Origin of the sequence: Pseudochrobactrum sp. sp1633 (genome assembly GCF_030376605.1) — a bacterium.
Lineage (GTDB): Bacteria > Pseudomonadota > Alphaproteobacteria > Rhizobiales > Rhizobiaceae > Pseudochrobactrum.
In genome coordinates, this window is record NZ_JARRAE010000017.1 from 1 (window position 1) to 55,941 (window position 55,941).

General features: G+C 50.2%; 49 protein-coding genes and 1 tRNA gene. 18 read left to right on the plus strand and 32 right to left on the minus strand.

All coding sequences use genetic code 11. From position 1 onward, the window contains the following. Window positions 1-310 precede the first annotated feature (310 nt). The 4 genes from proV (at window position 311) to P8H26_RS15185 (ending at window position 4,250) form a co-directional block, all read left to right on the plus strand. Window positions 311-1,516, plus strand: coding sequence for a glycine betaine/L-proline ABC transporter ATP-binding protein ProV (proV, locus tag P8H26_RS15170; RefSeq protein ID WP_289634010.1), 1,206 nt, complete (start codon window positions 311-313; stop codon window positions 1,514-1,516). Between the two features lie 20 nt (window positions 1,517-1,536). Next, complete coding sequence (locus tag P8H26_RS15175; RefSeq protein WP_308446683.1) at window positions 1,537-2,448, plus strand: proline/glycine betaine ABC transporter permease; 912 nt, start codon at window positions 1,537-1,539, stop codon at window positions 2,446-2,448. Between the two features lie 32 nt (window positions 2,449-2,480). Next, window positions 2,481-3,347: a glycine betaine ABC transporter substrate-binding protein gene (locus P8H26_RS15180; protein ID WP_289634012.1), complete on the plus strand. Its 867-nt coding sequence runs from the start codon at window positions 2,481-2,483 to the stop codon at window positions 3,345-3,347. 258 nt (window positions 3,348-3,605) lie between these two features. Continuing rightward, on the plus strand, window positions 3,606-4,250 hold the full coding sequence (locus tag P8H26_RS15185) for a pentapeptide repeat-containing protein (RefSeq protein ID WP_289634013.1): 645 nt from the start codon (window positions 3,606-3,608) through the stop codon (window positions 4,248-4,250). Window positions 4,251-4,256: 6 nt separating this feature from the next. Here P8H26_RS15185 and P8H26_RS15190 read toward each other — a convergent pair whose 3' ends face one another. The 4 genes from P8H26_RS15190 to P8H26_RS15205 form a co-directional block, all read right to left on the minus strand. Further along, entirely contained in the window at window positions 4,257-4,853 is a 597-nt protein-coding gene (locus tag P8H26_RS15190; RefSeq protein WP_289634015.1) for an ankyrin repeat domain-containing protein, read from the minus strand. A 156-nt stretch (window positions 4,854-5,009) separates the two neighbouring features. Continuing rightward, entirely contained in the window at window positions 5,010-5,495 is a 486-nt protein-coding gene (locus P8H26_RS15195; protein WP_289634017.1) for a heme-binding protein, read from the minus strand. Window positions 5,496-5,591: 96 nt separating this feature from the next. After that, a complete protein-coding gene (locus tag P8H26_RS15200) occupies window positions 5,592-6,206 on the minus strand; it encodes a response regulator transcription factor (RefSeq protein ID WP_289634018.1) in 615 nt (204 codons plus the stop codon). Beyond that, on the minus strand, window positions 6,206-7,780 hold the full coding sequence (locus tag P8H26_RS15205) for a sensor histidine kinase (RefSeq protein WP_289634019.1): 1,575 nt from the start codon (window positions 7,778-7,780) through the stop codon (window positions 6,206-6,208). Before P8H26_RS15205 ends, P8H26_RS15200 begins: the two co-directional genes overlap by 1 nt. A gap of 160 nt (window positions 7,781-7,940) precedes the next feature. Here P8H26_RS15205 and P8H26_RS15210 point away from each other — a divergent pair, with 160 nt between their 5' ends. Then, on the plus strand, window positions 7,941-8,438 hold the full coding sequence (locus P8H26_RS15210; RefSeq protein WP_289634023.1) for a GNAT family N-acetyltransferase: 498 nt from the start codon (window positions 7,941-7,943) through the stop codon (window positions 8,436-8,438). Window positions 8,439-8,441: 3 nt separating this feature from the next. Here P8H26_RS15210 and P8H26_RS15215 read toward each other — a convergent pair whose 3' ends face one another. Continuing rightward, window positions 8,442-8,876, minus strand: coding sequence for a GFA family protein (locus tag P8H26_RS15215; RefSeq protein WP_289634024.1), 435 nt, complete (start codon window positions 8,874-8,876; stop codon window positions 8,442-8,444). A 142-nt stretch (window positions 8,877-9,018) separates the two neighbouring features. Between P8H26_RS15215 and P8H26_RS15220 the strand changes: the two genes are divergently transcribed. Beyond that, window positions 9,019-10,074, plus strand: coding sequence for a type I restriction endonuclease (locus P8H26_RS15220; protein ID WP_289634025.1), 1,056 nt, complete (start codon window positions 9,019-9,021; stop codon window positions 10,072-10,074). A gap of 52 nt (window positions 10,075-10,126) precedes the next feature. On the opposite strand, the gene P8H26_RS15225 is transcribed toward P8H26_RS15220, so the two are convergent. Genes P8H26_RS15225 through P8H26_RS15235 form a run of 3 tightly spaced genes read right to left on the minus strand, consistent with a single transcriptional unit; the run spans window position 10,127 to window position 14,314 of the window. Then, window positions 10,127-11,059, minus strand: coding sequence for an electron transfer flavoprotein subunit alpha/FixB family protein (locus P8H26_RS15225; protein ID WP_289634026.1), 933 nt, complete (start codon window positions 11,057-11,059; stop codon window positions 10,127-10,129). 15 nt (window positions 11,060-11,074) lie between these two features. Further along, window positions 11,075-11,824 (minus strand): electron transfer flavoprotein subunit beta/FixA family protein, encoded by a 750-nt coding sequence (locus P8H26_RS15230; protein WP_289634027.1) that lies wholly within the window; start codon window positions 11,822-11,824, stop codon window positions 11,075-11,077. Window positions 11,825-11,866: 42 nt separating this feature from the next. Then, entirely contained in the window at window positions 11,867-14,314 is a 2,448-nt protein-coding gene (locus tag P8H26_RS15235) for an FAD-dependent oxidoreductase (protein ID WP_289634028.1), read from the minus strand. Window positions 14,315-14,503: 189 nt separating this feature from the next. Here P8H26_RS15235 and P8H26_RS15240 point away from each other — a divergent pair, with 189 nt between their 5' ends. Continuing rightward, window positions 14,504-15,433, plus strand: a complete 930-nt coding sequence (locus P8H26_RS15240) for a LysR substrate-binding domain-containing protein (protein ID WP_289634029.1) — start codon at window positions 14,504-14,506, stop codon at window positions 15,431-15,433. Between the two features lie 68 nt (window positions 15,434-15,501). Continuing rightward, window positions 15,502-16,371 carry an NAD(P)-dependent oxidoreductase gene (locus P8H26_RS15245; RefSeq protein ID WP_289634030.1) on the plus strand — a complete coding sequence of 290 codons (870 nt, stop codon included), beginning with the start codon at window positions 15,502-15,504 and terminating at the stop codon, window positions 16,369-16,371. Between the two features lie 75 nt (window positions 16,372-16,446). Here the strand turns inward: P8H26_RS15245 and P8H26_RS15250 are convergent, their stop codons facing one another. The 6 genes from P8H26_RS15250 to P8H26_RS15275 form a co-directional block, all read right to left on the minus strand. Beyond that, entirely contained in the window at window positions 16,447-17,712 is a 1,266-nt protein-coding gene (locus P8H26_RS15250) for an OmpP1/FadL family transporter (protein WP_289634031.1), read from the minus strand. After that, a complete protein-coding gene (locus P8H26_RS15255; protein ID WP_289634032.1) occupies window positions 17,705-18,025 on the minus strand; it encodes a hypothetical protein in 321 nt (106 codons plus the stop codon). Before P8H26_RS15255 ends, P8H26_RS15250 begins: the two co-directional genes overlap by 8 nt. 263 nt (window positions 18,026-18,288) lie before the next feature. Next, a complete protein-coding gene (locus P8H26_RS15260; protein WP_289634033.1) occupies window positions 18,289-21,021 on the minus strand; it encodes a valine--tRNA ligase in 2,733 nt (910 codons plus the stop codon). A 263-nt stretch (window positions 21,022-21,284) separates the two neighbouring features. After that, complete coding sequence (locus P8H26_RS15265; protein WP_289634034.1) at window positions 21,285-22,070, minus strand: PopZ family protein; 786 nt, start codon at window positions 22,068-22,070, stop codon at window positions 21,285-21,287. Window positions 22,071-22,374: 304 nt separating this feature from the next. Continuing rightward, complete coding sequence (locus P8H26_RS15270; RefSeq protein ID WP_289634059.1) at window positions 22,375-23,667, minus strand: TolC family outer membrane protein; 1,293 nt, start codon at window positions 23,665-23,667, stop codon at window positions 22,375-22,377. A gap of 380 nt (window positions 23,668-24,047) precedes the next feature. After that, window positions 24,048-24,716, minus strand: a complete 669-nt coding sequence (locus P8H26_RS15275) for a protein-L-isoaspartate O-methyltransferase (protein WP_289634035.1) — start codon at window positions 24,714-24,716, stop codon at window positions 24,048-24,050. Window positions 24,717-25,230: 514 nt separating this feature from the next. On the opposite strand from P8H26_RS15275, the gene cml reads away from it, so the two are divergent. The 3 genes from cml to P8H26_RS15290 all read left to right on the plus strand — a co-directional run bounded on the left by cml (window position 25,231) and on the right by P8H26_RS15290 (window position 27,782). Further along, window positions 25,231-26,448, plus strand: a complete 1,218-nt coding sequence (gene cml, locus P8H26_RS15280; protein WP_289634036.1) for a CmlA/FloR family chloramphenicol efflux MFS transporter — start codon at window positions 25,231-25,233, stop codon at window positions 26,446-26,448. A gap of 112 nt (window positions 26,449-26,560) precedes the next feature. Next, on the plus strand, window positions 26,561-26,965 hold the full coding sequence (locus P8H26_RS15285) for a cytochrome c family protein (RefSeq protein WP_289634037.1): 405 nt from the start codon (window positions 26,561-26,563) through the stop codon (window positions 26,963-26,965). A 124-nt stretch (window positions 26,966-27,089) separates the two neighbouring features. After that, entirely contained in the window at window positions 27,090-27,782 is a 693-nt protein-coding gene (locus P8H26_RS15290) for a glutathione S-transferase (protein WP_289634038.1), read from the plus strand. 84 nt (window positions 27,783-27,866) lie between these two features. Here the strand turns inward: P8H26_RS15290 and P8H26_RS15295 are convergent, their stop codons facing one another. From P8H26_RS15295 to P8H26_RS15340, 10 genes are all read right to left on the minus strand, one after another. After that, a complete protein-coding gene (locus P8H26_RS15295; protein WP_289634039.1) occupies window positions 27,867-28,184 on the minus strand; it encodes a WYL domain-containing protein in 318 nt (105 codons plus the stop codon). Window positions 28,185-28,796: 612 nt separating this feature from the next. After that, complete coding sequence (locus P8H26_RS15300; RefSeq protein ID WP_289634040.1) at window positions 28,797-30,548, minus strand: amidohydrolase; 1,752 nt, start codon at window positions 30,546-30,548, stop codon at window positions 28,797-28,799. Window positions 30,549-30,840: 292 nt separating this feature from the next. Further along, on the minus strand, window positions 30,841-31,860 hold the full coding sequence (locus tag P8H26_RS15305; RefSeq protein WP_289634041.1) for a histone deacetylase family protein: 1,020 nt from the start codon (window positions 31,858-31,860) through the stop codon (window positions 30,841-30,843). Between the two features lie 153 nt (window positions 31,861-32,013). After that, a complete protein-coding gene (locus tag P8H26_RS15310) occupies window positions 32,014-32,838 on the minus strand; it encodes an MBL fold metallo-hydrolase (protein WP_289634042.1) in 825 nt (274 codons plus the stop codon). Window positions 32,839-32,931: 93 nt separating this feature from the next. Beyond that, entirely contained in the window at window positions 32,932-33,708 is a 777-nt protein-coding gene (locus P8H26_RS15315; RefSeq protein WP_289634043.1) for a TatD family hydrolase, read from the minus strand. 174 nt (window positions 33,709-33,882) lie between these two features. Continuing rightward, window positions 33,883-35,421 (minus strand): methionine--tRNA ligase, encoded by a 1,539-nt coding sequence (metG, locus tag P8H26_RS15320; RefSeq protein WP_289634044.1) that lies wholly within the window; start codon window positions 35,419-35,421, stop codon window positions 33,883-33,885. Between the two features lie 215 nt (window positions 35,422-35,636). Beyond that, window positions 35,637-36,710 (minus strand): DNA polymerase III subunit delta', encoded by a 1,074-nt coding sequence (locus tag P8H26_RS15325; protein ID WP_289634045.1) that lies wholly within the window; start codon window positions 36,708-36,710, stop codon window positions 35,637-35,639. Next, window positions 36,703-37,356, minus strand: coding sequence for a dTMP kinase (tmk, locus tag P8H26_RS15330; RefSeq protein ID WP_289634046.1), 654 nt, complete (start codon window positions 37,354-37,356; stop codon window positions 36,703-36,705). The genes P8H26_RS15325 and tmk overlap by 8 nt, the downstream gene beginning before the upstream one ends. Window positions 37,357-37,456: 100 nt before the next feature. Then, window positions 37,457-38,695 carry a D-alanyl-D-alanine carboxypeptidase family protein gene (locus P8H26_RS15335; protein WP_289634047.1) on the minus strand — a complete coding sequence of 413 codons (1,239 nt, stop codon included), beginning with the start codon at window positions 38,693-38,695 and terminating at the stop codon, window positions 37,457-37,459. A gap of 142 nt (window positions 38,696-38,837) precedes the next feature. Further along, entirely contained in the window at window positions 38,838-40,043 is a 1,206-nt protein-coding gene (locus tag P8H26_RS15340) for a septal ring lytic transglycosylase RlpA family protein (RefSeq protein ID WP_374708312.1), read from the minus strand. 632 nt (window positions 40,044-40,675) lie between these two features. On the opposite strand from P8H26_RS15340, the gene P8H26_RS15345 reads away from it, so the two are divergent. Next, complete coding sequence (locus tag P8H26_RS15345) at window positions 40,676-41,068, plus strand: MAPEG family protein (protein WP_289634048.1); 393 nt, start codon at window positions 40,676-40,678, stop codon at window positions 41,066-41,068. A gap of 213 nt (window positions 41,069-41,281) precedes the next feature. Beyond that, a complete protein-coding gene (locus tag P8H26_RS15350) occupies window positions 41,282-42,091 on the plus strand; it encodes a GGDEF domain-containing protein (RefSeq protein WP_289634049.1) in 810 nt (269 codons plus the stop codon). Between the two features lie 117 nt (window positions 42,092-42,208). On the opposite strand, the gene P8H26_RS15355 is transcribed toward P8H26_RS15350, so the two are convergent. From P8H26_RS15355 to ade, 6 genes are all read right to left on the minus strand, one after another. Then, a complete protein-coding gene (locus P8H26_RS15355; RefSeq protein WP_289634050.1) occupies window positions 42,209-42,763 on the minus strand; it encodes an N-acetyltransferase in 555 nt (184 codons plus the stop codon). 64 nt (window positions 42,764-42,827) lie between these two features. Continuing rightward, entirely contained in the window at window positions 42,828-43,574 is a 747-nt protein-coding gene (locus P8H26_RS15360) for an alanyl-tRNA editing protein (RefSeq protein WP_289634061.1), read from the minus strand. A 227-nt stretch (window positions 43,575-43,801) separates the two neighbouring features. Further along, a complete protein-coding gene (locus P8H26_RS15365; RefSeq protein ID WP_289634051.1) occupies window positions 43,802-44,845 on the minus strand; it encodes a cysteine synthase A in 1,044 nt (347 codons plus the stop codon). A 288-nt stretch (window positions 44,846-45,133) separates the two neighbouring features. Beyond that, the gene (locus tag P8H26_RS15370) at window positions 45,134-46,657 is read right to left on the minus strand and encodes a DEAD/DEAH box helicase (RefSeq protein WP_289634063.1); all 1,524 of its coding nucleotides are present in this window, start codon (window positions 46,655-46,657) and stop codon (window positions 45,134-45,136) included. A gap of 406 nt (window positions 46,658-47,063) precedes the next feature. Continuing rightward, complete coding sequence (gene ilvA / locus P8H26_RS15375) at window positions 47,064-48,320, minus strand: threonine ammonia-lyase IlvA (protein WP_289634052.1); 1,257 nt, start codon at window positions 48,318-48,320, stop codon at window positions 47,064-47,066. Then, window positions 48,317-50,056: an adenine deaminase gene (gene ade, locus P8H26_RS15380; RefSeq protein WP_289634064.1), complete on the minus strand. Its 1,740-nt coding sequence runs from the start codon at window positions 50,054-50,056 to the stop codon at window positions 48,317-48,319. Before ade ends, ilvA begins: the two co-directional genes overlap by 4 nt. A 318-nt stretch (window positions 50,057-50,374) precedes the next feature. Here ade and P8H26_RS15385 point away from each other — a divergent pair, with 318 nt between their 5' ends. The 5 genes from P8H26_RS15385 (at window position 50,375) to P8H26_RS15405 (ending at window position 54,101) form a co-directional block, all read left to right on the plus strand. Further along, the gene (locus P8H26_RS15385) at window positions 50,375-51,076 is read left to right on the plus strand and encodes an SDR family oxidoreductase (protein WP_289634053.1); all 702 of its coding nucleotides are present in this window, start codon (window positions 50,375-50,377) and stop codon (window positions 51,074-51,076) included. A 277-nt stretch (window positions 51,077-51,353) separates the two neighbouring features. Then, window positions 51,354-51,439: transfer RNA gene (locus P8H26_RS15390), tRNA-Leu, on the plus strand. Window positions 51,440-51,636: 197 nt separating this feature from the next. Continuing rightward, window positions 51,637-52,923 carry an HdeD family acid-resistance protein gene (locus P8H26_RS15395; RefSeq protein WP_289634054.1) on the plus strand — a complete coding sequence of 429 codons (1,287 nt, stop codon included), beginning with the start codon at window positions 51,637-51,639 and terminating at the stop codon, window positions 52,921-52,923. A 232-nt stretch (window positions 52,924-53,155) separates the two neighbouring features. Then, complete coding sequence (locus P8H26_RS15400; RefSeq protein WP_289634055.1) at window positions 53,156-53,548, plus strand: GFA family protein; 393 nt, start codon at window positions 53,156-53,158, stop codon at window positions 53,546-53,548. 106 nt (window positions 53,549-53,654) lie between these two features. Continuing rightward, a complete protein-coding gene (locus P8H26_RS15405) occupies window positions 53,655-54,101 on the plus strand; it encodes a pyridoxamine 5'-phosphate oxidase family protein (protein WP_289634056.1) in 447 nt (148 codons plus the stop codon). Window positions 54,102-54,123: 22 nt separating this feature from the next. On the opposite strand, the gene P8H26_RS15410 is transcribed toward P8H26_RS15405, so the two are convergent. Together P8H26_RS15410 and P8H26_RS15415 are read right to left on the minus strand one after the other, a co-directional pair. Beyond that, window positions 54,124-54,561, minus strand: coding sequence for a PACE efflux transporter (locus tag P8H26_RS15410; protein WP_289634057.1), 438 nt, complete (start codon window positions 54,559-54,561; stop codon window positions 54,124-54,126). A 177-nt stretch (window positions 54,562-54,738) separates the two neighbouring features. Further along, a complete protein-coding gene (locus P8H26_RS15415; protein WP_289634058.1) occupies window positions 54,739-55,587 on the minus strand; it encodes a mechanosensitive ion channel family protein in 849 nt (282 codons plus the stop codon). Window positions 55,588-55,941: the final 354 nt, after the last annotated feature.

Below are 55,941 nucleotides of genomic sequence, written 5' to 3' on the forward strand. Positions count from 1 at the left end.
CCTGATTGGCTTTTGTGGCAGATGTCGATTCTGTTTTTCTGCTGAATATGGCAGCTGAGCAAACGCCCCTGCACGCCCTGAAAACCGGAGGTTTTTAATGTTATTTCCGCTTCGGGTGGACTTTTTTTGATATTTAAGATATACATTTGAAATCAAATTCAATTTATCTGCATTTTCTTCGTGAAATTAAAATATAACAAATCACAATATCATGTAGATTTTATGTATTTATAAATACAAAAGGAGAATAGGTCTGTCGTAGTCGACAGGGTTAATTTTATATATGGTGATTTATACAACTGATGAGAGTATGAACGCGTCAAAGGCTGTAAAATTATCTTTAAAAGATGTTTTTAAAGTCTTTGGCGACAAGCCGGAAAAAGCAATGGATCAATTGCGTTCCGGCAAGAGCAAGACCGATATCCACAAAGGCACAGGTTGCACCATCGGCGTTGATGCGGCGAGCTTTGAGATCATGGATGGCGAGATCTTCGTCATCATGGGATTGTCAGGCTCCGGCAAGTCTACTTTGCTCCGGTTGCTCAACCGGCTGATTGAGCCCACCTCCGGCACCATTGCCGTTGATGGCCGCGACATTACCCAAATGTCCAAACGCGAGCTGATCGACCTGCGTCGTCGCGATATGAGCATGGTCTTCCAGTCTTTCGCATTGCTTCCCAATCGTACAGTACTGAATAATGCCGCCTTTGGTCTGGAAGTTGCAGGCATGGCTGAGGCCGAGCGCCATGAACGTGCCATGAAAGCACTCACTGCAGTTGGTCTGGAACCCTATGCACAGAGCATGCCCGATCAGCTTTCCGGCGGCATGAAGCAACGTGTCGGCCTTGCCCGCGCTCTGGCCAATGAGCCGACCATCCTGCTTATGGACGAGGCATTTTCCGCGCTTGATCCCCTCATCCGCACCGAAATGCAGGATGAACTGATCCGCCTGCAATCGGAAAACAGCCGCACGATTATTTTCGTCAGCCACGATCTGGACGAGGCTATGCGCATCGGCGACCGCATTTGCATCATGCAGCACGGCAAGGTTGTTCAGGTCGGCACGCCGGATGAGATTGTCTCCAATCCTGCCAACGATTATGTGCGCTCCTTCTTCAAGAATGTGGATGTATCGCATGTGTTCACAGCCGGAGATGTCGCCCGCAAAACACAGCTGACAATTTTCGACCGTCAGGGTGTTTCTGCCGCTTCCGCACTGGAGCAGATGGAAAAAACCGGGCGCGACACGGCAATCATTGTCGGCCGTGACCGCAGCTATCACGGCATGATCAGTCAGGACAGCCTGATTGAAAAGGTCAAAGCCAAATCGCTGCATCCCTACAGGGAAGCCTTTTTGAGCGACATCACGCCTATTGAAGCAAGCGAACCGCTTTCCAACGTGCTTGGCCGCGTTGCAGAGAGCCGCTGGCCGGTTCCGGTTATTGATGAAAAAAACCGATATGTCGGCGCGATTTCCAAATCAGCATTGCTGGAAACGCTCGACCGCGCTGGTTGAGCTGAAATGGACGAATAAATATGGATATGAATTTTAGTATCGGCAAAGGCGCCGATATCACCGTGAATTACATTCTCGACCATTTCACGCCGGCGCTGGATATGATTGCAGCCGTAATCGGCTTTGTGACGGATGGTATTCAAAACAGTCTTCTGGCAATACCGGCACCGGCAGGCATTGTCATTCTCACACTGTTATCGCTGTGGCGTGTCGGCTGGAAATTTGCAATTTTTACAGTGCTGGCCTTAGCGCTTGTCGATCATATGGGGCTGTGGTCCGGTATGATGGAAAGCCTTTCTCTGGTTTTGGCGGCAACCATCATTGCGATTGTTATCGGCATTCCGCTTGGTATTGCTATGGCGCGCAGTGAAACGCTTGCAGCACTCATCCGCCCTGCCCTTGATCTGATGCAGACTATGCCTGCCTTTGTTTATCTCATTCCGGCGGCCATGTTCTTCGGTCTCGGCGCAGTGCCCGGCACGATTGCGACAGTGATTTTTGCAATGCCGCCGGTTGTGCGCCTGACCAATCTGGGTATCCGGCAAGTGCATGGAGAGTTCGTTGAGGCCGGTCTTGCCTTTGGTTGCACGGCCAGACAACTGCTGTTCAAAGTACAGCTTCCCAATGCTCTTCCGTCCATCATGACCGGCATCAACCAGACTATTATGCTGTCGCTGTCGATGGTGGTCATCGCCTCGATGATTGGCGCGGGCGGTCTTGGCAACACAGTGCTCACCGGTATTCAGCGTCTTGATGTCGGCACCGGCTTTGAGGGCGGTCTGGCTGTGGTCATTCTGGCCGTGGTGCTCGACCGCATTACCCAGAGCTTTGGTAACCCGCAACCTAGCCTGCTGAAACGCCTTGCTGCTTTCAAAAAACAGCCAAAAACCAATTCTGCAAATACGTCATCTCTGCAAAAGCAGGAAGCATAACGTATAAAAACCTAAACCTTAAAGGAGAAGATATGTTCGGGAAACTGACACGTCTAAGCCTGGCGGCATTGCTGGCGGGAACTATGGCAACTTCAGCATTTGCTGCGGGAGATGCCAAAGTGGTGAAACTGGGCTGGGCACCTTGGTCCGATGCCGAGTTCGTTACCAAACTTGCCGCTAAACTTATTCAGGATAATCTGGATCAGAAAGTTGAACTGGTACAGACAGATGTTGCACCACTTTATCAGGGTGTGAGCCGTGGTGATCTTGATGCCATGATGATGGCTTGGTTGCCTGCAACACATGCTGACTATTACAAGCGCGTTGAAGGTAAAGTGGAAGATCTGGGCCCGCTCTATGAAGGTGCCAAACTGGGTTGGGTTGTTCCCGCTTCTGTGCCTGAGAGCGATATCAAGTCGATCGAAGATTTGAAAAAGGCCGATATTCACGAAAAGCTGAAAGGCCAAATTCAGGGTATTGATCCGGGTGCCGGTCTGACACGTTTGTCTGAAGAGGCTGTGAAAGCCTATGGCCTGAATTACAAACTGCAGATTTCCAGTGAAGCGGCCATGCTCACAACGGTTGACCGTGCAACCCGCTCGGACGGCTGGTTTGTAGCCACGGCTTGGAGTCCGCACTGGATGTTCGGTAAATATAAGCTGCGTTATCTGGAAGACCCGAAAGGTGCTCTTGGCGCAGCCGAGCATGTGAATGCCCTCGCCCGTAAAGGCTTTAAGGCAGACAATCCGAAAGTCGCCTCGCTGCTGGAAAAGATGAATATCCCGCTGGCAGACCTCGAAAAAGCGATGTTTGAGGCTCAGGAAACCTCTTATGATAAGGCTGTCGACAAATATATCGCCGATAATCCTGATCGTATCAAAGAGTGGCTGGCAGAATAATATCAGTCTGAAGAGCATAATACGGCGGTGCTTATGCGCCGCCGTTTTTAATTCTGGTATGCTCTGTTCATATTTAAAATGCTGACATCGCTTCAGGGGAATGGTAAAGCACTGCGCAGATCATATTTGTCCTGCAATGAAAAGGTGATGTTATGAGTATGATACAGTGGGTATTTCTTATTCAGGGTATTATCGCTTTCGGTTTGGCCGGTTGCGTTGCCTATGTTGTTCTGACCCGCAAACGCTGACAGCAGCCCTGTGGTTGCCGCGCTATTAAACCAAATTACCGATGGTACCCGCAATTTCAGCGGGCAACGATTTGACGGACTGGATCTTTCCGGCAGTGATCTGTCCGAATGCATTTTTACAGATTGCACATTCACCGGTTGTAATCTGAAAGCTGCGGTAATCACCGATACGCAGTTTAATAAATGCAGGCTCAGCGGTGTAAACCTGTCCAATATTGACGGGACTACCGCACAGTTTCACAATTGCGATCTGTCCAATACCCTGTGGAACCGCTCAAACCTGAACGGTGCCAAATTCGCTCAATCCAAGCTCACCGGTGCAGATTTCACCGATTGCAGCCTAATCGGCACGGATTTTGAAGAATGTCTGCTGGTGGCCGCGTTTCTGCCCCGCGCTTCTTTTCGTAATAAAACGCTGACCAATATGGATTTCAGCGAAGCCGATCTCAGAGAATGTGATTTCCGAGATACTGTTTTTCACGACTGCCGTATGCGTGGTGCAACGCTGCGCCTGAGCAAATTCAAAGGCGCTGATCTGCGTGGTTGCGATCTGGGCAGCCTGACATTCCACGATGCCGCCGTTTTAAAAGGTGCCATCATCTCAAAGAGTCAGGCAACGGATATTCTCAGCGGCATCGGTCTGCTGGTTCTGTAGAAGAGTTTAATTTTCCAGCACAGCAACGATTTCAGTGAAGCCGCGCTTTTTAGCATGCTCAAGAGCATTCACGCCTTCATTATCAGTAATTGAGAGGTTGGCACCGGCAGCTTTCAGCAGCTTTACAATCTCCACATGCTCCGGCCCGCCGTCGCTCAGGATCACCGCCTCAATCAATGCTGTCCAGCCGAGGCGATTGATGTAGTCGACATTGATACCCGCTTCTATCAGCGTGCGCACAGTTTCCACATGCCCGCGCTCTGATGCAGGAATAAGTGCAGTGCCACCAAAACGGTTGGTGCTTTTAAGATCGGCGCCGTGGGAGAGCGTCATCTTCAGAATTTCCAGATGTCCGCGCGCACCGGCATAAAGATATGGGCTATCCTGTATCATGTCTTTGGCATTCACATCGGCACCGGCATCAATCAGTGCTTTGGCGGTTTCAACCTGATTATTATGGGTTGCAACCAGCAATGCCGTTTGTCTGTGGTCATTGCGGGTATCAACATTCACACCCGTTTTGAGCAGGGTTTGGATTGTCGCCACATCACCGGAAGCCGCAGCCTCCAATAATTTGCGCTCATTGCTTCCCGATGCAGACATTGCAACTCCCGTTAATGTCAAAATTAATCCGGCAATAAGCAGAGCATTTCTGAAAATAGTCCGGCCAGAGAAAATATAAGCCATCACCCTCTCCTCATTGAAGAGTCATTATTAAAAATACCGCCGCCTCTGAAACAGAAGCGGCGGTGGTTATCTTTATTTCAACTGGTCTTTTACCTTATCCAGAGCTGCTACTGCGCAGGCTTCATCCAGATGACCGCCCGGTGCACCGCCAACGCCAACTGCACCAATCGTTACATCACCAATTTTCACCGGCACACCGCCACCAAGAACGAGGAAGCCCGGAATATTGGCCAGTTCTGCCGCTGTCGGGTTTTTCTGAATGTTTTCAGCCATTACACCGGTTGGCATGCGGGAAGACGCCGAGGTGAATGCCTTGGCAGTGGCTGCTGCAGGCGTATGCGCACCGGCATTATCGGCACGCATCAAGCTGCGCAATACACCGGCGCGGTCAACCACAGCCACGGCAACATTGTAACCCTTAGCAGAGCAGGCAGCGATTGTTTCATTGGCAATGTCTACTGCAAGGTTGAGCGGCATGTTTTTTTCCTGCAAAACCTGTGCGGATGCAGCTGAAGTCAGAACAAGCGCCGCAGCACCGGCAAACAAAATGCGTTTCATAATCGTCTCCTGATTGTTGGCGAAAGCAACCGGCTTTCTGAAAAACAATCTAACGCAATGATGAAATGTGCTGAATCCGCGATACTCCCGAACACTCTAGGTAGTATTACGGATCCCTGCGCCACTGGCGGATAATTGCAACCGTACAAAATCAGCCACAGAGCTGGTTTCAAGTTTTTCGCCAATATTGGCGCGATGCGCATCAATCGTGCGCACAGAAATATTGAGTGCCGCAGCAATCTCTTTGCTGCCAAAACCTTTGCAGATCAGATCAAAAATTTCATGCTCACGCTCGGTCAGGCCGGAGAGCAGCTTTTGTGCTTCACCGCGTTCCAGAATTTTGTCCAGCTCTTGAGAGGCAGCCTCCAATGCTTCCAGCAACACCTGTTCATCAACAGGTTTGGACAGAAAATCCAGAATACCGGCCTTGAAGGCACGGCGGCAGGCATTGATATCCCCGTGACCGGTAATCATGATGGCTGGCCAGTCAATGCCACGTTCATGCAGTTTTTGTTGCAATTGCAGGCCACTGATCATCGGCATACGCAAATCCAGTATCAGACAGCCGGGCTTTTGCGGATCAACATGCGCCAGAAATGTCGCCGGATCGCGAAATGTCTCAACGCGCATGCCATAGGTGTGCAACAGCAGCGACAGTGCTTCCCGCACGGCTTCGTCATCATCAATCAGATAGATATTGAGATTTTTCATCAATCTGCTTTCTGCAATGGTGCTGCTTCAGGAATGACCATCGTAAAGACCGCGCCACCACCCGCAAGATTGGCAGCAGAAATCTCCCCGCCGATCCGCTCAATCAATGTTGCGCAAAGCGATAGCCCCAGCCCCATGCCACCGTTACGCGTGGTAAAGAACGGCTCAAACAAACGCGGCAGAATATCGTCCGCAATACCATCACCATTATCCGTAACAGTAACAATCACCAGCCCGTTCCGGCTTATAGCATTCAATATGACCTGTTTTTCAGCCCTGCTTGATTGCGCAAGACTATCCGCTGCGTTGCGGATCAGATTATACAAGACCTGCTCCATCTCAACGGCATCAGCAATGATGACCGGAGAGGTTTTTTCTGTTTGCTGATGCAAAGTAATATGGCGCTGCGCCAGATCTGTGTGCAGTAATTCACTCACATCACGAATAATCTGGTTAATCTCTGTGCGTTTGCGCTGCGGTTCATGATTGCTCATATAGCTGCGCATGCGCTGCAAAATCTCACCGGCACGCGAGGCCTCGCGCACATTGGCGGTGAGTGCCTGCCTGAGCAGCGCCGGATGTTCGCCTGACGTTTCAAGGCGCAAGGCCGCCTGACTTTGGCTCAACAATGCGGTGAGCGGCTGTGTCAGCTCATGGGCAATACCCGATGCCAGTTCACCCATAGCATTCACCCTCGCCGCGTGGGCAAGCCGTGTTTCATGCTCCAGCAGGGAGGCTTTTTGCTCAGCTTGTCGTGCCATTTGCACGGAGCGCCATAGCCAATAACCGGAAACCAAAGCAATCAAAGACAGAACGGCAAACAGTACCGTGCGCAACGGATCAACAACTTCCGTCAGTGCCATAGGCCTGCTTAAAGTTAAAAGAACCGGCTGGTTCTGACTGTCGATAAATTGAGAGAAAACCGGCTGCTCCAGAAGGGCAGAAGCCTGTTCATGCGTGTCCGACTGCTGTTTGAGCACTGTCTGCCCGTCGATTTTCAATGTCAGATCAGCCCAGACCGGCCGTTCATCCGGCTCGATCATCAAGGCCGGATTGATTGCCATAATAATCGCATAGCCGGGATTGGAATTATCTGATTTCTTGCCCAGATAATACCGGTCAGGGGTCGTTGCGGATATATAGCTGCGCACCTCACCCGGCTTCTGATCTATGATTTGCGGAGCAAAATCCGCCGCAACACTCGCATGTTCTGTCTCTTCCACCATCAGAACAGGCTTCATAGTAATGTCTGCTCCCTCGCGGTTCAGCAGCAGAACATCAATCACGGTAATACGCGGATAAAACCGGATAATATTGCGCGACACCTGCCGCAAAGCATCTACCGGCGGCGGATTGGCCGCAAGGATCAGGGCATTCAGGCTGGTGAGATGCGCATCATGCTGCGCTGCGCGTTGCGAGAGGACACGATGCAATGCAGTGCCGGTCAGCTTCACCTCGTCACGCGCCTGATTTATGCTCTGGCGTGCAGAAATCGCCACAAACAGCAGCACCATGACAAGCCAGATCACAAACAGAGTTAAATATGATCGCAATGCCCGTTTTTTCTGCTGCAAAATTGAATCCCGCTTTTGTGCCTGTGATTTTATCCTGTTATCGCTGGCATAATATAATGAAACGCGCAATGCACCTGCGGAAAACTTCTTCATCACACAAGTGTGGGCTTGTCAGCACTTTGAACTAAGTCGATAAAACGCATCCGGTTTGGAGGATGAAATGATTAATTTGCAACCCGTCAGTAGAACAGATGCAACAGAACTAATCGCGGGCAATCTTGCCAGCCGCGACCATCATCATCCGTGGATGCGCAATTTTACCGATCAGGCCGGTTTTGAAGACTGGTTTGCCAATCTGCAAAGCAGCGCTTCGCAAGCGCTTGTTGTACGCGATGCGCAGAGTGGCAAGATTGCCGGCGTCTTTACCTTCAGCCAGATTTTTATGAAGGCCTTTTGCAGTGCCTATTTGAGCTATTACGGCATGGTGCAACTGGCCGGTCGCGGTCTGATGACCGAAGGTCTGAAGCAGACTGTAGTTTATGGTTTCAACGAGATCGGCCTGCACCGGATTGAGGCCAATATCCAGCCGGACAATCTGCGCTCCCTCGCCCTTGCTGAACGCGCGGGCTTTCACAAAGAAGGCTTCTCACCGCGCTATCTGCATATTAACGGCGACTGGCGCGACCATGAACGCTGGGCGATTATAAACGATAAATAAGCATCATTCGCAGCGGATAAACTTCAATACACCCACATAAGGCGGCCTGTTTGCTGATTTATCATCAGACGGATGATTAATGCCGTCAGTGACAAGAACCTCATCAAAATCAAACGGGCTGACACCCTCAAGACAAGCAGCGTTTATACCATATTGCTGCGGATTGGAACGGCGCTGATGGTGCGTATAAATCCCGCAAACCGAGCAGAAATAATGCTTCGCAGCCTTGGTATTGAATTGATAGAGCGTCAGCGCATCTTCGCCGCTTATGATCTCCAGCCCGCCAAGCTGGGCTGATACAGCGACTGCCCCGCGCATCCGGCAATAAGAGCAAGTGCAGCGGCGTGCAGTGTTCAGCCCGTCGGATAACTTCACCCGAAACCGCACTGTCCCGCAATGGCAGGCACCGTTCACTGTTTCAATATTGTTTAAACTCATTGGCGCACCTCTAATCTGCAATTCTCAAAACTATGTATTTGTAATTTACAATATATGAATGTATTTCATATCTGTAATAACAGTTGAACAAAATAATTATCTATATAACTCTTTCAAAAATATTCTTACGGGAGTTTCTTGAATGAGTACAATCGAAGAAAATATCCGAGTTTTATCGGACCGTGTTAAAACACAATCCAATTCACTTCTTACAGAAGAGGCTGCCAAAACAGCTGTTATTTTGCCATTCTTGCGGGCGCTGGGATATGATGTTTTTAACCCGGAAGAAGTTATACCTGAGTTTACAGCTGATGCTGTTGGCAAGAAAGGTGAAAAAGTCGATTACGTCATCAAATTTGATGGTGACATCCGAATTTTGATCGAATGCAAGCCGATTACTACAAAGTTAGAAAAAACACATCTCGCACAACTTTACCGATATTTTTCTGTCACGACAGCAAAGTTTGCCATCCTAACCAATGGCCGGTTTTTCCATTTTCATACGGATCTGGATGAGCCCAATAAACTTGATGCAAAACCATTTTTGACTTTCGATATTACTGATTTGCAAAGCAGTGCAATTTCAGAACTCAAAAAATTTGAAAAGAATAATTTTAATATCGAGAATATTCTGGCAACGGCAGAACGCCTTAAATACACATCGGGTATAAAAGTCGCGATCAATCAACTTCTTGAATCTCCCTCAGAAGACTTCGTGCGCATCGTCTGTGCCGGCGTGTATGAAGGGCGTCTGACAGCGACTGCGAAGGAAATGCTAACCGGCGTAACAAAGTCAGCTTTTCAGGAAGTCATCAAAGACAATGTACAAAACCGGCTATCAACGGCATTAGCTGCGACTGAACAATCCGCGCCGACTGAAAACCTGATCCCAGCTGTACAAGAAGACGATATAGTTACGACCGATGAAGAGGTTGAAGGCTATATGCTTATCAAAAGCATAGTGCGAGATATTATCCGGCCAAACCGCATTTTTATCCGCGATGCCAAATCTTATTGCGCCATATTAGTTGACGACAATAATAGGAAACCTTTGGCGCGCATGCACTTCAACAGAACAACAAAATATATAGGCCTGTTCAACGGTGAAGCCGAGGAGCGCATCGCAATTGACAGCCTTGACCATATTTTTGATTTTAGTGACAGGTTGAGAGAGACCGCACAAAAATATTCAGCATAAAAATTCTCGTTGCTCCATACTGCAAAACAGAATGGAGCAACGTGAATGATCATTAACCGAGCGCTTTTTCCAGTTCCGGTATGATTTCAAACAGATCACCAACGAGTCCATAATCGGCAACCTGAAAGATCGGGGCTTCTTCGTCTTTGTTGATAGCCACAATCACTTTGGAATCCTTCATCCCTGCCAGATGCTGGATAGCACCGGAAATACCGGCCGCGATATAAAGGTCAGGTGCAACCACCTTACCGGTCTGGCCAACCTGCCAGTCATTCGGCGCATAACCGGCATCCACTGCCGCACGGCTTGCACCAACGGCAGCGCCGAGCTTGTCAGCCACCGGCAGCATGACTTCCTGAAACTTCTCTGCAGAACCCAGAGCGCGACCACCGGAAACAATGATTTTTGCTGAAGTCAGTTCCGGACGGTCACCGCCGGACAGTTTTGCCTCAACAAATTTCGACAATTGCGGGTCTTTGGCATAAGCGATATTTTCAATCACAGCCGCCCCGCCCTTTTCTGCGGCAGCAAAACCGGCTGTACGTACGGTAATTACCTTTTTCGCATCCAGCGCCTGCACGGTCTGTAAAGCATTGCCTGCATAAATCGGGCGCTTGAATGTATCCGCCGAAATTACCTCGATAATGTCAGACACCTGCATCACATCTAGCAATGCGGCCACACGCGGCAGCACATTTTTACCTGTGGTTGTGGCGGCAGCGATAATCACATCATAATCCGCGCTCAATGTCTGAATGAGATCGGCCAGTGGTTCTGCCAGCTGATTTTCCAGCGCGGCATTTTCTGCCAACAACACTTTGCGCACGCCTTTGAGCGTGGCAGCAGCATCAGCCGCAGATTTCGCATTCTGTCCTGCAACCAGCACATCCACATCGGCGCCAATAGCGAGCGCTGCTGTCAGTGCTTTGGCCGTCTGATCTGACAGGGTTTGGTTGTCATGTTCCGCTAATAGTAAAATTGCCATGATCTTATTTCCCTATCAAATCAGTCCGGCTACATTTTTAAGTTTCGCAACCAGTTCCTGCACATTGGCCACTTTAATACCTGCCTGACGGCTTTCCGGTTCTTCGGTTTTCAGAACTTTGAGACGCAAGGCGGTATCAACACCAAGTTCTGCCGCGCTCTTCTCATCAAGCGGCTTTTTCTTGGCTTTCATAATATTAGGCAGCGATGCATAACGCGGCTGGTTGAGACGCAGATCAACAGTCACCACCGCAGGCAGCTTCACTTCAATCGCCTGCAAGCCACCGTCAACCTCACGGGTCACACCGGCTTTGCCTTCGCCAAGTTCCAGCTCAGAAGCAAAGGTTGCCTGCGACCATCCCAGCAGTGCCGAGAGCATCTGGCCGGTCTGGTTGGCATCATCATCAATCGCCTGTTTGCCGACGATCACCAGTTGCGGCTGCTCATCCTCAACCAGCTTTTTCAGGATTTTAGCAACGGCAAGCGGCTCAACGGCGTCATCAACCTTCACCAGAATACCACGATCAGCGCCCATTGCCAGCGCCGTGCGCAGCGTTTCCTGCGCTTGGGTAGGGCCAACGGAAGCCACGATTACTTCCGAAACCTTGCCTGCTTCTTTGAGGCGCAGCGCCTCCTCCACGGCAATTTCATCAAACGGGTTCATCGCCATTTTAACATTGGCAAGATCAACGCCGCTGCCATCGGCCTTAACGCGGATTTTAACGTTGTAATCAACAACCCGTTTAACTGCGACCAGAACTTTCATGGGTTTAATCCTGTAAATTAGTCTTGAAATAATAGGCGGTGATTACATTTTGCAGCGTGAATTGGTCGGGTCGTAGAGCGACTCTTCAACCACTTTTGCTTTACGCCATTCACCCAGAACCTGCACTTCCAGTTCCAGCCCGATCTGATTGCCTAGTTCCGGCGGCAACAGAGCAAGCGCGATATCATGGCTGAAATGACAGGAATAACCGCCGGAGGTAATACGGCCAACCAGTTTGCCATTGTGATAAACGCCCTCATTCATCTGCACACTGGCGCCATCTGTGGCGATAGTGATGGTGCAAATACGATGCTTCAGCCCCGCATCGCGCTGGCGGATCAGGGCATCGCGGCCAATAAAGTCGCCTTTGTCGAATTTGATGAAACGATCCAGACTGCTTTCCAGAGCCGTCAGTTCGGCATTCATATCGCGATACATCGCGCGATAGGATTTATCGAGACGGCAGCATTCCAGTGCAGCCAGACCAACCATGCGGATGCCGAATTCTTCACCAGCTTTGAGAATTTCATCCAGCAGATGACGCTGATAGCCGATCGGATGATAGAGTTCCCAGCCAAGCTCGCCTTCATAGGTCACGCGTAGCATCCGCACATCACTGGCCAGACCGATTGTGCCGGTCTGCATGCTCATCCACGGGAAAGCCGCATTGCTCAGATCAACCTCGGTGATCTTCTGTAAAACATCGCGCGCTTTTGGCCCCACAAGAGTGAAAGCACCGCGTTCCATCGTAACATTGGTCAGCGTAACGCTGCGGTCATCCGGCAAAATCTTCGACAAATCATCGAAGTTCAGGCGCTCACCACGCGGGGTGGAAATCAGATAAAACGCATCCGGCTTAAAGCGGATCACCGTATATTCACTGACCACACCGCCGTTTTTATTCAGGTGATGACAAAGACCGATACGTCCGAGCTTCGGTAGTTTATTTGCCAGAATACCATCCAGCCAGCTTTCAGCCCCCGGCCCCGAAACCTCAAATTTGGTCATCGGTGTCATTTCGATCAGGCCAACGCCCTCGCGTACCGCAGTCACTTCTTCACGGATATATTTGGCCGCGCGCTGGGTGTGACGGAAGCTCAAATCAGGAATGGCTTCCTCTTTGCTTGGCGCAAACCACTGCGGCATTTCCCAGCCATTCAGCACATCCCATACAGCGCCCATTTCTGTGAGACGGTCATAGGAAGGTGCAGTTTTCTGCGGGCGGGCAGCAGGCATGGTCTGTCCCGGAAAATGAATATCCGCGTGCGTGCCCCATGTTTCCTGCACCTTGTGGCGCGTCCATGTCTTGTTGGCATAGTTGGAGAAACGACGCGGGTCGAGTTCAGACATATCTTTGGACGGCGCACCGTCGATAATCCATTCTGCCAGATGGAAACCCAGTGTGCCACCCCAGAGAATGCCGCCCGGCACACCTTCTGCAAGCCATACATTCGGCAGATCCCATGCAGGACCAGCCAGCGGCAATTCATCGGCAGTCATCTGGAATGGCCCGCGCACATTGGCCTTAATGCCGGTACGGGCAAGAGCAGGTACATAATCTGTGGCTACTTCCCAGTTCCATTCAACCGCGTCGAAATCCTCTTCCACCAGATCAGCGCCGAACCATTCCGGCACACCATCAACGGCAAAGAGTTTCAGATGTTCCGTGCGCTCATAAGGGCCGAACATCAATCCGTCACCCTCTTCACGCAGATATCCGGCAAAGCCCTCATCGCGCAGGATCGGCATTTCCGGCAGACCTTGCTTCTTGCGCTCGATAATTTCCGGCACCGCATCGGTGATCCAATATTGGTGAAGGATCGGAATGGCCGGAATATCAATGCCAAGCAATGCACCGGTCTGACGAGCATAATTACCAGTCGCTGAAACAATATGTTCGCAAATGATATCGCCGTTATTGGTCGAGACTTTCCACTCGCCGTTTGGCAGGCGCTCAAAACTGTTGACCTGCGTATTCTGATAGATTTTCTGCCCCATATCGCGGGCGCCTTTGGCCATCGCCATCGTCACGTCAGCCGGTGCGATATGACCGTCATCAGGATGATAGAGTGCGCCGATCATATGCTTGTTGTTTTCCAGCAACGGCCAGAGTTCCATAGCTTCTTTAGGCGAAACCAAACGGGCATTGGTGCCCTGCGCTTCGGCCACATCCATATAGCTCTTATATTCATCCATACGGTCGCGCGTATTGGCAATGCGCAGCTGACCGCATTTATGCCAGCCGACATTCTGGCCGGTTTCGGCTTCCAGTCCTTCATAAATCTCAATGGTTTTTGCAATCATGCGGCCAACATTATTGCTGCGGGCATAAGACGGAATAAGCCCTGCTGCATGCCATGTGGAGCCTGCTGTCAGCGATGTACGCTCCAAAAGCGCGCAATCTGTCCAGCCGCGTTTGGCCAGCGCATAGAGAACAGAAACCCCGACGCACCCGCCGCCAACAACCACAACCCGCGCATATGTCTGCATAATTCCACCCGATTACTATTTATGAAGACCGGTGCACCTCTCCCGTATGCAACGATCCCTGACTGCTTTCATGAACTCGCTCAGCCCGCGTCACATGGCATGGCACACGACTGATTTTGATCTCACAATAGGACGCAGCATCGCTTTTGTGATCTTGTAAAAAAATAGTCCGAGGTATAACTTCAGATTATGCATAGACTCCGCAACCTTATCCCTTCCGCCAATTACCTGTTCGCCTTTGAGGCCGCAGCACGGCGTTTGAGCTTCACCGCCGCGGCCAAAGAGCTGAATGTCAGCCAGCCCGCGGTGAGTAAAACCATCCGGCTGCTTGAGGAATCGACAGGATTGAAACTGTTTCGCCGTGAGAGTGCGCGGCTGGAACTGACACCGGAAGGACAGCGGCTCTATCAGGAGGTACAGGCCTCCTTTGATCATCTGCATATGGTGATTTCATCCCTGCAGCGGAAATACCAGAAGGACATCGTGCGCGCCTCATTCTCAGCCGTGTTTATCTCGCTATGGCTGCTGCCGCGTCTTGCAGACTTCAAAAACCGCTATCCGGAAATCGCGCTGCATATCGAAGAAAGTCCGAAAGATTATATTGATCTTGGTGAGGAGGATATCGATCTCTCCGCCCGCCTTGGCAATGGCGAATGGCAAGGGCTACGCTCATGGCAGCTGTGTCTGGAAGAAACGGTTTGCGTATGCAGTCCGGAATATCTTGCCGCCCACGGCCCGATCAATGCACCGGCAGATTTGCTCAGTCATCGCCTGCTGCATTTTGAGGAAAAGCATCGCTCCCGCATTGGTTGGCGTGAATGGCTCGAATATCAGGGCGTTTCCAGCACCAAACTGCCCCATGATGTTGTATTCAGTGACAATCTGGCCTCGATGCAGGCAGCCGTGCACGGACAGGGTATTTCGCTTGGCTGGCGGCATCTGATTGGCAGTCATCTGGAAAGCGGCAAGCTGGTGATACCGCTGGAGAATTCCTACAAGGCCGGAAAGAGCATTTTTCTGGTGGCACCGGCATCGCGCCAGATTAAATCGGGAACAGAAAAATTCCGTGACTGGATATTAGAGCAGATGCATCGGGAACTGCCGCTCAGCAATCCTTAAATGCCTATATCTGTTTTATAAACTACATTATCCAATTTCTTTAGAGCATTGATTAAATGGGAGTTATTATGGCTAAAGTGGCGTTTATCGGTCTTGGTGTGATGGGCTATCCAATGGCAGGTCATCTCAAAACTCGCGGCGAGCACGAGGTTACCGTCTATAACCGCACCACCGCCAAAGCACAGGCCTGGGCGCAGGAGTTTAAAGGTAGTTTTGCAGCCACACCTGCTGAAGCCGCCCGTGGTCAGGACTTTGTGTTCTGCTGTGTCGGCAATGATGATGATCTGCGCTCCGTCACCCTTGGCGAAGACGGTGCTTTTCAGAGCATGGGCAAAGACACGATCTTCATCGACAATACTACGGCCTCCGCTGAGGTTGCCCGTGAGCTGGACAAGGAAGCACGCCAGCGCGGTTTCCATTTCATCGACGCGCCGGTGTCCGGCGGTCAGGCCGGTGCGCAAAATGGCGTACTGACTGTGATGTGCGGCGCGGATCAAACTGCGTTTGAAAGAGCAAAGCCGGTGATTGCCGCTTATGCCCGCTCTGTCGGCCTGATGGGCGCTGTTGGTAATGGCCAGCTTGCCAAGATGATGAACCAGATTTGCATTGCCGGTATTGTGCAGGGACTGGCTGAGGCCATTCATTTCGGCAAATGTGCAGGGCTGGATATTCAGACCGTGATTGATGTGCTGTCGAAAGGTGCCGCCGGTTCATGGCAGATGGAAAACCGCACACCGACAATGATTAAAGGTGAATATGAATTTGGTTTTGCCGCTGACTGGATGCGCAAAGACCTGAAAATCTGCCTTGAAGAAGCGGATCGCAACGGCGCCACACTCGCTCTGACTGCCCTCGTGGATCAATATTACAAGGATGTGCAGAAGCTTGGCGGCGGTCGGTGGGATACATCATCCCTGCTCGCCCGTCTTGAAAAATAAGCTGTTTCAATATCAAATAAAAAAGGCGCTGTGATCACCACAATCACAGCGCCTTTTCTGTATCCGATCGTGAGATCAGAACCGGTATTTCGCAGAAAGCGTCATACCGCCAACAACATCTGTTCCGAAATCAGCTTTGGAACCCAGCTTGCTGCCACCGTTCTGTGCAGCCAGAGTGCTGTCCAATGTGCCGGATGTCAGAATACCGACAGCACCGGCAAGGCGGAATTCCAGATGTTCAGTAGCTTTGTAATTAGCCCCCATACCCAGCAGCCAGACATCTGTCTGTGAGGTCAGACCTGTTGACGTTCCGCGATCCCATGTGACAGTAGCAGCACCCGACCACTTGTCGTTAAATTTGTGACCGATACCGCCCATGACAGTCCAGCCATCCTTGTAGTACAGGTCGAGCGATGTCACTTCAGCGCCAACTGGAAACAAACCTAAGAATGGTTTTGAACCGGAATTATCAAAACCGACTTTAGTGATGCTCTTCCAATCAGTCCATTTAACCGAAGCCAGTGCCAGCCAGCCTGGCGCAATACCGGTCTGGAATTTGAACTCAACAGATTGCGGTGTTGCAACGCTACCGCTCACGGGCGTGTTGAAGCTAAGCGGCATACCAATCAGCGCAACATCGACCGAACCATCCAGATCATAATTGACCTTGGACTGATAAACGAGGCTGGCACGCAGAGCGATGTCCGGAATCTCATAGGCCGCACCCAAACGCCAGCCAATACCACTGTCTTCAACATCGAGTGTACTATTGGCAAAAGTAAGATCGGTCGGTATGGACGGATTTAACGGAACACCGGAAATCTTGGTCTGCTTGCCTTTAAGTTCCTGATAGCTCACACCGCCGAGAAGTCTAAAAAAGCCTTTGTCACCAGCTGCAAAGCGATAAGAACAGTTCAGGCCGTAATCACGCGAGGAAATTTTCTGTTCAATAGCACTGAACATACGGGCATTATTGATGCCGGAGTCTGTATCAATGCCCCAAGGCTCACGATATTGCGCGGCACAGGCCAGATCATCGGTCAGCTGAACTTTTGCCGAGAGCTTTGGCACCCAATAGGACTTGCCTTCGTCAACTTCTGTATCAAAAGGCCGGCCTGTATTTTGTCCCGGAACCGGATTAACCGGAAAAACACTGCCACGGATATTCTTCAATTTACGTTGCGGCGTAACAAATGTCGCGCCGGTTTCAACGACATTACCTTCTTCAAATAGAATATCAAAATCCTGAGAACTGCGTTCCAAACCACCGGCATGTGCAGTCAGAATCCCCCCTGACAAGGCCAGTGATACATCTGATAATTTAAATGCAGTTTTAAGCATATTTTCCCTCGATTTTTATACTTAATTTTGACGTGAGCGTAACATGCCGAACGCGTTCTGCAAGTCCAACAAACCACGAGCGAACTGGCAGTTCGCTGAGATTTCCGCCAAAAATCGTTTTTTTGATCGGTTCACGAAGTTTTTTTACGCAGCGCCGCATAAAACACCGAACAAAACACCATTTTTCACCGGATTTTCCCTCAGAAACGCGCTCTGTATCAAAAATGTCACGCGAAAACGACAATCGTTTTTCACCCTCTTGAAACCATAATTCTGCCCCCGATGTGCGAGCTGCAAGGCCGGAAGATATCACTCTCCCCTAAAGACTGATGCGGCGCAGAATACAAGCATTCGCTTAAAAACACCATTTTAAAATCGTATAAAATATATAAATTTCAGTCGGTTATGAGAAATATTTTGTTTTAAAACCTACAGAATCAATACGGTTAAACGGTTGTTATCTCTGAAATGCCGCTTTCACAAATGATCAAAGCACATCAGATATAAAACAATTGCGCCCTCAAACCATTTGGATTTGAGGGCGCAATGTCAGTCATTTCGTGTCTGGAGCTGGCTTTATTCAGCGTCTTTTAAACGCTGCATCGCCACAGCAATTTTACCCTGCGCTTCCTGCAGTTCTGCGAAACGGGCACGATCAGCTTCCACCACTTCCGGCTTGGCATTGGCAACAAACTTCTCGTTGGAGAGCTTCTTGTCGATCTTTTCCATTTCGGCAGTAAGTTTGCCGCTTTCTTTTTCAAGACGCGCCATTTCCGCACCCAGATCAATCAGACTGCCAAGCGGCATGCAATATGTCGCTTCGCCTACGACCAGCTGCGCAGAGCCTTTTGGCGCTGCATCAGACAGGCTGATATCAGCAACACGGGACAGGCGCTTGATTGCTGCATCATGATGCTCAAGACGCTCTTTCGTCAGCGCATTGGCTTCAAGAACAGCAAGCGGTGCCTGTGCTGATGGCGGTACATTCATTTCTGAACGAACAGAGCGGATACCGCTTACCAGCTCGATCAGCCAGTTAATGTCGTCGGCCGCCGAAGCATCTTCAAAGGACAAAACCGGCCATGATGCATGAACAAGCAATGTGTCACGGCTCTGGCCTTCACCAGCTGTCAGGCTCCATAGCTCTTCAGTCATAAACGGCATGAACGGATGCAGCAGCTTGTAGATTTCATCAAGGCAGTAGGCCGCACAGGCCTGCGCTTCACGCTTGGCATCTACATCATCGCCCATGAAAATCGGCTTGAGAAGTTCCAGATACCAATCACAGAACTGGTTCCAGACAAAGCGGTAGGCTGAACTTGCCGCATCATTGAAGCGATAAGTCGTAATGCCTTCTGTAACGGCCTTCGTGGCGCGTGTCAGTTCGGTCAAAATCCAGCGGTTAACTGCCAGTTTCGCATCTTCCGGTTTGAAGTCCGGATTGCGCGTCACACCATTCATCTGTGCAAAGCGAGTCGCATTCCAGAGCTTGGTGCCGAAATTGCGGTAGCCGGCAATACGCGCCGGATCAAGCTTCACATCACGTCCCTGAGCAGCCATAATCGCCAGCGAGAAACGCAGCGCATCGGCGCCATATTCATCAATCAGATCAAGCGGATTGATAACATTGCCTTTGGACTTCGACATTTTCGCGCCGTTCTTATCACGCACCAGAGCGTGAACATAAACGGTGTGAAACGGCTCTTCTTTCATGAAGTGCAGCCCCATCATCATCATACGGGCAACCCAGAAGAAGATGATGTCAAAGCCGGTTACCAGCACATCTGTCTGATAATAGGTATCGAGTTCCGGTGTTTTCTCCGGCCAGCCGAGGGTCGAGAACGGCCACAATGCGGATGAGAACCATGTATCCAGCACGTCGCAATCGCGGGTCAGCGATGTCGGTTCGCCATAATGCTTCTGAGCAGCAGTAAGAGCTTCCGTCTCACTCTTTTCAACGAAGATCGTACCATCCGGTCCGTACCATGCCGGAATCTGATGACCCCACCACAACTGACGGGAAATACACCACGGCTGGATGTTTTCCATCCAGTCATAATAGGTCTTTTCCCATGTTTTAGGCACAATGTCAGTACGGCCTTCGCGAACAGAAGCAATGGCAGGCTTGGCCATTTCCGCAGCATTCACATACCACTGGTCAGTCAGAAGCGGCTCAATAGGCACGCCGCCACGGTCACCATGCGGAACCATATGGGTGTGATCTTCGATCTTCTCGAGATAACCACCCTCGTCCATCATCTCAACAATGGCTTTACGCGCCTTGAAGCGATCCTGATCGTGGAAATGCTCGATCAGATTATCCAGCTCTGCAGACGGTGTCAGCCCTTCAGAGAAGTCTTCATTATCCTGAAGCAAAATAGTCGCTGTTGGCGACATGATATTGATTTTACGTAAGTTATTACGTTTTCCAACTTCAGCATCATTGAAATCATGCGCAGGCGTAATTTTAACCGCACCCGAACCGGATTCAGGATCTGCATAATCATCACCAACAATCGGCAACGCACGGCCAACGAGTGGCAGGATTGCGTTTTTACCGATACGGGACTGATAGCGCGGGTCTTCTGGATTTACCGCAACGCCGCTATCGCCCAGCATCGTTTCAGGACGCGTTGTTGCAACAACAATATAGGTGTCAGGGTTTTCCGCATCAAAAGCCACGCCTTCCAGCGGATAGCGGAAATGCCACAAATGCCCTTTGATTTCACGCTGCTCAACCTCAATATCCGAGATCGCGGTCTGCAACTTCGGATCCCAGTTGACCAGTCGCTTATCTTTATAGATCAGGCCTTCTTTATAGAGCGTAACAAACACTTCCAGAACGGCTTTCGACAAGCCCTCATCCATTGTGAAACGCTCACGCGACCAGTCACAGGATGCACCAAGGCGACGCAGCTGATTGAAAATCAGACCACCGGATTCCTCTTTCCACTCCCAGATGCGCTGAACAAACTTTTCACGCCCCATTGCGTGACGGTTTGGTTCCTGACGCTCCATGAGCTGGCGTTCAACAACCATCTGCGTTGCAATACCGGCATGATCCATACCTGGTTGCCACAGCACGTTTTTGCCGCGCATGCGCTCAAAGCGCACCATAATATCCTGAATTGTATTGTTGAGAGCATGTCCCATATGCAGAGAACCGGTAACATTTGGCGGCGGGATCACCACCGCAAACGGATCCGCACCAGGCTTAGAACCGGCACCGGCTTTAAAAGCTTCAGCCTTTTCCCAAAGTTCAGCAATTTTTGGCTCTGTGGCCGCGGAATCGTAGGTTTTCTCTAACATAAAAAACTCTGTCTCTTTATATGAGGGCAGGCAAACCGGACTGCACTGAACAGGCCTGTACTAAGGTCAGGCATATTCATAAATCCGGGCAGACAAGACTCTGTTGCCCCTTCAAAACAAGTTTGGTGCAAAGAATCAAGACAGACTGCGGCCTGCACAGCAAATCACGGTATTTCTATAATCTATATAGGACGGCTGTTTCCATAAAAATAGCCCCGTATACACTGGTTACGGGGCTATAAATCCGGTTACGGAGCGCTTTATCAGCCGCGACGTACCACGCGTTCGATTTCTTCCCGCACCAGTCGTTCAACAAGCGGCGGCAGATTGGTATCAAGCCATTCCTGCAGCATCGGGCGCAGCAAAGCTTCCATTTTCTCATTAAGCAGGCGCTTCTGCTCTTCAATAAGAGCCTGACTAAGACTGCCAAAAGATGCCGAAACCTGCTCTTCAGCAGCTTGCGAAATCAGTGGTTTATCATAGGTCTTTGCTGAAACATTTTCCGACATGTCTTCGCTCACCGGAACAACCTCTTCTTTTGCTGTTGTCGGGGTTATCGATACAACCCGCTTTTCTGCAACATGCATAAGCAATGCTTCTGACGCTTTTATGGCATCAGATTTCGGCAATTCATCGGCAGCAACAACAACCGGCGGCACCGGCGGGTTAACGGCTGCAATACGGACATGAGCGACATTACGCTCATGGATTTCAGCCCGTGTCGGCTCAGGTGTGAACCCGGATGACGGCTGCGCAGAGAGACTGCCGCGCAATGCTGCATCCAGAGTGAAAGCCGGAACCAAAGGGCGAACATCATCCTGCACGGCTTCGGTTGAAACCGGACGGGGAAACTGTGCGACTTCACCGCGCTTTTCAACTTCTGCCACTTGCTCAGCTTTAGCGGATTCAGCGCGGCTTTGCGGTTGCGGTGCAGCGGTTAAATCAGCAGTCGCCTGCTTGGTAACATCACTGTCTTCAATAATTCTGCGAATGGAAGCCAGAATTTCTTCCATGGACGGTTCACGTGTTGCGCTGGAAGTCTGTGCCATATCGTGCAGCATCCTTTGGCTGTCGCATATCTGCGGAAACAGCTGTTAACGCTGTATGTTTCCGGCAGAATGATGCAAAAAATTCTTCAGTCTGAAAATTCAACGAATCTAAGAACTAAAGTACAGAAGCAAAGGTGATTTGAGAATCCCTGTAACCGCTGCTCAAACGTAAAACACAGATTTCTTAAGTGTTTTTTAACTTTTACGGTTTCGTTGGCAGCGAAAAGTCAGAGAAGATATCAGCACAAACAAAAAACGGCGCCTGAGCGCCGTTTTTTTTTATAAATATTAATCAGAGCTTTAATCAGCGGCCATCCGGTGTCCGCAAGCCGATCCATTTATCTTTCACAGCTTCATAATGCTGTTCGGGCTTATATTCCGCAACCTGCAAACCAATCTGACGGGCAGTCAGGCGACCAACGGAAGACAAAATAGCGTAGCTGGCAACAACCACATCACGCTCGGCCTGCACCTGCTGAATCTGAATATCAACCAGTTCGTTCTGGGCATTCAGCACATCAAGCGTGGTACGCTGTCCGACATTGCGTTCTTCAATCACACCGTCGAGTGCGAGACGCGCTGCAGAAATACCATCGCGATAGGCCGAAAGTGAACCTCTGGCAGCTTCAAGCTGCGACCAGGATGAGGCAACCGCTGCGCGAACCTTATCCTGCACCACATCAATCTCAATGCGTGCCTGACCAAGCTGTTCCTTGGATTTGCGCACTGTCGCCGATGTTCTGCCGCCGGAATAAATCGGCACAGTCACGTTAACACCGACTGAAGCAGAGTTACCGTTACCGGCCATTGGCAATCCCGAATATACACTGGAATGCGAAGCCGAAGCATTTAGGCCAACGGTTGGCAGCAAAGCACCTTCCTTGGCTTTCACATTATGTCCGGCAGCATCCATCGCATATTGCGTTGCTTTAATGCCCGGATGACCGGCTTCTGCAATGGCATAAGCCTGAGCAATGCTTTTAGGAAGCGATTTTCCGGCAGGCTTTGCAGGCTGCAATTTGTCAGGAGCAGAACCCGTTACCTGACGGTACACAGCTTCAGCTGATTTCACGTCCGCCTGCGCTGCATTGAGCTGAGCAACCGCAGCAGAACGCTGTGCATCTGCCTGTGCTACGTCTGTCCGTGTGCCTTCGCCAACATCAAGACGGGCTTTAGCAGCACGAACCTGCTCGTTCAGTGCAGCCAGATTTTTCTGGCGCAGTGATGCGATCTGACGGTTCTGATAAACATCCATATAGGCTGTTACAGCGTCAAAGAGACGGTTCTGCTCATCATTGCGCAAATTTTCACGCTGAGCGAACACGTTACTTTCGGCCGTCGCCACGTTGTTTTTTGTTTGAAAACCATCGAACAAAGTCTGGTTCAGCTGAATGCCGACCTCACCTGTGGTCGAATACTGATCTGTGACGCCGCTGCGGCTGCGGCCATATTTATAAGTGCCGCTCAATGTCGGCCGGTAGCCCGACTTGGCAATTGCTACATCTTCATCAACTGCGCGAAGACCCGCGCGTGAAGAATTCAGCGAAGCATTATTGTGATAAGCTTTCTGCATTGCCCCGAACAGCGTTTCCGCCATGACAGGTGCCGGTGCGAGTACCGTGCTCGCTAAGAGTGCAACAGCTAAAACCTGTTTGCGTAAATTGACCACGGTTTACCCCATACAATTCGAATCAAAATTCCCAAGCACATTCGGGCATTTGCTAATAACGGGTAAAAACCGGATTTTCCACCCGTCAGCTTAATTCATTAATAAACAAATTGTTATTGTTGCTAAAACAACAATTATCAGTCTGCCATAATTTTTACAGTTTCTTGAGCGGCAGACACAAAATAGTGCTTTCCAACATTGCAGACAATATCAGTTTGCGCAGAGATTTTAAGTGAAAATATCGTTCATAAACAAAAAGCCTGCCACGGAAGGTCCGTGACAGGCTTTTGAATGCTATTTTTCTCGTATCAGAATACGAATTCGGCAGCGTGACGGAAACCCGGCAGCAGTTTAACGGCAGCGTTGAAAACGCCGCGGCGCGAAACAATACCGTCTTCTTTAACGTAAATATGAGCAACGCCCATATTGCCCTGCCCTTCAATCGCCACCAGACGACCACCGTCTTTAAGCTGAGCCTGAAGCGCTTCCGGCACGAAATCTACTGCACCTTCAATGATAATGACATCAAATGGGGCTTCCTTGGCGTAACCGGCAGTCAGTTCACCACTGACAACCACAACATTGTCACAACCAAGTGCCTGCAGTTTTTCTGAAGCCTGTGCGATAAAATCAGCATTGCTTTCCAGAGCGATTACAGAACTTGCAAGCTGGGACAGCACAGCAGCGAGATAACCGGTGCCGCAACCGACATCCAGAACCACGTCCTGCTTTTTGACGGATGCAAGCTGAACCAGACGCGCAGCAGGCGATGGCTCCATCAGGTAGCGTGTACCTTCCGGTGTTTCAGCCAGAATCTGATCTTCATCAATATATGCCAGCTCACGACGATGGGCAGGCACAAACTCTTCACGCGGAACTGCCAGAAAAGCATCCAGAACAGCAAGATCCGTCACATCCGTCGTGCGAATCTGCGTATCAACCATATTAACACGAAGCTCGCGGAAATCGGCTGTCATAGCCCTAAACCTTTCCTGTGCGTTTGACGCACGTAACAATCTCAATTTCACATTGCCGCATAGACCAGCCCAAAAACCGGAAATGCTGCAACATTTTGCATTAAACACAGCCATATTTACAGAACTGAGCCTGCATGACTATGAAAATCATTTTCGCTGATTTGGCAAAAATACACCGCGCAGTCAATCAAAGACCACCATTCTTACCGCGCTCATAGTGCCGCATGATAGCCAAAGTGGTCACAATTACGTTTTTCACTACGGGTGCTCAGGGCATCAGCAGGCTGATTTGAGCTGTTATGGCTCCTTGCGCGTTTTGACAATTCCGGAACAAAGCCCTATGAATTCCCCTGTAAAAAGAGGTTACAATGAAATCCGCAACTCGCACAGCCGCAATGTTTATCATCTGAGAAAACTTGCGGCGTAACATTCAGAAATATTATCCCGCCGGACAATCATAGTCTGCGGCGCGGCTTTTAAAGCTGGATGCACGCCTTTTTAGCGTGGATTCATTATGTCTTTCATTAAAAATAAATCACTGCGACCTGCAGAGGGAAGTCTGCCGGCACAATGGCGCTTCAGCCTAGCAGCAGCCCTCTTTCTCATGGCGCCGTTTGATCTGCTGGCCTCTCTGGGGATGGATATTTATCTGCCGGTTGTGCCGCAGATGTCCGCGGCGCTGCAAACCAGCCCTGACATGATACAGCTGACACTCAGCCTCTACATGGTTGTGCTCGGTGCCGGACAACTACTCTTCGGACCGCTGTCTGACAAGTTTGGCCGCAGGCCGGTTCTGCTTGGCGGCGCATTTCTGTTTACCTGCGCTTCCGCAGGGCTGGCCACAACAGACACTGCCTTTGTGTTTCTTACACTGCGGCTTCTGCAAGCGGCAGGCGGTGCGGCAGTTCTCGTTGCTACTTTCGCTACAGTGCGTGATGTCTATGCTGAGCGTCCGGAAAGTGCAGTCATTTATGGCTTGTTCGGCTCGATGCTTGCATTCGTGCCTGCACTTGCCCCTCTTGCCGGAGCATTGCTGGATGCTCAGTTCGGCTGGCGCAGTCTCTTTTGGATGCTGGCAGCGTTAGGTGCACTTTCCGGCCTGCATGCAGCATGGCGCTGGCCGGAAACACGCATAAGCTCCGATACAGTATCACGAGGAAAAATCCGCTCGATCCTGACCAACCGGCAGTTCTGGATATATACAACCGGCTTCAGCACGGCGCTCGGCTCGTTTTTTGTATATTTCTCCACTGCGCCGCGCCTGTTAATCGACGGGCTTGGCTTATCCTCTGTCAGTTTCAGCCTTTACTTTGCAACGGTTGCCCTTGTGATGGTCGGATTTAGCCGCTTTGCAGGCCTTTATACGCAATGGTGGGGATTGCTTGGCACTTTGCGACGCGGGATGGGATTGATTATGCTTGGCGGCATTGTCCTGCTGGTATTGCCGGTCGTCACAACCGCGTCCGTTGCAACTTTAATCATGCCAATGTGGATTGTGGCTGCGGGCATCTCCCTCACCTGCTCCGTAACAGCAAATGGTGCGCTCAGGTCTTTTGGCAGCTTTGCAGGGCTGGCCACTGCCATCTATTACTGCATCGAGAGTCTGATTGTCAGCATTGCCGGAACCGCAGCCGTGCTGCTTTTGGGTGGAGATACAATATGGCCGCTGTCGGTTTTCTGCATAGTTTCGGCCTTGGTCACGCTTGCTTTGACACTGGGCCGTTCTGAATAGCCCCACGAAAAGAATGTGGTGCCGGTTATGTTTGCATTGCCGGCGCCATATTGCAGTGCGGTCTGATACAACGTAAATCATCCCGACCCTGTAATCCAGATGACAGATATTCATGCGCCGCCTGCTCATTATTTCCATGCTCACTCTTTCTTTGACCAGCCAGGTGCTCATACCAGCTCAGGCGGAGGGTGATGCGGTGGCCGGTGCTAAAATCTATCTCAAATGCCGCTCATGCCATATATTAGAGCAACCGACCAACAGGATGGGTCCGCATCTGATGCAGCTGCTGGGGCGCAAAGCGGGCTCTGTTGAGGGGTTTCAATATTCTCCTGCCATGACTGAGGCCGGAAAAACCGGCCTGATCTGGGATGAGAAAAATCTGAAAGCCTTTCTCACCTCACCGAAAACAATGATTCCAGGCACATCAATGCGTTTCTGGGGGCTTTGGGAGGGGCAGATTGACGATTTAACAGCCTATCTCAGAGAGCAGTCCCAAATGAAACCTGCTGAAGACTAGAGCGTTAGAGTAAGCGCTGCGATCTAACCCGAACGTAAACCGCTCTGCAAAAAACATCATTTCCCTCTGTTCCGATCTGATATTTCGTGAAATGACTGATACATCAGCATCAGGACGGCATCTCATGTACACTTTATACATTGCGAACAAGAATTACTCCTCATGGTCACTCAGACCGTGGCTCCTCATGAAACAGCTGGATATTCCTTTTAAAGAAGTACTGATCCCTTTCGGCAGCGCTGAATGGGATCAAAATCCCTCCCCGACGGCGCAGGTTCCCTGCCTTGCGGATAAACAAAATGACGGCTCGGTACTCGTGGCCTGGGATTCACTCGGCATCACCGAATATGTTGCAGACGATCACCCACATGTCTGGCCTTCAGATAAAAAAGCCAAAGCCTGGGCACGTTGCGCTACGGCGGAAATGCATTCCGGCTTTCATACTTTGCGGTCAATCTGCACCAATAATATCGGCCTGCGCATTGATGTCAGCACAAGAATGGAACAGGCTTTGCTTCGTGATATCAGCCGTATTGAAGAACTCTGGAATGAAGGGCTCAGCACATTTGGCGGGCCGTTTCTGGCTGGTGCCAAGTTCAGCGTTGTGGATGCATTCTTCGCACCGGTTGCTTTCCGCTTTCAGACTTACGACATAAAACTCGGTGAAAAAGCTGATCGCTATGCCGCATTCCTGCGAAGCCTTCCGGCAATGCAGGACTGGTATAATGCAAGCCTTGCTGAAGTCTGGCGCGATGAACCGCATGAAGTAGATGCACGCGCAGCAGGACCTTGGGTTAAGGATCTCAGAGCCGTATGATTGATGAGGCTATGAGGCAGCTATCCGTTGATGATCACTGCCTCATAAAATTTCAGCGCAGAAAATACCCTTATTGCCGGAATATTACTCAAGCTCAAAAGACTGATTAATGTTCTCAAATCGCCATATCACCTGCGCGACAGACTTGTCATAAGGATCATAATCCGGTCTGGCGCGCAAAAAACGCTTTTGAGATAAAGTCACATTCGAAATAAGCGGCACATGAAATTGTTGCCAGCCGCTCTCACGGCGATGTGCCACAACCCAGCCGTTCAGCACCATGTCACCATGCGCCGAATAACCAACCAGATATGGCTCCGCTATCCAGCGGAAAGACTGATAAATAAAACGAACTTGTCTTCTCTGTCGGATTGCTTCGCAGAGCATTGGAAATGCCAACATGCGGTACCCCTCCCGCTTTCACGGTGCCAATGACAGAAGTTGTGACGTATTTCAATAAAAACCGCAGGGTTTACGACTATAGTCGCAGTCCAGATTTAAATAAAATATAACTAAATTAAATAATTGAAAAATAAAATAATTCAATTAGATCAATCTAATTAAATCATAAGGCTTTGGAACTTATTGTTTTTATACTAATAGTTTAAGTATAAAAAAATTTTTCGTTCAATATTTGAGATTTTCTCAAAACATCACGAAATTTCTTAGCGATGCTATCGATCACCTGCATCAACTGAGTCCGCAACACTCCAAACAGCACTGAATGCCACTCACTTACGGAACCTGCCGCAGTATATTATGCCCTCTACTCAGCCTAAGAAGCGCCGGATAATCGCAACGGATCAAGCAAGGTGATTTGAGCACGTTAATACTCTCACCATAAGACCTTAGCAGCTAGAAACAAGACTGATCCATACAAAAAGCCCCTATGCAGTGGGTGATATCACCCGCGACACAGAGGCTTTGAACTTATTCGATCCTGCATCATATCTCAGCAATGCAAGAGAAATGAGGACACATCAATCAGACCGGAAATGTGTATTTCATAGATATTCAGGCTGCATAGCGCTGCTTGCCTGCCATCCATGTTTCGCTCACTTTGATCTTGCCGATATCTTTCACACCACTGGTCGGGTCTTGCTCCAGAATTGCAAAATCCGCATATTTTCCGGTTTCAATACTGCCAACCTTATCGTCCATATGGCAATGCCAAGCGGCATCAATAGTCACAGCACGCAATGCGGCCTCTGCGGGGATGCACTCGTCCGAGAAGAACACACCGCCACCCTCATTCATCACGCGGGCAACAGCATCCTGCACATAACGCAGAGGCTCAATCGGCGTTACACTCCAATCGGAATGCAGCGAAATCCGCAAGCCTGCCGCCAGAGCAGAGGCACAAGGGTCGTAATATTTTGCACGATCCGGCCCCAGAATACGATCACGAAAAGCCTTGCCCCACCACCGCACATGGCCGATCAGGAAAGATGGTGACAGACCCAGCCGTACCATCTTCTCCATCTGCTCGGGATGCAGGATACTGCAATGCTCAATCCGGTGGCGCAGATCATTCGGTGCCGAGCCTTGCAACACAGTCTGATAGGCCTCAATCACGGTATCAATCGCCGCATCGCCATTGGCATGCACACCAACCTGCCAGCCGCCCTCATGTGCGCGCCGTATCACTTCCGTGATTTGTTCAAGGCTGTAATTCAGTGTGCCGCGATCATTTTTACCAAGATAATTCTCACGCTGGTAGCCGGTTTCTGCCTGATTGGAACCATCCGCCCAGGCCTTAACTCCATCAATACGGAAGATATCATTGCCATGACCGGGCTTGATACCAAGCTTGTCCCATTCATCCATCAACGTAGAAATCAGCATACCGCGATAGCGTATCGGCGGATTATCCGCCATTACGGCATCGAGAAGAGCAATATCATTGACACCGGATAACATGCCGATACTGCAATCATGCATACTGGTGCAGCCAACAGATGCGGCATGGTCAAACAATTTGCGAATGCGCTTTTGTATTTCCTGTGCTGTCGGCTGAGGCATCTTGGCAATAAATGGTTCCTGTGCCGCGCTCTCTTCCAGCCTGCCACTGAGTTTTCCGTTCAGATCACGGTCAAATCTGGCACCGGAAGGGTCTTTCGTCGCCTCTGAAACACCGGCAAGTTTCATTGCCACACTATTCGCATAGGCAATATGACCGTTGCTCTCGATCATGAAGAACGGATTATCAGGCGCCAGCGCATCCAGCTCCGCCAATGTCGGCGGACGGGCATTTTGCGTGATGCTCGGATCAAAATTTTTCGCCCGCACCCAATCGCCGGACTTTGCTTTGCTTACACCATCCCGTAATTGCGTCCACACATCAGCGAAAGTCGGAGTCGCCATCGGGCTGACATCAATCCAGTCATCCAGCACAACAAAAGTCGTGTGCATATGCGGATCAATCAGACCCGGCATTAATGTGCGCCCGTTAAGATCAACAATGCGCGTATCGGCACCGCTTAGAGCCTGCATCTCATCAGATGTTCCGACACCCAGAATAGTATCGCCGCGAATAGCAACAGCCTCAGCGCGGGGCGTTGCCGTATTCATCGTCAGGATCGTGCCGCCTTTGAAAATGATATCGGCGGGGCCTTGCGCGGGGGATGCAGCCAACGCTCTTTCACTCTCCAATACAGAAGCAGCAAAAACAGATGTAGCCGCCACGCCCATATATTTCAGGAAATTACGCCTTGATGCGGCGTTTTTAAGAATTGCTGTAACACCGGGATTGCAGGCTAAACACATCGGATACTTCCCTTATTAGAAAGAGTTAATTTCTCAGCGCTGTTTAGTTTACGGAATAAATTAAAAATGCAGCATCTTCCATAAAAATGAAACTAAAATGAAGAATTATCTGTGTTCTTATTTAATAATTATGAAAATATATCTGCATTGATATTTGAAAAATATACACAAAATCAGCACCGTTTAAACATATTTCTTTACACTGACTACAATCTTATAATTATTTTATCATCGCTATTAAAAGCAGGCAGACTTTATGCTGCCTGCCTGCTTAACCCGCAAAAGAAGGTTCTCAGCCGCCAAAACCGCGCAGAAAATGCGTGAGATTTCCGCCCAACTGATCGCAGATATAACCGCCTTCCTGCACAATTACCGTTGGCAATTGCAGGCTTGCACATTTCTGCGCAATGCTTGTGAAACCCTGCTCATTAACGGTAAAGCCGCCAAACGGATCATGCTCGGAGGCATCAAGACCAAGCGCTACCACCAAAGCACCCGGGCGATAGGCACGGATACGATCCAGCGCCAGATCCAGCGCATCCAAGAATTCCTGATTGCCGGAACCGCGCGCCAAAGGCAGGTTGTAATTATAACCAAGCCCCGCACCCTCACCGCGCTCCGAGGCATGCCCCCAGAAAAACGGATAGAAAACTGCCGGATCAACATGGATAGAAACTGTCATCACATCGGCGCGGTGGTAGAAAATCCCCTGCGTGCCGTTACCGTGATGCAAGTCCACATCGAGAATAACCACGCGATCATGGCTCTCACGCAGAACCTGCGCGGCAATGGCTGAATTATTCAGGAAGCAAAATCCACCTGCCATATCGGCATAGGCGTGATGTCCGGGCGGGCGGCACAGCGCATAGGCAGCAGGCTCACCATTCTGCACCAGCTTTGCGGCTTCAATCGCCGTCTGCGCGCTCCAATAGGCAGAATTCCATGTATCGGCCGCAATCGGGCAAGCCGTATCAGCCATATGATAACCCGCACGCCCGACAGGCGATGTCGGATAGGAGAAATCGCGGCGGTTCGGATGGATATTCGGAGTGACCTCATCAGACGCACCGCTGATCATCTGCCATTGACCGTAAATCGTCTCCAGAAATTCCAGATATTCAGGTGTATGCACAGCGCTGACAGGCGCCAAACCATGATCCTGCGCTGCAATCATTGAAAGTCCGGCATCATTCGCACCGGTTAAAAGCCGCTGTATGCGCTCAGGCACTTCCGGATTAGGCTTGCGGGCACCGGCAGAGAGAAACATAGCCGGATTATGCGCGCGCTGAGGCTCAGCAAAGGTAAATTTCATTCGTCAGTTTCCTTCCCATGCTGCAAATATTTTCACCATATTGATCAATATGGCCTCCTGAAAATATCTGCACGACAGGAAGTTACGGACAGGATTGCTAAATTGCAAATTAAAACAAGTGACTGACAGGCAAATTAAAAACCGGAATTATACTCAGTATCTGGCCGCAATCTCCAGCACCATACCGTCATAGGCAGGCTCCACACCGGCAGGTAATACTTCGCGCAGCACATCATAATCCAGCGGTACATGCATATGGGTAAGAACTGCGCGCTGTGGTTGCAAACGTGCAATCCATTCCAGCGCTTCATCAAGACTGAAATGGCTCGGATGCGGCTTATATTGCAAAGCATCAATCAGCAGAATGTCCAGACTTTCCAGACAAGCGGCTGTTTCAGACGGAAAAGCATTCACGTCTGAGCAATAGGCCACATTCTCAATGCGAAAACCGAGATTGGTAATATCACCATGCACCATCGGCATGGCCTGAAAGCGAATAGCGCCGCCTGCCCCGTTAATGGTGAAGCTCTCGGTGTTGCCAATTTCATGCGCTTTGAGAATGGGCGGATAGCTCGAGCCATAAGGCGTTGCAAAACAATAACCGAAGGCCTCATAGAGCCGGTTGAGCGTCAGCCGGTTGGCATAGATCGGCATCAGCTTTTTACTGTCCAACACAAAGCTGCGCAGATCATCAATACCGTGAATGTGGTCGGCATGCGGATGGGTATAGATCGCCGCATCAAGATGATTGTCTGCCTTGCCCTCAAGCGCATCAATAATCTGCGCCCGAAAATCCGGTCCCGTATCAATCACTACCCGCGTCGTACCATCAGGACTGACACGCTCCACCATGAGTGAAGCGCGGCGGCGGCGGTTCTTAGGATTAGCCGGATCGCACTTGCCCCAATCGCCATTCGGACGCGGCACACCCGGAGATGAACCGCAACCCAGAACCGTAAAGCGATAAAAGTCAGACATGTGCCGATCCGCTCATAAAATTTCAGCTTTAGTAATTATATATCAGAATGTTATGTAATTTTTCTGACACAACGCCTTAAGGTATTATCTAGCTCAGCGCGATATTTTAGTGAACAGGCGTAGCACATTTTCACCGGTAATCCGGCGGATATCTGCATCACTCACACCAATCACATCTGCCAGAACCGCAGCTGTATGTGCAACATAAGACGGCTCATTGCGTTTGCCGCGATGTGGCATCGGTGCCAGATATGGTGCATCGGTCTCCACCAGCAGCCGGTCATGCGGCACGATTTTAGCAGCTTCACGAATTTCAGCAGAGTTTTTGAACGTGATAATGCCTGAGAAAGACACGTAGCCGCCCAGCTCAACGCCAGTGCGTGCCAGCTCAATGCCGGATGAGAAGCAATGCAGAATGAACGGAAACGCGCCTTTCGCGGTTTCTTCGCGCAGCAATGCCGCCATATCCTCATCAGCACTGCGTGCATGGATCACAAGCGGCAATTGCGTGCGGCGCGACGCCTCAATATGTGTCAGCAGACCTTGGCGCTGAGCTTCCGGCGTTGAATAATCATAATGATAATCCAGCCCTGCCTCACCGATTGCCACAACTTTCGGATGCTGTGCCAGACGCACCAGTTCATCAGCCGTTACATCCAGTTCCTCATGCGCATTATTCGGATGCGTGCCGACCGAGCAATAAACCTGATCATAGCTTTCTGCGAGAGCGAGGATTTGGTCAAACTTCTTAACGCGGGTGCAGATGGTAATCATCTTCTCTACACCGGCATCGAGAGCACGTTGAATAATCGCATCACGCTCTTCGGCAAAATCAACGAAATCGAGATGGCAATGGCTGTCTACAAGCATAATAAAAGTCCTGCCCGCGCTCATAAGCGCATCCCGAAAAGTGTTAGCGGTTTTCGGATAAGATGCGCGTAAAATAAAGGCATAGAGCATTTCCGTTCTGATAAGAACGAATGGAAATGCTCTATACGGGGAAAATGATACGGGCGATAATTCGCCCGTATCTGATATAAGATATTACTCTTCGGTTTCCACATAACGCGGGAAGATCGGCTCCGGTGCAGGCAGTTCCGCACCGCTGATCAGCACGTCGCCAAGATCAGCGAAGCTGCGTTTATCGTCTGCAACACCCAGAATATTCAGCAGTTTGGCTGAAGATGTCGGGATATAGGCCTGAGTCATGATCGCAACGCGGCGCAGCACTTCTGCAGTCGTATACAATACTGTGCCCATGCGTACCGGATCGGTTTTACGCAAAGCCCAAGGCTCCTGAGCTGCGAAATAACGGTTAGCTTCGGAAACCACGTTGAAAATTGCTGCCAGCGCCTGATGAATAGCCTGAACCTTCATCGCATTGCGGGCAAGTTCAATCGCTTCTTCAGCCAGTTTCAGAATAGCCGTATCTTCCTCATGGAAGTTGGCTTTTTCCGGCACTTTACCCTCGCAGTTCTTAGCGATCATCGACAGCGAGCGCTGTGCAAGATTGCCCAGATCATTGGCCAGATCAGCATTGGTGCGGTTGACAATCGCTTCGTGGTTGTAGCTGCCGTCCTGACCGAAAGGCACTTCACGCAGGAAGAAATAGCGCACCTGATCCAGACCATAGCGGTCGATAAAGGCGAACGGATCGATCACATTGCCGACCGATTTCGACATTTTCTCGCCACGGTTAAACAGGAAGCCGTGCGCGAAAACACGTTCCGGCAGAGGCAGACCGGCAGACATCAGGAATGCAGGCCAGTAAACCGCATGGAAGCGCACAATATCTTTACCCAGAATATGGGCAGAGGCTGGCCAGAACTGTGCCTTCTCCGCATCCATATCAGGATAGCCGATAGCAGTGAGATAGTTAGTCAGCGCATCGACCCAAACATACATCACATGCTTATCATTGCCCGGAACCGGCACACCCCAATCAAAGGTCGTGCGGGAAACGGACAGATCGCGCAGGCCCGATTTGATGAAGCTCAGCACTTCATTGCGGCGCTCAGACGGGCCGACAAATTGCGGGTGCTTTTCAAAATATTCAATCAGCGGTTCCTGATATTTTGATAAGCGGAAGAAATAGCTTTCTTCTTCATGCCATTCTACCGGCGAGCCGATCGGCTCGCGGCGTACGCCATCTTCACCGACAGTGGTTTCGCTCTCGTCGAAATAGGCTTCCTGACGAACCGAATACCAGCCGGCATAGCTGTCGAGATAGATATCGCCGTTAGCGACCATGCGCTCCCAGATTTCCTGACAGGCTTTGTAATGGCGCTCTTCCGTGGTGCGGATGAACTGGTCGTGGCTTGATCCGATCTTTTCCAGCATTTCGCGGAAAACCGCAGAGTTTTTATCGGCCAGTTCCAGCGGCGTAATGCCTTCTTTCTCGGCAGTCTGCTGCATTTTCAGACCATGCTCGTCTGTACCGGTCAGGAACAGCACTTCTTTGCCGTCAAGGCGCTGAAAGCGCGCCATAGCATCGGTAGCAATCGATGTATAAGCATGACCGATATGCGGCGTACCGTTCGGATAGAAGATCGGGGTGGTGATATAAAATTTTTCGCGGCTCATGTCGGATCCGTCTTGTCGAGATATTTTATCTCATGAAGTCAATATGATGATAACTGATAAAACCGGCATATCGCATGTTTGTCGCGAAGTCAGCACTAAATGCATCTAATTCAGAAACTCATGCTTGTTTATGCGGTTTTGTGATCCTGTGAATACCGGTTTCCGGTATTCTTGCAGTGACCGGCTCGCTCGGCGGCATCAGCCAGTCTCAAGCCTCAGACTGGCATGCCGCTGCGCATTGCACGATGCATCTTTTCCATCATGATCAGCGCCGCCTGCTTGCGGTCGAGATTATAGCTTTCCGTTTCCATTGCCTCGCGGCGCAGATCATCCCAGAATTGCGACCACTGACTGGCCTGAACCACCTGCCCTTGCTCGGCAAGCCCAAGCGCCTGACTGGCGGCTTTATCCAGCAGATATTCGAGGAAAAGCTGGTTCTGAACCTCGGCTTCACGTCCACCTAACACGGCGGCCAGAGCCTGCGCTTTTGGCAGATCAAAATGATTGCCGCTCAGCACGGCATCCACTGTATCGGTGATTTCCAGCCCGCCGTGCGCCACCAGCAACAAAGCTTTGCGCACAGAACCTTCAGCCCGCGCACTGAGTGCCGCGAAATAAGCCTGATCCTGCACATCAATACCAACATCTTTGCCTGCAACATCCAGCGCGCGTTTCAGTTCCGCATCATTCAGCGGTTTAAACGCCAGCGACTGGCAACGGGAGCGGATGGTTGGCAGCAAACGACCGGAAGAGTGCGAAATCAGAATAAACAATGCCCGCGCAGGCGGTTCTTCCAGCGTTTTCAGCAACGCATTGGCAGCATTGCGGTTCATATCATCCGCAGGGTCGATAATAATGATACGCCATGCGCCGTCACCGGAAGTGCGGCTCAAGAAATGCGTAATACGACGAATTTCCTCGACGGTAATTGCCGTGCGGTATTTGCCGGTCTTGGCATCAAACGGTCGCGTAATATGCAGCAGTGCCGGATGCATGCCCTGTGAAATCTGGCGATATGGCGCTTTATCCAACTCAGGCACGGCCAGTTGCAGCGGCGCGGACGCGCCTTGCGGATATTGCAGCATATGGCCTGCCAGATGAAAGCCGGTTGTCGCCTTGCCAATTCCCTGCAAGCCTTCAAACAGCAGCGCATGATGCATGCGGCCTTCCTGATAGGCCTGCGCCAAAAATCCGCGCACATCTTCATGGGCAGTTAAAAAACTTGCAACATTAGGTGCCGCAACACCTTGAATTTCATCATAAGTGCTGTTTGGTGCCTGTTCAGCCATGAGCATATCCCTCACGGCTATTCAGCAAATTGTCTGTCAGCGCGGAAATTTCTGCACTGATCTCTGCGACCGAACGGTCTGCATCAATCACTTTGCAGCGCTGCGGTTCCTCGGCTGCGATGCCAAGAAAAGCCTGCCGGCGTGCTTCATGCGTGGCAATGGTTTCTTTTTCAAAGCGGTCAGCCGCCTCATTCCCGCGGCGCAGACCAGCCCGCGCCAAGCCTTTATCTGCCGGAATATCGAGAATGAAAGTCAGATCAGGCATGGTACCGTCAATCGCGATGCGCTCAACCGCCTGCATGAATTGCGGGTCAAGATTGCCGCTGATGCCCTGATAAACACGACTTGAATCAATAAAACGATCACAGAGAACAATCTGTCCGGCTTCAATCGCAGGGCGGATTTTTTGGTCAACATGATCACTGCGGGCGGCAGCAAAAAGCAGGGCTTCCATCGCAGGGCCATAGGCCTCAGCGGCACCGCTCAAAATCACATGACGCACAGCTTCAGCCCCTGCCGAACCTCCGGGCTCGCGCGTAACAATCACATCAAAGCCGCGTACACGCAGGTGATCAGCCAAGCCTGAGATTTGCGTGGTTTTACCCGCGCCTTCTCCGCCTTCAAATGTGATCAATAATCCTGACAAAGCTCTGATTTTCCTAAGCTGTCGCATCGTTAACTTCATACAGCTTATTGAGGATGGGTATGATTTTGTCAAATAAAACCGCAAAGGAAATGTAGCGGCCTTATTTCAGCAAGCGCCGTATCCAGCCAGTTGCCAGTTCATAAAGTGCATCGAGTGATTTATTGCGCAGCGAGCCCTCAGCCACATCCTGCACGGCATAAACAGGGCGCTCGACCAGCACTTCCTTATCACGCAATACCTGCAAGCGTCCGATCTCCTGCCCCTTTGCCACAGGTGCCGCCACCGGTCCCCGATAAATTACCTGCGAACGCAGCTTGCTCTTATCCTGAACAGGCACCAGCACTGAAACCGCATCATGGACAATAAGCCCCACCGATCCTTGCGTGCCACCATACAAAGAGCCCTGCGCCACTTCTGAATTCTCATTGAAAACCGGCAATTTAACAAAATCACTCATCGCCCAGCGGATCAGCTTTTCAGCATCTTCTGTTCTGTCCTGAATGGTTTTTGCGCCGTTCAGCCCCAAATAAATCCGCCGTCCGTTTTGTTCCGCAGAGGCGACGAAAGAAAAACCGGAATCTTTAGTGCCGCCCATCGCCAGTCCGTCTGCACCGATATTCAGACGCAATAACGGATTGCGGTTACGCTGCATAATATTATTCCACGTAAAACTCTCCTGAGCGTAAAGCGGATAATATTGCGGATAGGTTTTGTGCAGGTGCTGCGCCAGCTTCAGCATATCGCTGAGTGTCACTTTTTGTATGGCGCCCTCTTGCGGCAAGCCGGTCGGATTTGAAAAAACAGAGCCTTTCAACCCCAGCGCCTGCGCTCTTTCGTTCATCAGGAGCGCAAAACCTTGTTCGCTGCCGCTCATGCCCTCCGCCAGAACAATCGCACCATCATTAGCCGATTGTACAGTGATAGCCTGTATGAGGTCATTGACAGTGAGTTGCGATTTAATCTTGGCAAACATAGTCGCAGTGCCCGACGGTGCACCACCTGTACGCCATGCATGCTCGCTGACAGTAAAACTGGTTTCCGGCTGGATTGTACCGCTCGCCAGCGCATTGAAGGCAACCTCAGCAGTCATCAGCTTAGCCAGCGATGCAGGCGGAAACGCAACATCAGCCTTGCGAGAAAACAATATGCTGCCGGTATCCGCATCGAGCAGCAAAATCTGTTCTGACTTAACGGCAAAGGGCGGTTCGGCGGCATTCGCCGTCGATATCAGGCAGGAACTCCCGCTAAAGAGTATAATCTGCGTGAGAGTCAGCACAGCGGCAAAACGCACCTCTTTCACAGGTTTTGTCTTGTCATATGTGCTTTGATACCAAGCCACCTTGTTCTCCGGTCATTGTTCAAGTCTATAAGAGACTCAAAATAAGACACGATCATTGACGATCAATGAAGCTAAAATAAAAACGTCCGGCTATGCCGGACGTTTGAACGACTATTAATCTTTGCGGGACGAACCCAACAGACTACTCGGCACGCACCACGAAGGCATCTTCCGCACCGGCAGCCCATGCTGCCTGCAACAAGGCATCATTATTACCGTTACGCGATTTCGCAGTCAGGCTATACAAATCGCTTTGTGCCTGCGGGGTCATGCTGCGGCTGACAGTGCCCAGCTTTCCAAGAGCAGAGGCGATGCGATCAGCCTCGGCTTTGCTCGTGAACGTGCCAAGATCAACAAATTCACCCTGCTCGGCGCCATTCTGCAGAAATTTCTCTGCCTGCGCATTGCGCCATTCAGCAGAGGCGGCATCCGGCATCAGCACTTTAGAGTAAACAGCTTCATTGGCCTGCGCAATCCGGTTGCCTGCATAGGCGCTGACCAGAATGTCATTCTGCGCGGCAGCGTAGAGACCATATGGCTTATCCAACGGCACCGGAATGACCGAAGGCAACACCGGCATTGCGCCATTCGCGCCATCAGCATAGCCGAAAGGCAGCTGCGGCTGTGCTGAGATCTGATCAAAAGCGCTGGCATTACCCTGTTCCGCACGATTTGGTGCAGAGGTTGGTGTCGGGCCGTTCATCGCCATCATCACACCGGTCGCAGGCTGCCCGATTGCATCGCCACCTTCACGGTAGGATGCCAGCAAATAGGCATCATCCTGACCATGCAGCGGTGCACGGCCAACATATTCCACTTTAACATTCGCGGTACCGTGATGCTTGTAATCCAGCATTTCAGCCGCTTTTTCGGACATATCGATCACGCGGTCGTTGGAATAAGGACCACGGTCATTCACACGCACGATCACAGAACTGCCATTGGCCATATTGGTCACACGGGCATAGCTCGGCAGCGGCATCGTCGGATGCGCTGCGGTAAGATGCGTCATGTCATAGACTTCGCCATTGGCGGTCAGGCGACCATGAAAAGCCGAACCATACCAGGATGCGCGGCCGACCTTCACATAGTTCGGGTCTTCCTTCGGCTTATACCACTTGTCTTTGACTTTATAAGGCTTACCAACCTGATTACGGCCGCCGCCGCGCGGAATTTTCTCGCCGTTTGCCACACGCGGGCTGGCTTTAACGCCATAAACGGATTCCGCAAAATACTCTTTGGAGCGCTTTTTCTTTTTCACTTCCGGCTGTGGCGATGCGCAGGCCGTAGCCAGCAAACCAACCATACCGAGATAAAAAATTCTTTTCACCCGAGAAGAGTGCAGCATCCAGCCCCCGCTAACGCTTTTGTTAATTGTAACAGACCCTTGTGGCTGCTTCTGAAGTGACTTCATTACGCTACTCAAACCCATCACAAACAACAACGATCAGTCTGCAACAAAACCGGCCTTTTCCCCTGACATATTTGTCAGGTAAATCCCGCCAGTCTGAAACTTGTAGAATGAAACAGTTTCAAAACCTTTACTCAGGTCGAAAATGCACATTATTTTGAGACTGTTCGCAAGAATTAATTGATAGAATCTTAATGAAAAGACATGCAGAGCTGCATCTGAAGTCTTGCCCTGCCAAATTTGCGCCTACATATCCTGACTGTGAGCCACACATACACATCCGGCAAACGGTGATTTATTCACCTTACAATAGAATGATCAGGAGAATCCGTTGAAATTTCTCGTTGCAGAACAACAAGCTAACCACTGCAGCGTAAGCGAACAAAACACAGTTTGTAACAGCAGATCATCCGCAGCTTTTAAAACTTTATCAGAACCAATTTGACGTTAACCAAGATTGCATTTCACTGGGGATTATGAAATTCAGATTTTGCACATTCTGTAATTCTTAGTCCCGTGGCAGAGTTTGACAGTCAATCAATTTCAACCAGATAAACGGAAGATAAGCCTTGAGTACAGAACTGACCCTCGCTGTCTGGATGCTGGTTGTAGCAATTATTCAGATTTTATTGCCTGCAATGTTCCGCAACCGTGAAACAGGTCTGGATTATAATGCCGGACCACGCGACGAGGCGGGACCTCCTGTCGGGGTTATCACCGCACGATTGCAGCGTGCGCAACGCAATCTGTATGAAACCCTGCCCTTGTTTCTTGCCGCAATTCTCATTGCCCACGTCAGCGGTCGTTTAGGCACTCTGACCTATGCAGGCGCATGGCTCTATACAGCCGGACGCGTGCTGTATATTCCCGCTTATGCCTTTGGTATTCCCTATATCAGAAGCCTAATCTGGGCAGTATCCACCGCAGGCCTTGTTCTGATCCTTCTGGCATTGCTGGGCTAACGCAAACAACATTAAATTACATAACACTAAAACAATAAATTCTTATTTATAAAGAATTTACGCCAATTCCTGTTTTTAATAGGCTTGGGGTCAATATTGATCTATGTGGAGGATAATATTGGGTCGTCAATTGTATTAGTGCTCAGAAATTTCCAGTCATTAACTGAAGAATATTCAGATTAAAGCATGCGCTCAGGGATATTTGAACAGACTATGAAATCAGCTCTTATAAAAGCCTTTATTGTTTCTGCCGCCGCTGCGCTGCTGTGTGTTGCAATCAGCATGATTATTGGCGTTATCCGCGGCGAGCCTGCTGGTATCATCAGCATCAGCATCAGCATCAGCCTGATTTTGCCTTTGATCACCGCTTTTCCGGCGATGACGGTCGTCTTTCACCGTAATGCGCAGCTTTCCAGAGCATTCACAGATCTGGAAAAAGCCCATCAGGAATTACAGGCGCGTTCAAAAATCGACTATATGACCGGCCTTTATAACCGTGAAGCATTTTTCGAGATGATGCGGAATGTCCGCTCCCGTCTGGATACCGGTGCATTGCTGCTGATTGATGCGGACCACTTTAAAAACATTAATGACAAACATGGCCATGCTGTTGGTGACCGTGCGCTGAAGCTGATCGCCTTCGCTTTGCAAAATGTTACCCGCAAAGGTGATCTGGTCGGGCGCGTCGGCGGGGAAGAGTTTTGTGTCTATCTGCCCAATGCCAGCCGTGCAGCGGCGATGAGCGTCGGCGAGCGCATTCGTGTAGAAATCGAAAATACGCCGTTCTACATTTCTCAAAAACAGGTAGAGCCGCTCACTGTCAGCACCGGCGGGGCTCTTGCCCATAAAAGCGACAGCAATTCGCAGATTTTCAGCCGTGCTGATCATTGTCTTTATGAGGCCAAAAATCTGGGTCGCAACTGCATCGTGTTTGAAAAAGCAGATCTTGCTGAAACAGAAATGCAGAAACTTCATCTGGTTCAGGCAGATGATGAGGAAAGCTCAGACCGCCGCACCTACTGACCAGAGCGGTCTACGTCCGAATTAGACCATAACGCTCGCTCTTGATTCTTTATTTGGGCGCATTATCACGGGTGTCAAGTTGATCCAACTTGACTGTGAAATGCTCTAATCGCCGCTCTACTCCCAGAGCGTGATAATATCTTCTGCAGTTGATACCGGCGAAAAGCCCATTCTCTGATAGAGTTGCAACGCGCGTGGGCTGTCGAGCGTATTGGTCTCAAGTTTCAGCTTTTGCGGACTCTGCGACCATGCGGCGGCAAGCACCTCCGCAAAGAAAAACTTTGCCAGCCCGCGCCCCTGATAATCAGGCACCAGACCAAAATACAGAAGATCAACACTTTCCGGCAGGTTAAGGCGCATCTCGGCGAAACCCGCAGGGCAACCATCAACGTAGAGCAGCAAAATTCGGGTTTCTTCCGCCTGCAAAACCGATGCCACCTTGTCGTCGCTCTGCATACGGCGCAGCATCCAATGATGCGGCTTACCGATCACCTCATAGAGATAGCGGTAAAGATGCACCGGCATATTTTCAGCCAGCATAATCGCCAGTCTGATACCGGAAGGCAAAGGAACCGCAACGGTTGACGGAGAGGCCATTTCTAACCGCGTTACATTAACAGTCACTTCTCCGGTGATTGCTGTATCGCTCTGGCCAATCTCGTCATTCGTCATAGTGGATACTTCTTTTGCTAGAAATCTGCTGCTGTTTCGTTCCTATCAGGAAAAAACAGCGATATTATGCCGGAGCTTTGCCAAAGCGGATACGGTAACGGCGGTTTTCCTTACCCTTTTTCTCGATTTTACCGATATGGATTTCACCGATTTCGGATGTATTGGCCACATGAGTACCGCCACAAGGCTGAGAATCCACCGAACCATTTTCACCGATGACCACAAGGCAAATACGCCCTTGTCCGACTGGCGGGCGCACATTCTTTGATTTGACAATATCAGGATTGGCTGCCAGTTCTTCATCGCTGATCCACTGCGCTGTCACCGGCAACGCAGCATTGACCAGCTCCATGAGTTTTACTGTGACGGTTTCCTTGGAAAACTCAGCATCCGGCAAATCAAAATCCACGCGGCTGTCATCAACATTGACAGAAGCGCCGGTAATCGGGAACGGACAGACAACGGAAAGCAAATGGCAGGCTGTATGCATTTGCATCAGCTTGAAACGACGATCCCAATCAATCTCGGCAATCAACTCTTCGCCGATCTGCGGCAGGCTTTCACCTTCTGCAGGCACATGAATGAAATCATTCTTCGTCGTGCCATTGATGGTCGTGGTGATTTGAATTTCGCTGCCATCGGCACGGCGCAGCACACCATTATCGCCGGGCTGCCCGCCGGAAGTGGCATAGAACACAGTCTGGTCAAGAATAATGCCACCCTCATCTGTCAGGCCGACGACCTTGGCCGGTGTGGCTTTCAGATAAGCATTATCACGAAAAAGCGAATTTGTTGCCAGACTCTGTGTCATCATTCCCTCATGCAAGATTTAGAGCATTTCCAGCAATAGTGTGAAGCGGTTTTGCGTCGGATAATGCGCAAAACAAATACTTACAGCGGTTCCAACGTTTCAACCTTGACTGGAACCGCTGTAAGAAAAAGTCTTTTGTGAGAGGTTTAAAGCAGTTTCAGGAAAAGTGGAACCAGTTTTCCTGAAACTATGGTAACAACAAAGAGATAGAGGATTTAAAACATCTCTCATGCCTCATAAGGGACAGTAATATCTGTACGCTCGAGAAGCCACTGCGGCACCGGCAAACCACGCTCTTCAAGGAAAGCAGGATTATACATTTTCGACTGATAACGATTGCCGTAATCAGCCAGAATTGTCACGATCCGCGCGCCTTTGCCCAAGTCCTTCGCCATGCGGATAGCACCGGCGATATTGATGGCCGATGAGCCGCCAAGGCATAAACCTTCTTCCAGTACCAGATCGAAAGCAATATTCAGAGCCTCGGCATCACTGATCTGATAAGAGAAGTCTGGCTTAAAACCTTCCAGATTTCCGGTGATGCGCCCCTGCCCGATACCCTCGGTAATCGACGATCCCTCGGCCTTCAGCTCACCGCTTGTGTAGTAAGAGAAAAGCGCCGCGCCTTCAGGATCTGCCAGTCCGATTTTGATATCCTTGCTGAACCCGTGCAGCCCTTCAGCCACACCTGCTAAAGTGCCGCCGGAACCGACTGCGCAGATAAAACCGTCCAGCTTGCCTTCTGTTTGCTGCCAGATTTCCGCAGCAGTTGTCTCAACATGAGACTGGCGGTTCGCCTGATTATCAAACTGGTTTGCCCAGATTGCACCATTCGGCTCTGTTTTTGCCAGCTGTTCGGCCAAACGACCGGAAAGGCGCACATAATTATTCGGATTCTTATAAGGAACAGCCGGAACTTCAATCAGCTCCGCCCCCAGCAACCTCAAGGCATCTTTCTTTTCCTGACTTTGCGTTTCAGGAATAACGATGACTGTGCGATAGCCGAGCGCTTTGGCAACCATTGTCAGGCCGATGCCGGTATTCCCCGCAGTGCCTTCAACAATCACACCGCCCTTGCGCAAAAGCCCGCGTTTTTCCGCATCGCGGATAATATAGAGCGCCGCACGATCTTTGACCGATTGCCCCGGATTGGCGAATTCTGCTTTGCCTAAAATCTCGCAACCGGTGATTTCAGATGCCTTATTCAGACGGATCAGCGGTGTGTTGCCGATGGCTTCAATCACCGATTTTTTAACACCAGAAAATACCATAGCCATAGTCCTCTTACGCTGTTCCGAACACTCTAGAGCGGGTTACGTCCAGATTGGATCACAGTGCTCGCTCTAGATTCTTTAATTTGCCGCATTATCACGGGCGTCAAGTTGATCCAACTTGACTGTGAAATGCTCTATTCCTGAGCAGAACCTATTGTTGCGCAACAGCTTATTCAAGGTAAAGTTTTCCGGCAATATGCAGTCCAACAATAAAAAACACCGCCGAAACTTAATCCGGCGGTGCTTTTATTTCATTACCATGCAGAAATCAGGAAAGCTGCTAAATCAGCTATTCCAGTCCTGTCCTGCCCGTTTTTTATTACGGTGGAAGGATTTCTTATTCGCAGGCTTACCGGTATTGGCCTGACCAGGTTTATGGCCTGCATTCTGGCTGCTACGGCCGGAATGATTGCGGTTTGAACGGGCGCGCTCTGATGATGCAGGCTTTGCTTCACCATGCTTCATTGGTGCGTCATCATTCAGTTCACGAACTTCGGAAAAACCACCAGAACGCTGCGGCGCTTTATCCATGCTCTTATACGGACGCGAGGTTTTACGCTTGCCAACCGCGCGCGGATCTGGCTTCGGCCATTCATGCTCGAAGGTTGGCTTTTCTGTGCGTTCCGGCAGCGGACCAAACTGCGCAGGCAGCTCTTTCTGTGTCAGCTTATTGCGGATAACGCGCTCAACAGCCTTGAGCTTCGCATGTTCTGTACCGCCGTCATAAAGCGTAATCGCCGCACCTGATGCGCCGTTACGGCCTGTGCGGCCGATACGGTGCACATAGCTTTCCGGCTCATCCGGCAGATCATAATTGATAACATGGCTGATACCCGGCACATCAATACCGCGTGCGGCAATATCGGTGGCAATCAGCACGCGAACCGAGCGATCTTTAAAGCCGTTCAGCGCACGCTGACGAGCATTCTGTGATTTGTTTCCGTGAATGGCAGCAACGGAATAACCGTCTTTTTCCAGATTGCGGGTCACCGCATCCGCACCATGTTTGGTACGGGTGAAAACGATAACAGTTTCAAGCTTCGGATTGGTCAAAAGGCTGGAAAGTGCCTTTTTCTTATCCTTGGTCGGAACAGTATAGACGATCTGGGTAATTTCAGCGGCAGTTGTACCCTGCGGAGATACTTCAACACGGACAGGACTGCGCAACAGGCCTTCGGCCAGTGATACAATTTCCTTAGGCATCGTCGCGGAGAACAAAGCAGTCTGTCGGTCAGCGCGTGTTGCCTTGGCAATACGCTTCACATCATTGATGAAGCCCATGTCCAGCATGCGATCAGCTTCGTCCAGTACCAGCCATTTCGTGGCTGACAGGTCGATGCACTTGTCGCGCACCAGATCAGTCAGACGACCCGGCGTTGCGACCAGAATGTCCACACCAGGCATCATCTTACGCACCTGAGAAGCGCGGGAAACACCACCCAGAACCAGACCGGTTGAGAGATGCGCACCCTTGGTAAGAACGCGGATTGTTTCTTCAATCTGCACTGCAAGTTCACGGGTTGGCGCGAGGATAAGCGCACGGCAGGTTTTAGGCAGACGCTTATCACCCAGAGCAAGAATTTGCTCCAGAATTGGCAGGGAAAACGCTGCGGTCTTGCCGGAGCCGGTCTGAGCAATGCCCAGAATGTCTTTACCTTGCAACTGCGCCGGCAGCGATTGCATCTGGATTGGCTTTGGCGATGTCATGCCAGCCGCATCCAGATTTTTCAGCAAAATACCGGTGATACCTAAAGCAGCGAAACCGGAAGCTTCGTCATTTTTTACGACATCAACAGCAGGTGCCTGCATTTCCGCAACAACGGACAGGCCATTTTCATTTTGATTTTTCAAAACATAATCTTTCGGCATGCGTTGACGGCGGGAGAACCGATCATACGCATCATCAGATCACCACGCGCAAGCTGGTAATCAGGAAACAAATTTCAAACGACGAAGCGCCGGAACAAGAAATGTTCTCACGCGACTTGCGCTGCCGTATCCGGCACAGAATGTCCGGATGATTTCACTCTCAGCCGTTAAAACTGAAAGAGAAAATTTAAGACGCAACGAAGTCCAGCATGGAAAGCCCTAATGCAAAATCTCGCATCAGACCCAAGCGCCTGAGCTGCATATGGGCGCTTTCGTTTCAAAAAGCAAATGAAATAAACAACAGTGCCCTATGCTAAAACGCATAGGGCACTGTTTTAAGTCTTCGTCAGATAATAAAATCAGCCAGAACCTGATTGTCGGTAATATCCTGATAGGACCAACCCGCTTCTTTGAACTTCTTCTCCAGAACCGCAAAGTTTTTGGCATCTTTCGTTTCAATACCAATCAGCACAGAACCGAAATTGCGGGCAGATTTCTTCAGATATTCGAAACGCGCAATGTCATCCTCCGGCCCCAGCAAATCGAGGAACATACGCAAAGCACCCGGGCGCTGCGGGAAGCGGAAGACAAAATATTTCTTCAAACCCTCATATCGCAGCGCGCGCTCTTTCACATCCGGCAGACGCTCAAAATCAAAATTGCCGCCGGACACCACAAGAACAATGGTTTTGCCCTTGAGTTCGCTCTTTTTGAAATCCTTGAGCGCATCAATCGCCAGTGCACCGGCAGGCTCCAGCACAACGCCCTCAATGTTGAGCATTTCCGTCATTGTACCGCAAAGCCGGTTTTCCGGCACATTGATAACGGATGATGCCGGATAGGCTTTGAGAACCTTGAAATTCTCTGCACCCAGCTCGCCAACCGCCGCGCCATCAACGAAATTATCAACGGTCTGCAGTTTGATGCGTTTACCTGCTTCAAGGCTGAGTTTGAGGCTCGGTGCGCCTTGCGGCTCAACAAAACGAAACTCTGTCGGCCAGCCCAGTGCTTTCACATAAAGCGTAACACCGGCAGAAAGACCGCCGCCGCCAACCGGCAGCATCATCAGATCCGGCACTTTACCTTCCGGCAATTGCTCTGCAATTTCCTGCGCAACCGATGCCTGACCGGTAATAATACCCATCGCATCGAAAGGCGGCACCATCAACCCGCCCTCAAGCTTAGCATAGTCCTGAGACGCAGCGTAACACTGGTCAAAAATATCGCCCACGAGACGAATTTCAATAAACTCAGCGCCAAAAGCGCGTGTCTTGTCGATTTTCTGCTGTGGTGTTGTCACCGGCATAAAAACCACGCCTTTGCGGCCGAAATGGCGACACACATAGGCAAAGCCCTGCGCATGATTGCCCGCAGAGGCGCAGACGAAAACAGTCTTTTCATCCGCTTTTTTAATCGCTGCGGAAATGAAGTTGAATGCACCACGGATTTTATAGGATCGAACCGGCGTCAGGTCTTCACGCTTTAACCAGATATCAGCACCATATTTACGCGACAGATAATCATTGCGCTGCAACGGTGTTTCACCGAACAAGGCACGCATCTGCTGCGTGGCCTGTGCAACGGATTTTATAAAATCACTCATAGGAACAAATCAACTTTCTCGAATGTACGCACATCTATCAGTCCGATATCGGAAATACGCAGTTCCGGTATCACCACAAGCGCCAGCAGCGAATGCTGCATATAGGCATTATTCAGTGTACAGCCCATCGCCGCCATTGCTTTGACCAGCTTGTCAGCTTTGGCCGCAACAATCTCGGCACGCTCGTCAGACATCAGACCGGCAATCGGCATTTCCACGCAAGCCAGTTCCCTGCCCTTGGAATAAAGCACCACGCCGCCGCCAATTTCGCCCAGACGATTAACGGCTTTCGCCATGTCATCCTTATTGGTGCCGACGGCAATAATATGATGACTGTCATGGGCAACAGTCGAGGCCAGAGCGCAATCCAGCGTATAGCCAAAACCGGACACGAAAGCATTGGTGATCGTTCCTGAACCGCGGTGGCGCTCCACCAGAGCAATCTGGCAGACATCATTACGACGATCCATCTGTACAATACCGTCGCTCACGACAAGCTCGGCTTCAAGGGCACGTGTCGGCGCCTGATTTTCGATCACACCGATAACGCGTGCCGTTACATTTTTTGTTGGTTTTGGCGGTTTAATATCAAAGTCTTGTGCGGAGAACTTACGACCAAGCTTTACCGTATTCTTAGCATTCGCCGGATATTCATAAGGCGCGATATCTGCAACCAGTTTACCCTGCTCAGCCAGCAATACGCCGCGTCCGTAAACACGCTCAATCGTCAGTGCAGATAAGTCAGATACAATCAGGAAATCTGCACGACGACCCGGTGTAATAGAGCCAATTTCACGCTCCAGCCGGAAATGCTGAGCAGTATTGATAGTCGCCATCTGGATCGCAGTGACAGGTTTCAAACCTTGCGCAATTGCATGGCGCACAACGCGATCCATATGCCCTTCATGCACCAAAGTGCCGGAATGGCTATCATCGGTGCAGAGCACGAAATTACGGGAATCCAGCCCCTGCTCGGTAATCGCCTTGACCTGTGACGCCACATCAAACCATGCTGAGCCCAGACGCAGCATAGCACGCATACCTTGGCGCACGCGGGCAATCGCATCTTCTGCACGCGTACCTTCGTGGTCATCTTCAGGGCCACCGGCCACATAGCCGTGGAAAGCACGACCAAGATCAGGTGATGCATAATGCCCGCCAACAGTCTTACCCGCATTCATCGTTGCATCAATCACGCCGCGCATGATCGGGTCATTATTGGCAACGCCTGGGAAATTCATCACTTCGCCAAGGCCGACAATATTCGGCCAGCTCATGGCTTCCAGCACTTCTGCCGCACCGATTTCCGCGCCGCCATTTTCCAAACCGGGTGCAGAAGGCACGCAGCTCGGCATCTGCACATAGACATTGACCGGCATGGCCATTGCCTCATCATGCATCAGCCGCACGCCTTCAAGCCCTAACACATTGGCGATTTCATGCGGATCAATAAACATGGAAGTGGTGCCATGCGGAACAACAGCACGGGTAAATTCGGTAACTGTCACCATGCCGCTTTCAACATGCATATGCGCATCACACAGGCCGGGCACCAGATAGCGCCCTTCCGCATCCACCACCTTGGTGGTCGCGCCGATACAATGCGTTGCATTGTGCCCGACATAGGCAAAGCGGCCTTCTACGATCGCAATATCAATACCGGCCACAATCTCACCGGAATAAACACTGACCAGCCGGCCGTTGCGCACCACCAGATCGGCCGGTTTACGCCCCATAGCGACATCAACCAGAACAGGCGCAGATGCAGCCCATGATTTGATTTCAGTTTTTGATTTTTTAAGGTCAGATGATGACAAGGCGGCCTCCATGACATGACCGGATATATCCGGCGCAGGCAAAAACCAGTTTTGCCAAGTTTGACTGTAAATTACCAGTTTGTTTTGTTGTTTTATGCAATTATCTCACGAGATTACACAGCAAAGCCGCGGCTTTATCAGCATGCAATAATTATTATAACAGTGACTATATAATACTTTACAGCAAAAGCATATTTGTGGCAGCTTCTGGATAATTCAAATCGGGAGCGGAACAATATGGTCGAAAAAGTAGCAATCATTACAGCCGGTGGTTCAGGCATGGGCGCAGCTGCAGCACGCAAGCTGGCAGACAACGGCTACAAGATTGCGGTTTTGTCTTCATCAGGCAAAGGTGAAGCACTGGCCAGCACCTATGACGGTATTGGCGTAACCGGCAGCAACCAGTCCAATGATGATCTGAAAAAGCTTATCGACAGTGCACATCAGAAATGGGGCCGCATTGATGTACTAGTCAATAGTGCCGGTCACGGCCCGCGCGGAAGCCTGCTGGATTTTTCTGATGAGGATTGGCATCGTGGCATGGATGTTTATCTCATGAATGTGGTGCGCGCAGTGCGTCTTGTGGCGCCGATTATGCAGTCGCAGAAAAGCGGCTCGATCATCAATATCTCGACTTTTGCAGCCTTTGAACCGGATCCGGCCTTCCCTGTATCCAGCGTATTCCGCGCTGGCCTCGCCTCCTACACCAAGTTGTTTGCAGACAAATATGCTGCTGACAATATTCGTATGAATAATATTCTGCCGGGCTTTATCGACAGCCTGCCGGAAAAGCAGGAATTCAAAGACCGCATTCCGATGCAGCGTTACGGCACTGAGAAAGAAATCGCAGAAACCATCGCGTTTCTGGCTTCAGATGGCGCAGGTTATATTACCGGCCAGAATATCCGCGTTGACGGTGGCATCACCCGTTCCGTCTGATTTTAAGACGCACTCATAGTGACTACCAACCGGTAAAGCCGGTTGGTAGTCATTTAACTAACGTGCTAAATTACTGATTTCAATCAATATTGATTTTTACAGAATGCCGATTTGATAGTAATTTTTCAGCTATTTTTTCGCTGAACGCACAAACTGCGCCTTGACTTCCGCAGCCAAATCACAGATCAAAAGATTACGCATGTCGAGGAAAAGTGGATACCGCTTTTCCGTTTAGAGACAAGCGCAAAAGAATTAGATGCATAGTACATCTTGCTCTGCGGACGTGGAGAAATCGGTAAACTCAGCAGACTTAAAATCTGCCGCTCTTAGAGCTTGCGGGTTCAAGTCCCGCCGTCCGCACCACCTATTCATCAGTTCAATACACTGACCTTCAGCTGTGACAAAGCCGGATATTGAAACAGTATATCCCGTTTGCGTAGCGCTTATTTAATTATTCACGACCTCATTAAATAAATAGAATTGTAAATAGTTATTGCTATATGCAAAATACTTCATCTGTGATGGATTATAATTACAAATTCAAAAAATGAGATCGCCGTATGATACGTATTTTGTTTCTTTTTCTGGGTCGTGAAATCATCCAGAGACATTGGAAAACACTTTTTGTCATCGGCATTCTTTGGTTTCTTGTCGGCATAGCAATTTTTGTCGATGCTCTGGACGGTAAAACCCTGATACATCCGCATGCTTTCGGCTATTTCCTTCTGCCCGAAGCTTTAGTCAGCCTGCTTGCAGCCGCAGGCAGTGAAGGTACAGCCAGACGAATGCGAATTGTGCAAGGTGTTGCTCTATTCGCGGTCGCCCTGCTCATTTTCACCTCCAGTGCAGCCAGTAATTTTTTCCTCGCTCTCGTTTTTGGTCTTTGCTTCCTCGTGGACGGTGGCATGCGCATAGCCAGTGCCTGGGTGGTTCGCTATCCGCGCTGGAAAGTCGGCATGGCTGGCGGTATTTTCGAATTGTTACTGGCGGTTGCAACGCTGCAACCCTGGCCGACATGGTATGCAGGCACCGTCGCTGCAAATGTCGGCGCGGTGATCGTTCTGACCAGTCTGGGCATCATCCACATCGCGCTGCGCATTCATAAGCTTGAAGCAGGCGCTCCCATTTCGCGCCTTTTCGGCCGGAGTAATTTTCTGTCAGCGATCACCACGCATAAAGACAATGAAAACCCAAAAAAGCGTGGCGAATTGATCGTTCATGTATGGACACCCACAGGCACCGCCATGACGCCGCTACGTCAGCGCGCCATCAGTCGCTATATTGCTGCAATTGATGCAAATGGTGTCATTTCAACCGGCCATGCCGCGCTGGAACTCAAACCCGATATATATATCAGCCACTACCCTGCTGTTGAAATTGATCGCTCACCCAATGAGTTCAGCCGTACGCTGCGTGCAACCGCTGATAATAATATTCAGGGACGATTTCTCCCTAATTATAAATTCGAAGCCGAAGACTGGTGCGACTCCACCGTACAGGTCACCATCAAAAACATTGATGAAGACAAGCTACATGCTTTCTGGAACACCTATAAAGCCGATAACACCTATAATTTGACGAACCGCAACTGCTCAAGCGCAGTGGCTGATGCGCTGGATGCCGCACTGGAAGGTGTTTATCGTCATAAACGCTGGCCGGTATTCTCAGCATTCCGTGCCATTATTTATCCGGAGCTTTGGGCTGCAAGCCTGATGCGAAAACGTGCAGAAACGATGGCGTGGACACCGGGGCTTGTGCTTGACTATGCGCGTGCATTGAGTGCGATCGTTGACCCCAAGCCCGGCTTTTGGCTGCCTAAGCGGTTTCTGCGTACAAGCGCCGAATAAGCGACCCCGTTCAACGTGAAAACAGCATGGAACAGCTAAGGGACATGGCAGCGTCATGCCAGAATCCGTATGCCGGTCATGGGTTTCAGCAGCCGCATCTTCCTGAGTTTTTATAATTTCGCTATATTGCAACTCTAAGGCCTGTCTGGAAGCATAATCTGCTGGCAGGTCATCACCTTTGGATTTCGATAAAGTCAAAAACTGAACCCACAGAGTATCCGGGAGCTCTTAAATGGACAGTTTCACAGGTGGTTGCCTTTGCGGCAGCGTGCGATTTAAGGCAACAGGAAAACCATATAGGGTAGGCATTTGTCATTGCCTTGATTGCCGGAAACATCATGGCGCACTTTTCCACGCCTCAGCAATATTCCCTCAGAATGCCGTGACAATCAGTGGTGAAACCCACAGCTATGCCGGACGGCATTTTTGTCCGGCTTGCGGCTCGCCGGTCTTCGGACACTCCGCAGATGAAATTGAAATCAATCTGGGATCTCTGGATGAACCAAACCGGTTCGTTCCTACTTACGAGCTATGGACAGTCCGTCGTGAGGCATGGCTACCGCCATTTCCGCTTCAAAACAAATATGAACACAACCGTGAATCGACGGGTCGTTTTGAGGATTGAACAAGCCAGTCTGAGCACGCCTCGCCTGATTTTATATGTAAATATCTGAGGCCGGACAGCCCGAACGTGCTATATTGGTACATGCCGCATATTCACGGAGGTCACTATGTTAATACATGACATGCCCCGTTCGGAAGTTGATGAAATGCTACGCCATGTAGGTATCGGCTATCTGGCATGTTCGGTTCAGGACAAGCCATATGTTGTTCCGCTCAGATTTATTCACAGTAACGGATATCTCTATTCATTGACCTCTGAGGGCAAGAAAATGGAGCTCATGAGAGCAAACCGCAATGTGTGCGTGAGCTTTTCAGATGTGCATGGCGCCAACAACTGGCGTTGTCTGGTTATTTCCGGCCACTATGAGGAAATACCCAAATCCCTCAGCAAAGACAGCCTTTACTATGAGGCCCACGAGCTATTGGCATCCGCTGCGAACTGGTGGGAGCCTGCTTACGTCAAAACCATTCTGAGAGGTGAAGAGCGGCCATTAGAACCTCTGTATTTCAGAATATCGGTTCTCGAAACGACCGGCCATCAAGCGCAGCCATAAAGCATAGCAGTGCGACACCCGTTTAGCTTTGAGCGGCCACATTTTGCGGCAACTCGAACAGCATGTCGAAGAGATATGTGAAAACAAATGTATAGACGAGGAAGAACAGCAAAAGCACGGCTTCCATCTGAAACGCCATCCAAAAGCCAACGCTATACCACACCATATAAATCGGAATGATAATTACAAACAAACCGAATTCAAACCCGAAAGCATGCATGATACGCACCATCAGGGTACGGCCGGATGTATGACGCTTCGCTTCCCAAGATTCAAACATTAGATTGTAAGTGTAATTCCACGTTACAGCGATCAGAGAAACCAGCACGGCAACCGGTAAAGAGCCTTGCGCATCGCCACCGCTCAGAAACATGAGCAGTATCGTGGACATTACAATGGCAATAACTTCAAAAGTCGCGACATAGAGGATACGCCGCTTAAGCGGTTGCAGAACGAACATTGTCAGCTCCTGAGCTAGCAAATCTAACTGTAAAGAGCCGGCACGCCCCGGCACTAATATATAAAAGGGGAAATAATGCAGATCGCGGTTTTCCATCTGCGAAGTGCAGAAATAAGTGTGACCACCCCATAAGTCAACATCGGAGCGATCACATTTTAGAGTAAGCTTATAACCGCTCTAGCTGGCACTTTCAGAGCGGTGATACGTCACCTGCGGATAAGGTATATTAATACCCGCATCACTGAATGCAGATTTAGCACGTTCTGTTGTGGTGTTGCTGACACTGAAATAACTGGCAGATTCAATCCAGTAACGACAGCTGATGACAACAGAGCTGTCTGCCAGTTGCGAAACGAAATAGACAGGCTCAGGTACTTTCACGACGCCCTTCTGATCCGCGATAATGGACTTTAAGATGCTGAATGCCTTCTGGACATCATCTTCATAACCAATACCGACCTTAAAATCATGCATACGAACTTTAAGGCGGGTATAGTTAGTGACGGGCGTATTCCATAGGATCGAATTCGGCGCCATCACGAAAAGCCCATCATAGGTCTTCAGCTCTGTCGCAAACAAGCCGATTTCCTGCACGGTACCAGCGATTGCGCCCGCATTGATATATTCACCAACTTTAAACGGGCGCAGAACCAGCAGCATAATACCGGCAGCAATGTTTTGTAGCGTACCTTGCAGCGCGAGACCAATCGCCAGACCAACAGCGCCTAATGCGGCTAATATTGATGCTGTCTGAATGCCAAATTGGCCAAGCACCATAACCAGCACAACAATCAAAATGCCATAACGCACTGTTGCACTTAAAAACCCGATCAGGGTCTGGTCAAAGCCCTTTAGCTTGGAAAGAGATTGCCGTGTCCATTTTTGCAAGATTCCGGCAATGATCCAGCCTACGCATAAAATGATCAGCGCGCCGATAGTCGACAGCGAATAACTTATAACAAGATCGGAAATCTGAAGAGCGAGGGCATTGGTATTTTGAATAAACTCAGCTGTTTGTTCCTGCATATTCCAACTTCAATTTGTTTTAGTGTTTATAAAAATTGTTAAATCGTATTTTCAAAAACCAAACTAATGCATCAGACAGCGATGACAAGCCTTTCCGGAACTCAAGGAACCGGATCTTCAGTGTTGATCAACCATCCTCACCTGCATCCACGTGGCAGAGCGAAAAACAGATGCGGGTATTGAAATCAAAAAAAACGTAACCGAAAACAGAGTGTCCCTGAAGCTTTTCAGGTAAATTATAAGGGGTATAGATACACCCAGCTGAGCGGTGTAAGAGACAAGCGACAAATCAAATAATTAGATTTTAAATAGAGTCTCGCCCGTAGAGCTAATTAGCATTAACAACAAAGGGCT

What these genes read in the sequence shown, in the direction of transcription:
- P8H26_RS15265 (WP_289634034.1), bottom strand. Translation starts at nt 22,070, where the DNA reads ATGGCACAGACTTCCAGCGCAACACGTGAACCGTCCATGGAAGAAATT.
- P8H26_RS15385 (WP_289634053.1), top strand. Translation starts at nt 50,375, where the DNA reads ATGGTCGAAAAAGTAGCAATCATTACAGCCGGTGGTTCAGGCATGGGC.
- P8H26_RS15245 (WP_289634030.1), top strand. Translation starts at nt 15,502, where the DNA reads ATGGCTAAAGTGGCGTTTATCGGTCTTGGTGTGATGGGCTATCCAATG.
- P8H26_RS15415 (WP_289634058.1), bottom strand. Translation starts at nt 55,587, where the DNA reads ATGCAGGAACAAACAGCTGAGTTTATTCAAAATACCAATGCCCTCGCT.
- P8H26_RS15240 (WP_289634029.1), top strand. Translation starts at nt 14,504, where the DNA reads ATGCATAGACTCCGCAACCTTATCCCTTCCGCCAATTACCTGTTCGCC.
- P8H26_RS15175 (WP_308446683.1), top strand. Translation starts at nt 1,537, where the DNA reads ATGGATATGAATTTTAGTATCGGCAAAGGCGCCGATATCACCGTGAAT.
- P8H26_RS15220 (WP_289634025.1), top strand. Translation starts at nt 9,019, where the DNA reads ATGAGTACAATCGAAGAAAATATCCGAGTTTTATCGGACCGTGTTAAA.
- P8H26_RS15350 (WP_289634049.1), top strand. Translation starts at nt 41,282, where the DNA reads ATGAAATCAGCTCTTATAAAAGCCTTTATTGTTTCTGCCGCCGCTGCG.
- P8H26_RS15275 (WP_289634035.1), bottom strand. Translation starts at nt 24,716, where the DNA reads ATGACAGCCGATTTCCGCGAGCTTCGTGTTAATATGGTTGATACGCAG.
- P8H26_RS15270 (WP_289634059.1), bottom strand. Translation starts at nt 23,667, where the DNA reads ATGGCGGAAACGCTGTTCGGGGCAATGCAGAAAGCTTATCACAATAAT.
- P8H26_RS15230 (WP_289634027.1), bottom strand. Translation starts at nt 11,824, where the DNA reads ATGAAAGTTCTGGTCGCAGTTAAACGGGTTGTTGATTACAACGTTAAA.
- P8H26_RS15305 (WP_289634041.1), bottom strand. Translation starts at nt 31,860, where the DNA reads ATGAAATTTACCTTTGCTGAGCCTCAGCGCGCGCATAATCCGGCTATG.
- P8H26_RS15355 (WP_289634050.1), bottom strand. Translation starts at nt 42,763, where the DNA reads ATGACGAATGACGAGATTGGCCAGAGCGATACAGCAATCACCGGAGAA.
- P8H26_RS15190 (WP_289634015.1), bottom strand. Translation starts at nt 4,853, where the DNA reads ATGTCTGCATCGGGAAGCAATGAGCGCAAATTATTGGAGGCTGCGGCT.
- P8H26_RS15290 (WP_289634038.1), top strand. Translation starts at nt 27,090, where the DNA reads ATGTACACTTTATACATTGCGAACAAGAATTACTCCTCATGGTCACTC.
- P8H26_RS15210 (WP_289634023.1), top strand. Translation starts at nt 7,941, where the DNA reads ATGATTAATTTGCAACCCGTCAGTAGAACAGATGCAACAGAACTAATC.
- ade (WP_289634064.1), bottom strand. Translation starts at nt 50,056, where the DNA reads ATGGGGCGTAAACCGGCCGATCTGGTGGTGCGCAACGGCCGGCTGGTC.
- proV (WP_289634010.1), top strand. Translation starts at nt 311, where the DNA reads ATGAACGCGTCAAAGGCTGTAAAATTATCTTTAAAAGATGTTTTTAAA.
- P8H26_RS15400 (WP_289634055.1), top strand. Translation starts at nt 53,156, where the DNA reads ATGGACAGTTTCACAGGTGGTTGCCTTTGCGGCAGCGTGCGATTTAAG.
- P8H26_RS15250 (WP_289634031.1), bottom strand. Translation starts at nt 17,712, where the DNA reads ATGCTTAAAACTGCATTTAAATTATCAGATGTATCACTGGCCTTGTCA.
- P8H26_RS15195 (WP_289634017.1), bottom strand. Translation starts at nt 5,495, where the DNA reads ATGAAACGCATTTTGTTTGCCGGTGCTGCGGCGCTTGTTCTGACTTCA.
- P8H26_RS15215 (WP_289634024.1), bottom strand. Translation starts at nt 8,876, where the DNA reads ATGAGTTTAAACAATATTGAAACAGTGAACGGTGCCTGCCATTGCGGG.
- P8H26_RS15365 (WP_289634051.1), bottom strand. Translation starts at nt 44,845, where the DNA reads ATGGTATTTTCTGGTGTTAAAAAATCGGTGATTGAAGCCATCGGCAAC.
- P8H26_RS15410 (WP_289634057.1), bottom strand. Translation starts at nt 54,561, where the DNA reads ATGTTCGTTCTGCAACCGCTTAAGCGGCGTATCCTCTATGTCGCGACT.
- P8H26_RS15315 (WP_289634043.1), bottom strand. Translation starts at nt 33,708, where the DNA reads ATGCTTGTAGACAGCCATTGCCATCTCGATTTCGTTGATTTTGCCGAA.
- P8H26_RS15370 (WP_289634063.1), bottom strand. Translation starts at nt 46,657, where the DNA reads ATGCAGGCACCTGCTGTTGATGTCGTAAAAAATGACGAAGCTTCCGGT.
- P8H26_RS15300 (WP_289634040.1), bottom strand. Translation starts at nt 30,548, where the DNA reads ATGTGTTTAGCCTGCAATCCCGGTGTTACAGCAATTCTTAAAAACGCC.
- P8H26_RS15200 (WP_289634018.1), bottom strand. Translation starts at nt 6,206, where the DNA reads ATGAAAAATCTCAATATCTATCTGATTGATGATGACGAAGCCGTGCGG.
- P8H26_RS15260 (WP_289634033.1), bottom strand. Translation starts at nt 21,021, where the DNA reads ATGTTAGAGAAAACCTACGATTCCGCGGCCACAGAGCCAAAAATTGCT.
- P8H26_RS15395 (WP_289634054.1), top strand. Translation starts at nt 51,637, where the DNA reads ATGATACGTATTTTGTTTCTTTTTCTGGGTCGTGAAATCATCCAGAGA.
- P8H26_RS15295 (WP_289634039.1), bottom strand. Translation starts at nt 28,184, where the DNA reads ATGTTGGCATTTCCAATGCTCTGCGAAGCAATCCGACAGAGAAGACAA.
- metG (WP_289634044.1), bottom strand. Translation starts at nt 35,421, where the DNA reads ATGAGCCGCGAAAAATTTTATATCACCACCCCGATCTTCTATCCGAAC.
- P8H26_RS15340 (WP_374708312.1), bottom strand. Translation starts at nt 40,043, where the DNA reads ATGCTGCACTCTTCTCGGGTGAAAAGAATTTTTTATCTCGGTATGGTT.
- P8H26_RS15180 (WP_289634012.1), top strand. Translation starts at nt 2,481, where the DNA reads ATGTTCGGGAAACTGACACGTCTAAGCCTGGCGGCATTGCTGGCGGGA.
- P8H26_RS15310 (WP_289634042.1), bottom strand. Translation starts at nt 32,838, where the DNA reads ATGTCTGACTTTTATCGCTTTACGGTTCTGGGTTGCGGTTCATCTCCG.
- P8H26_RS15325 (WP_289634045.1), bottom strand. Translation starts at nt 36,710, where the DNA reads ATGGCTGAACAGGCACCAAACAGCACTTATGATGAAATTCAAGGTGTT.
- ilvA (WP_289634052.1), bottom strand. Translation starts at nt 48,320, where the DNA reads ATGAGTGATTTTATAAAATCCGTTGCACAGGCCACGCAGCAGATGCGT.
- P8H26_RS15360 (WP_289634061.1), bottom strand. Translation starts at nt 43,574, where the DNA reads ATGACACAGAGTCTGGCAACAAATTCGCTTTTTCGTGATAATGCTTAT.
- cml (WP_289634036.1), top strand. Translation starts at nt 25,231, where the DNA reads ATGTCTTTCATTAAAAATAAATCACTGCGACCTGCAGAGGGAAGTCTG.
- P8H26_RS15405 (WP_289634056.1), top strand. Translation starts at nt 53,655, where the DNA reads ATGTTAATACATGACATGCCCCGTTCGGAAGTTGATGAAATGCTACGC.
- P8H26_RS15225 (WP_289634026.1), bottom strand. Translation starts at nt 11,059, where the DNA reads ATGGCAATTTTACTATTAGCGGAACATGACAACCAAACCCTGTCAGAT.
- P8H26_RS15285 (WP_289634037.1), top strand. Translation starts at nt 26,561, where the DNA reads ATGCGCCGCCTGCTCATTATTTCCATGCTCACTCTTTCTTTGACCAGC.
- P8H26_RS15235 (WP_289634028.1), bottom strand. Translation starts at nt 14,314, where the DNA reads ATGCAGACATATGCGCGGGTTGTGGTTGTTGGCGGCGGGTGCGTCGGG.